The organism is Brevibacillus nitrificans, from assembly GCF_003710965.1.
GTDB lineage: Bacteria > Bacillota > Bacilli > Brevibacillales > Brevibacillaceae > Brevibacillus > Brevibacillus centrosporus.
Window position 1 is genome coordinate 1 of record NZ_RHHU01000009.1, and the last position, 52,399, is coordinate 52,399.

At 50.5% G+C, this 52,399-nt stretch carries 50 protein-coding genes, 2 pseudogenes, 3 riboswitches and 1 other annotated feature; of the genes and pseudogenes, 37 read left to right on the forward strand and 15 right to left on the reverse strand.

Features of this window, described 5'->3' with window-relative positions; all coding sequences use genetic code 11:
• The 3 genes and pseudogenes from EDM59_RS31395 to EDM59_RS31405 form a co-directional block, all read left to right on the forward strand.
• A pseudogene (locus EDM59_RS31395) lies at positions 1-386 on the forward strand (hypothetical protein); the annotation flags it as partial.
• A gap of 218 nt (positions 387-604) precedes the next feature.
• Positions 605-1,722: pseudogene (locus EDM59_RS31680) on the forward strand (glycoside hydrolase); the annotation flags it as partial.
• A gap of 12 nt (positions 1,723-1,734) precedes the next feature.
• Positions 1,735-1,920 carry a hypothetical protein gene (locus EDM59_RS31405; protein ID WP_246011039.1) on the forward strand — a complete coding sequence of 62 codons (186 nt, stop codon included), beginning with the start codon at positions 1,735-1,737 and terminating at the stop codon, positions 1,918-1,920.
• A 50-nt stretch (positions 1,921-1,970) separates the two neighbouring features.
• Here EDM59_RS31405 and EDM59_RS13375 read toward each other — a convergent pair whose 3' ends face one another.
• Entirely contained in the window at positions 1,971-2,897 is a 927-nt protein-coding gene (locus tag EDM59_RS13375; protein WP_122924061.1) for a LysR family transcriptional regulator, read from the reverse strand.
• A gap of 138 nt (positions 2,898-3,035) precedes the next feature.
• On the opposite strand from EDM59_RS13375, the gene EDM59_RS13380 reads away from it, so the two are divergent.
• The 6 genes from EDM59_RS13380 (at position 3,036) to EDM59_RS13405 (ending at position 8,458) form a co-directional block, all read left to right on the forward strand.
• A complete protein-coding gene (locus EDM59_RS13380; protein ID WP_122924062.1) occupies positions 3,036-3,791 on the forward strand; it encodes an SDR family NAD(P)-dependent oxidoreductase in 756 nt (251 codons plus the stop codon).
• A gap of 39 nt (positions 3,792-3,830) precedes the next feature.
• Positions 3,831-4,574, forward strand: a complete 744-nt coding sequence (locus tag EDM59_RS13385) for an SDR family NAD(P)-dependent oxidoreductase (RefSeq protein ID WP_122924063.1) — start codon at positions 3,831-3,833, stop codon at positions 4,572-4,574.
• Between the two features lie 279 nt (positions 4,575-4,853).
• On the forward strand, positions 4,854-6,305 hold the full coding sequence (locus EDM59_RS13390; RefSeq protein ID WP_246011036.1) for an FAD-dependent oxidoreductase: 1,452 nt from the start codon (positions 4,854-4,856) through the stop codon (positions 6,303-6,305).
• Positions 6,306-6,313: 8 nt separating this feature from the next.
• On the forward strand, positions 6,314-6,916 hold the full coding sequence (locus tag EDM59_RS13395; protein ID WP_092266462.1) for a TetR/AcrR family transcriptional regulator: 603 nt from the start codon (positions 6,314-6,316) through the stop codon (positions 6,914-6,916).
• On the forward strand, positions 6,913-7,863 hold the full coding sequence (locus EDM59_RS13400; RefSeq protein ID WP_122924065.1) for a helix-turn-helix transcriptional regulator: 951 nt from the start codon (positions 6,913-6,915) through the stop codon (positions 7,861-7,863). The genes EDM59_RS13395 and EDM59_RS13400 overlap by 4 nt, the downstream gene beginning before the upstream one ends.
• Before the next feature lie 61 nt (positions 7,864-7,924).
• Positions 7,925-8,458 carry a DinB family protein gene (locus tag EDM59_RS13405; protein ID WP_122924066.1) on the forward strand — a complete coding sequence of 178 codons (534 nt, stop codon included), beginning with the start codon at positions 7,925-7,927 and terminating at the stop codon, positions 8,456-8,458.
• Between the two features lie 38 nt (positions 8,459-8,496).
• Here EDM59_RS13405 and EDM59_RS13410 read toward each other — a convergent pair whose 3' ends face one another.
• Positions 8,497-9,378, reverse strand: coding sequence for a TetR/AcrR family transcriptional regulator (locus EDM59_RS13410; protein WP_183192916.1), 882 nt, complete (start codon positions 9,376-9,378; stop codon positions 8,497-8,499).
• Positions 9,379-9,505: 127 nt separating this feature from the next.
• Between EDM59_RS13410 and EDM59_RS13415 the strand changes: the two genes are divergently transcribed.
• From EDM59_RS13415 to EDM59_RS13505, 19 genes are all read left to right on the forward strand, one after another.
• Positions 9,506-10,249: an MBL fold metallo-hydrolase gene (locus tag EDM59_RS13415; RefSeq protein ID WP_122924068.1), complete on the forward strand. Its 744-nt coding sequence runs from the start codon at positions 9,506-9,508 to the stop codon at positions 10,247-10,249.
• A 1-nt stretch (position 10,250) separates the two neighbouring features.
• The gene (locus EDM59_RS13420) at positions 10,251-11,348 is read left to right on the forward strand and encodes an AbrB family transcriptional regulator (protein WP_122924069.1); all 1,098 of its coding nucleotides are present in this window, start codon (positions 10,251-10,253) and stop codon (positions 11,346-11,348) included.
• A 219-nt stretch (positions 11,349-11,567) separates the two neighbouring features.
• Positions 11,568-12,380: a MetQ/NlpA family ABC transporter substrate-binding protein gene (locus tag EDM59_RS13425; protein ID WP_092266456.1), complete on the forward strand. Its 813-nt coding sequence runs from the start codon at positions 11,568-11,570 to the stop codon at positions 12,378-12,380.
• Between the two features lie 84 nt (positions 12,381-12,464).
• On the forward strand, positions 12,465-13,487 hold the full coding sequence (locus tag EDM59_RS13430) for a methionine ABC transporter ATP-binding protein (RefSeq protein ID WP_122924070.1): 1,023 nt from the start codon (positions 12,465-12,467) through the stop codon (positions 13,485-13,487).
• Positions 13,480-14,151 carry a methionine ABC transporter permease gene (locus tag EDM59_RS13435; RefSeq protein WP_122924071.1) on the forward strand — a complete coding sequence of 224 codons (672 nt, stop codon included), beginning with the start codon at positions 13,480-13,482 and terminating at the stop codon, positions 14,149-14,151. The genes EDM59_RS13430 and EDM59_RS13435 overlap by 8 nt, the downstream gene beginning before the upstream one ends.
• Positions 14,152-14,175: 24 nt before the next feature.
• Positions 14,176-14,961 carry an enoyl-CoA hydratase/isomerase family protein gene (locus tag EDM59_RS13440; RefSeq protein ID WP_122924072.1) on the forward strand — a complete coding sequence of 262 codons (786 nt, stop codon included), beginning with the start codon at positions 14,176-14,178 and terminating at the stop codon, positions 14,959-14,961.
• A gap of 22 nt (positions 14,962-14,983) precedes the next feature.
• Positions 14,984-16,135, forward strand: a complete 1,152-nt coding sequence (locus EDM59_RS13445) for an alpha-hydroxy-acid oxidizing protein (RefSeq protein WP_122924073.1) — start codon at positions 14,984-14,986, stop codon at positions 16,133-16,135.
• Between the two features lie 17 nt (positions 16,136-16,152).
• Positions 16,153-17,340 (forward strand): CaiB/BaiF CoA transferase family protein, encoded by a 1,188-nt coding sequence (locus EDM59_RS13450; protein WP_122924074.1) that lies wholly within the window; start codon positions 16,153-16,155, stop codon positions 17,338-17,340.
• Positions 17,341-17,618: 278 nt separating this feature from the next.
• Entirely contained in the window at positions 17,619-19,742 is a 2,124-nt protein-coding gene (locus tag EDM59_RS13455; protein ID WP_122924075.1) for a sensor domain-containing protein, read from the forward strand.
• A gap of 163 nt (positions 19,743-19,905) precedes the next feature.
• Positions 19,906-20,547: a GGDEF domain-containing protein gene (locus tag EDM59_RS13460; RefSeq protein WP_122924076.1), complete on the forward strand. Its 642-nt coding sequence runs from the start codon at positions 19,906-19,908 to the stop codon at positions 20,545-20,547.
• A 225-nt stretch (positions 20,548-20,772) separates the two neighbouring features.
• Positions 20,773-20,856: riboswitch (cyclic di-GMP riboswitch) on the forward strand.
• A 78-nt stretch (positions 20,857-20,934) separates the two neighbouring features.
• The gene (locus EDM59_RS13465) at positions 20,935-22,665 is read left to right on the forward strand and encodes a methyl-accepting chemotaxis protein (RefSeq protein ID WP_122924077.1); all 1,731 of its coding nucleotides are present in this window, start codon (positions 20,935-20,937) and stop codon (positions 22,663-22,665) included.
• 101 nt (positions 22,666-22,766) lie between these two features.
• The gene (locus tag EDM59_RS13470) at positions 22,767-23,861 is read left to right on the forward strand and encodes a GGDEF domain-containing protein (RefSeq protein WP_122924078.1); all 1,095 of its coding nucleotides are present in this window, start codon (positions 22,767-22,769) and stop codon (positions 23,859-23,861) included.
• 54 nt (positions 23,862-23,915) lie between these two features.
• Positions 23,916-26,450, forward strand: a complete 2,535-nt coding sequence (locus tag EDM59_RS13475) for a bifunctional diguanylate cyclase/phosphodiesterase (RefSeq protein ID WP_122924079.1) — start codon at positions 23,916-23,918, stop codon at positions 26,448-26,450.
• 51 nt (positions 26,451-26,501) lie between these two features.
• Entirely contained in the window at positions 26,502-26,867 is a 366-nt protein-coding gene (locus EDM59_RS13480; protein ID WP_122924080.1) for a response regulator, read from the forward strand.
• A 230-nt stretch (positions 26,868-27,097) separates the two neighbouring features.
• Entirely contained in the window at positions 27,098-27,997 is a 900-nt protein-coding gene (locus EDM59_RS13485) for a DMT family transporter (RefSeq protein ID WP_122924081.1), read from the forward strand.
• 100 nt (positions 27,998-28,097) lie between these two features.
• The gene (locus tag EDM59_RS13490; protein WP_092266444.1) at positions 28,098-28,523 is read left to right on the forward strand and encodes a BlaI/MecI/CopY family transcriptional regulator; all 426 of its coding nucleotides are present in this window, start codon (positions 28,098-28,100) and stop codon (positions 28,521-28,523) included.
• Positions 28,524-28,526: 3 nt separating this feature from the next.
• A complete protein-coding gene (locus tag EDM59_RS13495; protein WP_122924082.1) occupies positions 28,527-29,378 on the forward strand; it encodes a M56 family metallopeptidase in 852 nt (283 codons plus the stop codon).
• Positions 29,379-29,449: 71 nt separating this feature from the next.
• Positions 29,450-29,860, forward strand: coding sequence for a DoxX family protein (locus EDM59_RS13500; RefSeq protein ID WP_122924083.1), 411 nt, complete (start codon positions 29,450-29,452; stop codon positions 29,858-29,860).
• 175 nt (positions 29,861-30,035) lie between these two features.
• On the forward strand, positions 30,036-30,653 hold the full coding sequence (locus EDM59_RS13505) for a hypothetical protein (protein WP_148040837.1): 618 nt from the start codon (positions 30,036-30,038) through the stop codon (positions 30,651-30,653).
• 61 nt (positions 30,654-30,714) lie between these two features.
• Here EDM59_RS13505 and nadD read toward each other — a convergent pair whose 3' ends face one another.
• From nadD to EDM59_RS13525, 4 genes are all read right to left on the reverse strand, one after another.
• Positions 30,715-31,353 (reverse strand): nicotinate-nucleotide adenylyltransferase, encoded by a 639-nt coding sequence (nadD, locus tag EDM59_RS13510; RefSeq protein WP_122924085.1) that lies wholly within the window; start codon positions 31,351-31,353, stop codon positions 30,715-30,717.
• A 31-nt stretch (positions 31,354-31,384) separates the two neighbouring features.
• Complete coding sequence (locus EDM59_RS13515) at positions 31,385-32,293, reverse strand: cysteine hydrolase family protein (RefSeq protein WP_122924086.1); 909 nt, start codon at positions 32,291-32,293, stop codon at positions 31,385-31,387.
• Positions 32,294-32,447: 154 nt separating this feature from the next.
• Positions 32,448-34,571, reverse strand: coding sequence for an RNA degradosome polyphosphate kinase (locus EDM59_RS13520; protein WP_122924087.1), 2,124 nt, complete (start codon positions 34,569-34,571; stop codon positions 32,448-32,450).
• Positions 34,572-34,651: 80 nt separating this feature from the next.
• Complete coding sequence (locus EDM59_RS13525; protein ID WP_122924088.1) at positions 34,652-36,193, reverse strand: Ppx/GppA phosphatase family protein; 1,542 nt, start codon at positions 36,191-36,193, stop codon at positions 34,652-34,654.
• Between the two features lie 286 nt (positions 36,194-36,479).
• Positions 36,480-36,717 (forward strand) — a binding site (T-box leader).
• An 83-nt stretch (positions 36,718-36,800) separates the two neighbouring features.
• On the opposite strand from EDM59_RS13525, the gene EDM59_RS13535 reads away from it, so the two are divergent.
• Positions 36,801-37,301 (forward strand): Lrp/AsnC family transcriptional regulator, encoded by a 501-nt coding sequence (locus EDM59_RS13535; protein WP_092266437.1) that lies wholly within the window; start codon positions 36,801-36,803, stop codon positions 37,299-37,301.
• The gene (locus EDM59_RS13540) at positions 37,298-38,476 is read left to right on the forward strand and encodes an aminotransferase (protein WP_122924090.1); all 1,179 of its coding nucleotides are present in this window, start codon (positions 37,298-37,300) and stop codon (positions 38,474-38,476) included. The genes EDM59_RS13535 and EDM59_RS13540 overlap by 4 nt, the downstream gene beginning before the upstream one ends.
• A 93-nt stretch (positions 38,477-38,569) precedes the next feature.
• On the opposite strand, the gene EDM59_RS13545 is transcribed toward EDM59_RS13540, so the two are convergent.
• A complete protein-coding gene (locus tag EDM59_RS13545; protein WP_246011037.1) occupies positions 38,570-38,926 on the reverse strand; it encodes a winged helix-turn-helix transcriptional regulator in 357 nt (118 codons plus the stop codon).
• Between the two features lie 251 nt (positions 38,927-39,177).
• On the opposite strand from EDM59_RS13545, the gene EDM59_RS13550 reads away from it, so the two are divergent.
• Together EDM59_RS13550 and EDM59_RS13555 are read left to right on the forward strand one after the other, a co-directional pair.
• Complete coding sequence (locus EDM59_RS13550; protein WP_122924104.1) at positions 39,178-39,717, forward strand: NAD(P)H-dependent oxidoreductase; 540 nt, start codon at positions 39,178-39,180, stop codon at positions 39,715-39,717.
• Between the two features lie 147 nt (positions 39,718-39,864).
• Positions 39,865-40,023: riboswitch (cyclic di-AMP (ydaO/yuaA leader) on the forward strand.
• A 188-nt stretch (positions 40,024-40,211) separates the two neighbouring features.
• Positions 40,212-42,029 (forward strand): APC family permease, encoded by a 1,818-nt coding sequence (locus EDM59_RS13555; RefSeq protein WP_122924092.1) that lies wholly within the window; start codon positions 40,212-40,214, stop codon positions 42,027-42,029.
• Positions 42,030-42,078: 49 nt separating this feature from the next.
• Here the strand turns inward: EDM59_RS13555 and EDM59_RS13560 are convergent, their stop codons facing one another.
• Positions 42,079-42,747: an LrgB family protein gene (locus tag EDM59_RS13560; RefSeq protein ID WP_122924093.1), complete on the reverse strand. Its 669-nt coding sequence runs from the start codon at positions 42,745-42,747 to the stop codon at positions 42,079-42,081.
• Complete coding sequence (locus EDM59_RS13565) at positions 42,744-43,115, reverse strand: CidA/LrgA family protein (RefSeq protein ID WP_122924094.1); 372 nt, start codon at positions 43,113-43,115, stop codon at positions 42,744-42,746. Before EDM59_RS13565 ends, EDM59_RS13560 begins: the two co-directional genes overlap by 4 nt.
• A 110-nt stretch (positions 43,116-43,225) precedes the next feature.
• Between EDM59_RS13565 and cidR the strand changes: the two genes are divergently transcribed.
• Positions 43,226-44,125 carry a cidABC operon transcriptional activator CidR gene (cidR, locus tag EDM59_RS13570; RefSeq protein WP_122924095.1) on the forward strand — a complete coding sequence of 300 codons (900 nt, stop codon included), beginning with the start codon at positions 43,226-43,228 and terminating at the stop codon, positions 44,123-44,125.
• 102 nt (positions 44,126-44,227) lie between these two features.
• Here cidR and EDM59_RS13575 read toward each other — a convergent pair whose 3' ends face one another.
• Together EDM59_RS13575 and EDM59_RS13580 are read right to left on the reverse strand one after the other, a co-directional pair.
• The gene (locus EDM59_RS13575; RefSeq protein WP_122924096.1) at positions 44,228-45,676 is read right to left on the reverse strand and encodes an amino acid permease; all 1,449 of its coding nucleotides are present in this window, start codon (positions 45,674-45,676) and stop codon (positions 44,228-44,230) included.
• 119 nt (positions 45,677-45,795) lie between these two features.
• Positions 45,796-45,982, reverse strand: a riboswitch (Lysine riboswitch).
• Between the two features lie 93 nt (positions 45,983-46,075).
• Entirely contained in the window at positions 46,076-46,570 is a 495-nt protein-coding gene (locus tag EDM59_RS13580) for a DinB family protein (protein ID WP_122924097.1), read from the reverse strand.
• Between the two features lie 176 nt (positions 46,571-46,746).
• On the opposite strand from EDM59_RS13580, the gene EDM59_RS13585 reads away from it, so the two are divergent.
• The 3 genes from EDM59_RS13585 (at position 46,747) to EDM59_RS13595 (ending at position 49,459) form a co-directional block, all read left to right on the forward strand.
• Positions 46,747-47,304, forward strand: coding sequence for a CGNR zinc finger domain-containing protein (locus tag EDM59_RS13585; protein ID WP_122924098.1), 558 nt, complete (start codon positions 46,747-46,749; stop codon positions 47,302-47,304).
• Positions 47,305-47,400: 96 nt separating this feature from the next.
• On the forward strand, positions 47,401-48,585 hold the full coding sequence (locus tag EDM59_RS13590; protein WP_246011038.1) for an MFS transporter: 1,185 nt from the start codon (positions 47,401-47,403) through the stop codon (positions 48,583-48,585).
• Positions 48,586-48,697: 112 nt separating this feature from the next.
• Positions 48,698-49,459: an alpha/beta fold hydrolase gene (locus EDM59_RS13595; RefSeq protein WP_122924099.1), complete on the forward strand. Its 762-nt coding sequence runs from the start codon at positions 48,698-48,700 to the stop codon at positions 49,457-49,459.
• Here the strand turns inward: EDM59_RS13595 and EDM59_RS13600 are convergent.
• The 3 genes from EDM59_RS13600 to EDM59_RS13610 form a co-directional block, all read right to left on the reverse strand.
• The gene (locus tag EDM59_RS13600; RefSeq protein WP_122924100.1) at positions 49,404-49,823 is read right to left on the reverse strand and encodes a hypothetical protein; all 420 of its coding nucleotides are present in this window, start codon (positions 49,821-49,823) and stop codon (positions 49,404-49,406) included. The genes EDM59_RS13595 and EDM59_RS13600 overlap by 56 nt on opposite strands.
• 27 nt (positions 49,824-49,850) lie before the next feature.
• A complete protein-coding gene (locus tag EDM59_RS13605) occupies positions 49,851-50,375 on the reverse strand; it encodes an ImmA/IrrE family metallo-endopeptidase (RefSeq protein WP_122924101.1) in 525 nt (174 codons plus the stop codon).
• A gap of 67 nt (positions 50,376-50,442) precedes the next feature.
• The gene (locus EDM59_RS13610; protein WP_122924106.1) at positions 50,443-50,889 is read right to left on the reverse strand and encodes a helix-turn-helix domain-containing protein; all 447 of its coding nucleotides are present in this window, start codon (positions 50,887-50,889) and stop codon (positions 50,443-50,445) included.
• Between the two features lie 196 nt (positions 50,890-51,085).
• On the opposite strand from EDM59_RS13610, the gene EDM59_RS13615 reads away from it, so the two are divergent.
• On the forward strand, positions 51,086-51,550 hold the full coding sequence (locus EDM59_RS13615; protein ID WP_122924102.1) for a hypothetical protein: 465 nt from the start codon (positions 51,086-51,088) through the stop codon (positions 51,548-51,550).
• Between the two features lie 117 nt (positions 51,551-51,667).
• On the opposite strand, the gene EDM59_RS13620 is transcribed toward EDM59_RS13615, so the two are convergent.
• The gene (locus tag EDM59_RS13620) at positions 51,668-52,117 is read right to left on the reverse strand and encodes a Dps family protein (RefSeq protein WP_122924103.1); all 450 of its coding nucleotides are present in this window, start codon (positions 52,115-52,117) and stop codon (positions 51,668-51,670) included.
• Between the last annotated feature and the right edge of the window lie 282 nt (positions 52,118-52,399).

Below are 52,399 nucleotides of genomic sequence, written 5' to 3' on the forward strand. Positions count from 1 at the left end.
CTGACCTGATAATACGAAAAGCAGCGTTCTCTTTTGATGTAAACCCGGAGACCTTTGAGCTTGTTGTAGAGAAGGAGGGGGTAAAAGAGAGCGTGTCCGAGCCGTCGCCCAAACGAAAGGTGTCCAATCTACAAAAAGACGAACATCGGGTGAGCTGGACGTACCCGGATGATCAGATGAAGATCGCCATCGAGCAGAAGGGGGATTACCTGCAGGTTCAGCTGGAGTCTACCGGAGCAGAGAGCTTTACATGGCCGACAGTAAGCGGGACGAGCTACATGCTTCCGCTGGGAGAGGGGAAGTGGATCCCGCCATCTCCCTGTCCTTTACGCACGAGTTTCCTACTGTCAATCCAAAGAAGAGCTACAGCTTTCGTCTGTACGTGACCGACAACGATCCAGTAAGTATCGCGGAAGTGTACAAAAACTACGTGAAGGAGAAGGGCGAATACAAGGCGCTGGCGGAAAAAGCTGCGGCCAATCCGAACGTAGAAAAGCTGTACGGCGCGCCGCACTTCTACCTGTGGAACAAATCCTTTTTAGGGGAAGACGACCTCAAATGGGGGCAGCTGAAAAATCGGGTACAGGGAACATTCCTCGACTGGATGACGGAGCTGCTGCAACAAAACGGCGAAGACGGAAAAGAGAGTATCCAGCAATTCCAGGATATCCAAAAGCAGGATTACGTCGATGCCTATCAAAAGAAAGCTCTCTTGAACGGCTTCAACTACGTCCTGCGTTCCCGAGACTTTTACAGCCCGCAGATTTTTCCCCGGCTAGACGAGCAAGCGAAGGCGCTGGTTGCCAAAGGTGTCGCGCAGTTGAATGAGCCAGAGCTGTACGAGCTAAACAAGCGCTTGCTGAAAAGTGTGTTACAAGAGACGGCCACAGAGGTCGAGCAATGGGGCGCGACCGATTCAACGAAGCTTTTGAATAAGCTGCAGGGAGCGGGGATTTCGCATGCGTGGATCGGGCTTGCCGATTGGACGGCTGCCTACATGAAGCCCGAGTTTGTGAAGCAAGCGGGTGAAATGGGCTATTTGATCGCCAGCTACGATTCGTACCATTCCATTCACAAGGAGGAAAACCAGGACTGGAACACCGCCATTTTCCCAGATAAAACCTTGTATGAGAACGCGACCATCACCAAGAAAAACGGCGAGAAAAAAGCGGGCTTCCTCGGGGAGGGGAGACTGCTCAACCCGACGTTGTCTCTCTCCAGCGTAAAAGCGCGTATGGATGAGATCATGAGTACCGGTGTGGCTTTCAATTCCTGGTTCATCGATGTGGATGCAGCTGGAGATTTCAACGATGACTACACGCCTGGACGCACTACGACACAAGAGCAGGATATGCAGGCAAAGCTGGCGCGGATGGACTATATTCGCGACGACAAGCAGTTGGTCATCGGCTCGGAGACGGGAAATGACTTTGCGAGTCAGACAATCGCCTTTGCCCACGGAATCGAGACGCCAGTGATCAAATGGGCAGACCCGGATATGCGGGAAAACAAAACGAGCCTGTACTATGCAGGCGGCTACTGGTCGCCAGCAGGAGAAATTCCGCAGCGCTACAGCAAGCAGGTCCCGATCAAAGAGGTGTACCGTCATGATTACATCGATCCGGCCTATTCGCTTCCACTCTTCATGACAAGGCGTGGGAGGCAAACAAGGAGCTGATCACCACTCATCTGAAAGTCTGGTCCCCTTTGCATCAAAAAGCGGTTCAGCGCGCTATGACGGACTTTGCGATTTTAACGGAGGACAGGCTGGTACAGCGAACATCTTTTGGAGCGGACCTGCAGGTGATCGCCAACTTCTCGGCAAGCGATTTTTCGTATGAGAATCAGATCGTGAAAGCTCACTCCGCTCTTGTCATCGACGGGAAGGAAACAACGATCTTTGCCGCACCGAGTCAATAAGGCATGGATCGATAAAAAGGCAGTGCTGCTCGTGATGAGCGACACTGCCTTTACTCTCTAGCGAGAAAAAGCTCGTGATAGTTTCGCAGGTCGTATTTCAATCGTTGGATAAACCCTCTGGCGACTCGGGCAAAATGCCTCTCCTCCGACTGTACCCAGCCCAGATAGATAGGCTGCTGCTTCGGGATGTCGATGTGGAGAGCGACAAAGTCCTCGCGAAGGTTGTTTGGCTCATTAATGAAGGAGTAGTCCAAGCCTATGGTGACGGCCATTTCCTCTCGTACGGCACTGCGGATCGCATCTGTGTTATTCGTGGTGAACAGGATGTCGACGGGGCCGTATCTCGCGGCAAAATCGTTGACAAATCTTTTCACGTACTCGTCGTTGTACAGGACAAACGGATACGGGAGCAGCTCTTCCGGTGTCACCGATTGCTTTAGGGCAAGCGGGGATTTCCTGCTGACACCCACGACCATTTTTCCTTCCAGGAGGTGTTCGAATACCAAGCCGGCATTTTTTTGTACCAGGCTCTCGGATACGATGAGCAAACCGATGTCGATTTTATCGTGGCGAATATCTTCCAGTATTTCCTGAGAGCCCTTTTCGGCGATTTCCGGTCGAATTTGGGGATAATCCTTTTTGAAGCGGGCGACCGCATTTACCAGCAAATTCATTGGCCCCGGGATGGTCGCAAGCCGCAGATCGCCTACCATCGTGTTGGCATAGCCCTGCGCTTCCTCCTGGATTTCCTGCAGTTTTTTCTGGATTTCAAACGCCTTTTGAATGATGCTGAGGCCCTCAGCAGTCGGAGCGGCCCCCATGCGCGACCGAGTGAACAACGTAATCCCGAGCTCTGCCTCCAAGCTGGATAAGGATTGACTGATAGCGGAAAGCGTCACATGCCGGGATTGGGAGGCCTTGGTCAAAGACCCGGATTTTGCGATTTCGATGATCGATTCGAGCTGCTCCAGGTTCATAAACAGTCACCTCTTTACTTAAGTTTCACTAAACTAACGATAAATATCTTTACATATTTTTTAACGAAAAGGAAGTCTATAATGAGGGTGTAAGGAAGAGAGGATGCAGCAAACCCAAATTGGACGGAGGCGTTTACATTGGCTAGATTGGAAGGGAAAGTAGCGATTATCACAGGCGGAGGAACCGGGATCGGCAAGCATACGGCTCTTCGATTTGCGAAGGAAGGCGCAAAAGTTGTGGTAACCGATATTAATCTGGACAGTGCTAATCAGACTGTAGACGAAATCAAGAATGCGGGTGGTTCCGCACTCGCCATCGCTCATGATGTGAGCAAGGAAGAGCAGTGGCAGCAGGTTGTGGCGCAAGCCGTTGAACAATACCAAAAAGTAGACATCCTGTTTAACAACGCAGGCATTTATATCATTAAACCATTGGCAGAAATCACGCTGGATGATTGGAACCGACTGATGTCCATCAACGTTACCGGTGTATTCCTGGGCATGAAGCATGTAATGCCCGTCATGGCAAAACAAAAAGCAGGCTCCGTGATCAATGCTTCTTCCATCGCAGGTCTGATCGGCGCTCCAGGACATGTTTTGTACGGCGCGAGTAAAGGGGCTGTACGCATCATGACCAAGGATGCAGCGATCGAGTATGCACAGCAAGGTGTTCGTGTAAACTCCATTCACCCTGGCTACATCCAGACGGGAATGGTGGAATATGCGGCTGAAACAACCAAGCACTCCACAGCAGAATTGGCAAAAGGCGTGCCAACAGGCCGTCTCGGTACTGTCGAGGACGTATCCAATGTGGTTTTGTTCCTGGCTTCTGACGAGGCAGGCCATGTGACGGGTGCTGAGTTCGTGATTGACGGCGGCGGTACTGCGCAATAAAGAAATTCAGGTAACAGGTTAAACGAGGAGGGAAACAAGATGAGATTTGCCAATAAAGTAGCAATCGTCACAGGCGGAGCAAGCGGAATCGGGGAAACGACCGTCCAGCTGTTTGCCAAAGAGGGAGCGAAAGTGGTTATTGCCGACTTTTCTTTGCGTGGTCAGGAGCTGGCGGACAAGCTGAATGCAGACGGCTTCGACGCTTTGTTCGTGAAAACGGACGTGACAAGAGAAGAAGAGGTCAAGCATATGGTCAGCGCCACGGTCGAGAAATACGGCCGGGTAGACATTCTCTTCGCGAATGCTGGTATTGCGAAGGATGCGCCTGCTGCGAAACTGAGCATGGATGACTGGCGCCGTACGATTGACATCAACCTGACAGGGGTATTCCTCTGCGACAAATACGTCATCGAGCAAATGCTCGCACAAGGCGGCGGTGGGGCCATCGTCAACTGCGGCTCTATCCACAGCCACGCAGGAAAAGCGGGAGTGACTGCCTATGCGTCAGCGAAAGGCGGCGTGAAGCTGCTGACCCAGACGCTGGGAATCGACTACGCAAAAGAAGGAATCCGCGTCAACGCTGTATGTCCGGGCTACATCGATACACCGTTGATCGCTGGACGAAATGAAGCGATGAATGACCACCTCGTCAGCCTGCATCCAATGGGGCGACTGGGCAAACCGGAGGAAGTCGCAAAAGCAGTGCTGTTCCTGGCAAGCGACGATGCTTCGTTCATTACAGGGACAAGCCTTCTGGTAGACGGCGGCTATACGGCTCAATAATGAATCGCCGCAGCAAGATCCGGGTGAAGTGTTCACCCGGATTTTTTTGTTTTGTCAGGTTCCTGTACTCATGCTAAAGGGAGAAAGGTCCATTTGCAGCCCAATCTGCAAAAGGGCTTTTTTTCAATTGACAGAATCGAAAAAAAGAAGTAATTTACAATTGACTGATTAAGTCAATCAAATACTAAACTCACTCCTACTTTGGATTCTTCCCTACATGTCTTTTGTTGACTGATTTAGTCAATCTATATCATGGCGTTATCAAAAGGAGCGATTTCAATGGGTAAAATGGAAAAGACGGGAAAAGCAATTGTTATTGGAGGGAGCATCGCCGGTTTATTGGCGGCGCGAGTGCTATCCGATTACTATACCGAGGTGCTGATCCTAGATAAGGATGAGCTTTCGACAGAGCCGCAGGACCGCTTAGGCACTCCCCATGCTTTTCACCCCCATCGGTTTACCACACGTGGTAAGATGATAACAGAACGCTTCTTTCCAGGTTTTGAGAACGATCTCGTTGCAAACGGTGCTCCATCGTCCTTCAACAAAACCGTATGTAACAGCAATCAATATGGGAGCATTACGGGTCTTTACCAGCGAAACGATATCAAGTTCAGTCGGGCGAATCTGGAGTCGGTCATTCGCAAGCGGGTGCAAGACATCCCTCATGTTCATATCCTCGACAGGCAGGATGTCATCGGCCTTCTCCCCTATCCCGATCATACGGCGGTTACGGGTGTCCTTATCCGGAATCGCAAAGAGCCTATGCAAGTAACCGAAGCTACGGCTGACCTGGTAGTAGATACGAGCGGGCGTTTTTCCAAGCTGCCACAGTGGCTTACGGAAATGGGCTACGAAGTGCCTCGTCCCGATGTCCTGAAAGCAAACATCGGGTACAGCACGCAACGCTTTCAAGTCCCCCCTCAGCTTACAGAGCTGATCGAAAAATGGGATGTCATCAACATCGCAGGGCAGCCTGCCACTGGGACCTTTACCGGGGTATTTTCCTTTATCGAAAATCAGGTGGCGGAGATGCTCCTCTATCGGCCAGGCGGAAATTACCCTCCGACAGATGAGAAAAGATACAGACAAGCGATCGCGGAGCTGCCCAGCCCCCTGATCGCAGAAACATTGGAAGGGCTCGAACCGCTGACGACCATACGCAGCTACCGAGTCCCTGAGCTGTACCGTCACCGCTATGAGCAGATGACGCGATGGCCATCTGGCTTGCTGATTCTCGGCGATGCTTTTTGTATTTTTGATCCGATCTTCGGTCAAGGAATGACGGTAGCCGCCATCGAAGCAGAAAAACTGGACGCTTGCTTGCGGCAGCAGCAGGTGAATCCCCAGCGCGACTTTGAGAAGCAAGTCCTCATCTGCATGCAGGCTGCCATCGAACCGGCGTGGTGGCTGAACTGCGCAACGGATATCCAGTGGGAGGGTGTCGAGTACGATGGCTCTGATTCTTTGCAGGGCATCACTTTTGTAAGCCGAGTCATGAGTCTTCTGCTTCAGGAGGCTACGGCCAAGCAAAACCTTCCTTGGTACGGTTTGTATTGGGGAGTGAATACGCTGTCGCAATCGCCACGCGACATTTTCAATGCGCAAACCGTGTCGGAGATTCTCGGCACAAGTGACGAGGGAATGCAGTTGTTGGCAGAGCTGCAACAGACCCATCAGGGAATGTCGCTGGAAGAAATACTGGACGAAATCATCCCGTTTAAGGAGTGAAACATTCTTTGGCGCCATTAAACGAAGAACAGCTGCATCAAATTCGTGATGAAAGAAGAGAACAAATCATGCGGGCGGCACTCAAGGTGTTTGCCCGCCGCGGGATCATCGGGACCAAAATGAGCATGATTGCGGCGGAAGCAGGGATCAGCCACGGACTCCTGTACCATTACTTTTCCTCCAAGGAAGAGCTGTTTACCACCCTGATCGAGGATGCGATGAAGGGAGCAGAAGAGGCTACAAGCGGTGTGTATGATCTGCCGGGAACGCCACTCGAAAAAATACGGGCGCTGTCGATGGAAATGCTTGACGAAAGCGGCACGCCATATTTCATGCTAATCCATCATGCACGGACATCGGACGGTGTGCCAGAAAAAGTGAAGGAGCTCATAGCCCGCCATGATATGCACGCGTTTATCGCGCGGCTTTTGCCTGTATTCCGAGAGGCACAGCAGGCAGGGGAAATCGTGGAAGGCAGCCTGGAAGAGCTCATCTCCTCCTACCTGTCTGTCCTCTCCGGGCTCATGGTGCTGAATGCCCAGGGCATCGAGGGCTATCGACTTCCTGACGTCGACATGCTGCTGAGATTGATAGCGAGAAGCCGGCCATGAACAAGACGGATCGCCTCCTCGCCATCGTGCTGGAGCTCCAGCGCAAGGGTGTGGTGCGTGCAGAGGATTTGGCTGCCCGCTTTGAAACAAGTGTGAGAACCATTTACCGGGATATGCAGGCGCTCAGTGAAGCGAGCGTTCCGATCGTAGGCGAACCGGGTGTGGGCTATTCCTTGATGGAGGGATTTTTCTTGCCACCCGTCAGCTTTACCGTGGAGGAAGCCGTTTCTTTGCTGATAGGAGCGCATTTTGTCGAGCAGAAATTCGATCCGCGCTATCAGGAAAGAGCGAGAAGCTCCCGGAGCAAGATCGAGGCAGTGCTCCCGGAACAAGTCCGCTCAGAAGCGGCCAATATCCTCACGACCATGCGCCTTCTCGCATTTGCCAGCGATACTCCAGCGGGAAAGCAGGAAAAAGAGTGGGTGGAGAAGATCAGGCAGGCATTGCTGGATGCCAAAAAAGTATCCTTTCATTATCGCAAAAGCTTGGCAGAGGAGGACGGGAACAGAGACAGTGTCCGCGTAGTCGCACCGTACGGGCTAGCTCTTGTAGGTGGTTCATGGACCATGATCGGGCATTGTGATCTGCGCGACGACCTGCGGCACTTCCGGCTGTCGCGGATGAGCCAGCTTGCGATAACAGAAGAGGGGTACCAACGCCCGCCTGATTTCAATCTGCATGCATACAAACCGATGGATGACCGGAAAACGTACGTGCGTCTGCTTGCCCAAAGTGACATTGCCGAGCGAATCAAGGAATCCAACTATTTTTTCCTCGAAGGGTGGGAGGATTCGTCCGATGGCTTGCTCTTCACCCTGCGCGTTCGTCATACGGAGGAAGTCAAGCAATGGGTATTAGGCTGGGGAGCCCATCTTGAGGTACTGGAACCGGAAATGTTTCGGAGGGAAATTCGTGAGGAAATCGAAAAAATGATAAAACGCTACTGACATGATGCTGTCAGTAGCGTTTTTGTATGATCAGGCTATCAACGAAAAGGAGTGGGGATAGATGAATACCAAGGAATTGCTGCAACGTTTTCAAGAAAGTACAGCTCGCTACGTCGAAGAGCTGAGTCATTTTACCATGGAGGAGCTCACGACACAGCCAAGCCCAAGCGACTGGTCTATCGGCCAAATGTACGTGCATTTGTACCAATCCGCTCTATACATGCAACTCGCCAATGTGGAGAAGTGCCGGATCGGATCAGATGTGACGACAGGTGACAAGACTGAAATCGGACAGAAAGTGTTTGCAGGGGGAGAGATTCCTCCGATCCGGGTTCAAGTGCCGCCTTCCCCTGCGTACACCCCTGTCCAACCCGAGAGCAAGGAGCAAATCCTGGAGGGCCTGAATGCTGCAGCAGCTCGCATGCAAGAGGTTGAGCCGCATCTGCACGAGATCTCGCTTGCGCATCAAATCGTGCACCCGGGGTTTGGGGCGCTGAATGGTCAGGAATGGTTCCAGCTCGTCGAAATGCATTACCGTCATCATTTCCGCCAGCTGGACCGCTTGAAAGGCGAGCTTATGCAAAACAAGGCGTGATCAAGCAAAACCACCCATCGAGAGGGTGGTTTTTTGCATTACATCAGCAAGGCAAGCTGGCGCACATCAGGACGCAGCTGAGGAATCGTCTCCAGATAGGTCACGAATACGTGAATGAGCGTGCGATTGGGGGCATCTTGTGCCAGCTCTTTCTGCAAAAGGGAGATGACCTCTAAAAGCTCGTCGCGAGCTGAGGCAGGCATGGACAGATTCTGAATTTTGGCAGCCAAGGCATTCAGAAAGCCAGAGACATTTTGCTGCTGGTGCAGCGGGTCGAGCGGGTTGAGATGCTGAAAGTAGGCGTTGGTCGACTGCAAAATGGGTTTTGCTTCTGAAGCGAGCAAATCGTTTACAACAGCGTCGATTCGCTCCACGATGAACTGGGCCAGTTCCGACATCGGCAGCGCAATGACTTTGCGGACGGTATAGTACAAATACTCGCGCAGAATTCCCCGGTAAATGGCAACGACATCCCACACGAAGGCTTCGACGCGGCTCCCATAGGTTTCCAATATGCAGTCTCTATGCAAGGCTAAAAGAGTTGCCCGCTTTTTTTTCCATGCCGCTATAAATTTTTCGTTTTCCTTGATAGGAAGCTCAGTGAATTCAAACATAAAAAAGAAATTCTCCAGCATGTACTGCAGCTGGAACTCTATATTTTGCCGTAGACATTCCTTTGGCGACAAGTGCTCGGCGTGGTTTTTTCGATCCATTTCCCGCGCGTGATCGAACATCGTTTGATGGCAAGCGACGAAGACCTCGGTGAACAAATCCTCTTTGGAGGGAAAGATTTTGTAGATGCTGCCTTTGGCCATTCCGCAGGATTCCGCTATTTCTTGCATGGAAGCGGAAACGTAGCCCTTTTCCTGAAAAACTTCCTTTGCTCTGTGCAGAATCTGCTGTTTTTTTGCTTCTTCCATTGAACTCACCCCTCCGTATTCTGACATGCCAGAAAAGCAAGGTCAATATATGGAATTGACAGTAAAAACTCATGGGTCATATAATGAACTCGTAAGTTTTGTAACGGTGAAGAGGAGGATGGGACTTATGAAAATCGCAGAAGGATTGGAAATGCTGCAATTGACTTTCGAGATCGGGCCGAGAAAACTGGTGATCAATCCGATGGTGGTGTACGACGATCAAACTTGTACCTTGATTGATACGGCCATGCCTGGCTGCTACGACACCATTCAAAGTCTCATCGCGGAAGCGGGCCTGCCTGCAGATGGGCCGCATGCTGTTATTTTGACCCATCAGGATATCGACCATGTGGGGAGTCTGCCGCATTTTTTGGCGGAAGCAAAGGATCCGCTGGATGTATACGCGCATGCTGACGACAAGCCGTACATCGACGGCGTGCTTCCTTTGATCAAAATGCAGCCGCAGATGCGCGACGGGATGCTGCAAGCGCTGCCTGAAAAAGAGCGAAACGAGTTTGTTCAGGCTTTTTCTCCAGAGACAGGGGCCAACGTCAATCATGTCGTCACTGACGGCGATGTGCTGCCGTTTGGCGGAGGCTTGCAGGTGATTCATACCCCAGGTCATACTCCCGGACACATTTGTCTGTACCACCTCGCGAGCAAGACGCTGATCGCAGGAGACGCGCTGAACGTAATAAACGGCGAGCTGCAGGGGCCGAATCCACATGCTACTCCTGACATGGAAGAAGCTCTCCGCTCGTTAAAAAGACTCATGACTCTGCCTATTGAAACGGTGGTCTGCTACCACGGCGGGATCTACAAGGGCAATGTGGAAAAACGGCTCGAGGAAATCGCAGCTGCGGTGAAGTAAGATGAACAGTGAACGCTTTGCTTCCTTTTCCATTACCTTGTTCATCGCGATTGTGGGCGGCTTGGTATTTCAATGGCTGCATCTGCCGATCCCGTGGCTGCTCGGTCCGATGCTGTTCGTGCTGATCGTCTCCAAGCTGTGGAAATCGTTTCGGCCTTACTGGTCCGGTGTTGTTCGAAGTACGGGCATGATCATGATCGGCTACACGATCGGCTTGTCCTTTACGATGGCGGCCTTCCAGCAAATTGGCCAGCAGCTGCCGCTGATGATTTTGCTGACAGCCATGACACTGCTTTGTGCGGCGGGTATTGCCTTTTTGGTTTCCAAATTGTCAGGCACCTCTTTTCCCACTGTCTTGATGGGCAGCATCCCGGGCGGACTGAGTCAGATGATACCGCTCGCCCAAGAGATCGAGGGAGTGGATCTGACGGTTGTTACATTTCTGCAGGTTTCACGTTTGCTGATGATCATTTTCTTTGTGCCGATGCTTGTATTCAGTCCCTTATTTGGTTTGGAAGGTATGGGCCAGCACTTGATTGCCCAAAAAGCGGCGGTGAGCTGGAGTGGACTGTTTCCGAACATATTCGTTTTTGCGATTGCATGTACGGCAGCTGCCTATGTGGGGAAAAAGATCCACTTTCCATCTGCCATCTTTCTCGGGCCGATGATGGCTACCATCCTGATCAATCTGTCCGGATTCCATGGTCCGGCACTGCCTTCCGTTCTGCTCAATGCGTGCCAGCTCATGATAGGAGGGTATATCGGCTTGCTGCTGAAGCCGGAAAAGCTGAAGAACAAGCTGCTCATGGCGATCTTGGCGGTTCTCAGCGGCGTATTGTTGATCGGCTGCTCGATGGGCTTGAGCTTTTTGCTGACACAGTTCCATGAGGTGTCCTTCATGACCGCCTTTTTGGGTCTATCTCCAGGAGGGATGGACCAGATGGGGATTATTGCAGCAGAGGTTCATGCTGATTTGTCTGTCGTCATATGCTATCAGCTGTTCCGTACCCTGTTTATCTTTTTGGTCGTGCCATCCCTGATCAAAGCGATATTCCGGTCAAGGATGAAGAGGAAAGAAATAGAAGCGCCAACAGGTTAAAAGGAAAAAGCAGATGCTGCCGTGCATCTGCTTTTTTTGTCGGAAAAATAAACATAGTAATTGACTAGGATATAAGCTGTATAGTATATTACGTTTTGTAATTATTTGAATAATAATAAAACCTGCCTTGCAAGGACGATGGTCTTTTGCAGGGATATCTTATCATTATTATTCATAGTAATCATAGTTGTATAATCGGTATAATGGAGGAAAGGCACCATGAAAAAAGCTCTTGGTATTCTAGCATCCGGGCTCCTCGTTCTGGCCCTTACAGCATGCGGAGGCGGCGCGCAGTCAAGCACGGCGATTAACGAGAAGAAGATTGTTGTCGGTGTAACGTCCGGCCTGCATGAACAAATTTTGGAAAAGGTCAAAGAAGTGGCTGCGAAAGATGGCTTGGAAGTAGAACTGAAAGTATTCTCCGATTTCCAAATGCCGAATATCGCGTTGGCTGAAAAAGAAATCGATGCAAACAGCTATCAGACGATTCCGTTCCTGGAAACGTACAAAAAAGAAAAAGGGGCAGACCTGACAGCAGTGGGTCAGACCGTCCTCAATCCAATGGGGATGTACTCCAAAAAGATCAAAAGCCTGGATGAGCTGAAAGCGGGCGATACCATTGGACTCCCGAACGACCCGACGAACAGCCTGCGTGCCCTGCTCCTGTTCCAAAGCGCCGGCTTGATCAAGCTCAAGGATGGAGCGGGGGACGAAGCGACCGTTCTCGATATCGCCGAAAACCCACGCGAGCTGAAATTCGTTGAACTGGACGCGGCACAGATTGCCAAGCAGCTGGATGATGTAACGGCAGCAGCCATCAATACGAGCTATGCGATCAAGAACAACCTGAACCCAGGAAAAGACGCGATCTTCCTGGAGCAAAAGGACTCCAAGCACCACAATGTCATCGTCGTTCGCACGGAAAACAAAGACGACGTCGCTGTACAGAAGCTGGTGAAGGCGTACCAAACAGACGAAGTGAAAAAATTTGTGGAGGATACCTTTGAGGGCTCCGTTATCCCTGTCTGGTAATACCACCCGGCTCCGCCAGTGAAATGGCGGGGCCCCGTTTGCGTTAACAGGAGTTTGAGGAAATAAAGGAGGTTCTGGTACAGCGTGATCAAGCTATCCAATGTCTCAAAGAGCTTTCAGACAAAAAAGGGAACCATCCAGGCGATCGATGATGTCTCACTTGAAGTAAAGAAGGGGGAAATTTTCGGCGTGATCGGCTACAGTGGTGCCGGGAAAAGTACCTTGATTCGTTGCGTAAATCTGTTGGAAGCACCGACTTTTGGTTCCGTAGTCATCAAGGACAAAGAGGTAACGAACCTGCCCGCGGAAGAGCTGCTGCAGGTCAGACGCAAAATCGGCATGATCTTCCAAGGTTTCCATCTGCTGAAGACGGCTAATGTCTACGATAATATCGCGATTCCGCTTCGTTTGACGGAGGTCGACAAAGAGGAGCTGGACAAGCGAGTCACCAAGTATCTGAAGATCGTCGGGCTGGAAGACAAGCATGATGCCTATCCGGGCCAGCTGTCAGGTGGTCAAAAGCAGCGTGTAGCCATCGCCCGGGCACTGGCGCAGGAGCCGGAAATTTTGCTCAGTGACGAAGCGACCAGCGCGCTAGATCCGGAGACGACTGAGTCGATTCTGGAGCTGCTGCTCAAGATCAACAAAGAGCTGGGAATTACCATCATGCTCATTACCCACGAAATGAACGTCATCCAGAAAATTTGCGATCGTGTGGCTGTTATGGAAAACGGAAAGGTCATCGAGCAGGGGCGGACGGTCGACATCTATGCGCGCGCAACTCATCCGACGACGAAGCGCTTTGTGAACAGTACGTATCACAAGGAGCTGCCTGCCAATGTACTGCAGGAGCTGATCCAGACTGGGCCGGTCGTGCGGCTGTCCTTTGTGGGGGAGAGCACGAGCAAGCCTGTGCTGGCATCGGTCAGTACGAAATTTCAGGTGTCTCCCAATATTTTGGCCGGCGGTATTATCCAGTTGAAGCAGGAGACGATTGGTGCACTGGTCGTTCATCTGAATGGCGATCAGGAAGAAACGAAGCGAGCCATCGCCTATTTGGAGGAACAAGGAGTCATGATCGAGGGAGTGGAGGTAGCCCATGTCTGATATTCAACAATTCATCGAGGGACGTCTCCCGATTATTTGGGAGTCCGTCGTGCAAACCTTTCAGATGGTCTCGGTATCCCTGCTTTTCTCTGTGCTGCTCGGTCTGCCGCTAGGGGTTCTCCTGATCCTGACCCGACCGGGGAATGCGCTGGAAAATCGGGTTGTTTACCAGATTTTAAACGTGGTAGTCAACATCATTCGTTCGATCCCGTTCATTATTTTGCTGTTTTTTATCCTGCCGTTCACCAAGCTTTTGGTAGGTACGTCTATCGGAATCAAGGGCGCTATCGTTCCGCTGATCGTCCATGCTGTCCCCAATATTGCCCGGCTGATGGAAAGCGCCCTTTTAGAGGTGGACAGCGGTGTGGTCGAAGCGTACAGGTCGATGGGCATACGGACGAGGCATATCATCTGGCATGTCCTGCTCCGCGAAGCGCGTCCCTCCATTATCCTCGGTTTGACGATTGCACTCATCACGCTGATTGGCGGAACGGCGATGGCTGGGCTCGTCGGCGCAGGAGGTTTGGGCGATCTGGCTTACCGGTTCGGACATCTGCGCTATGAGGTCGATGTCATGTACGTGACGGTCTTCATCCTGATTCTGCTCGTTCAATGCATTCAAACGATCGGGAACAAGCTGGCGGCGAAGTACAAAAAGGGATAAAACGAGAGGCGAGGTGACACGAGCATGAGCAATCAAGAGCAGCTGATTTACGTAGAGAAACAAGGACCGATCGCGACGATCGTGCTGAACCGTACGAGCAAACGCAATGCGCTGAACCTGGAAATGTGGGTTACGCTGTCCAAACGGCTGGCGGAGCTGGAGACAGATGAGCAGACGAAAGTAGTGGTCATTCGCGGTGCGGATGATACCTCGTTTGCGGCGGGGGCAGACATCAGCGAATTTTTGTCCAACCGCTCCTCCGCTCAGAAGGCGAAGGAATACAATGATTTGTCGATGGAATCGGTAGACAGGCTGCACCGTTTTCCCAAACCGACGATTGCCATGATCCAGAAATACGCGGTAGGCGGGGGACTGGATATTGCGCTTTCGTGTGATTTTCGTTTCAGCGCAGAAGATGGAATTTTTGCGATCACCCCATCCAAGCTGGGAATCGTCTATAATTTAACTAGTACAAAAAGACTCGTCGACCTGGTTGGTCCATCCAAGGCAAAAGAAATCTTGTACACAGCAAGATCACTGGATGTACAAGAGGCGTATCGGATCGGGCTGATCGACCGCATTTACCATAACAGCGAAATTGCAGAGCAGACCTATGCGTTTGCCGCCTTGATCGCCGAGCGTTCACAGGTGTCTGTGCGAGGAACCAAGCAAATCGTACAGGCGATTCTGAATGGACATACGGAAGAAAACGCCGAAATTGCCGAACTAATCTTGCAATCATTTGATTCAGAAGATTACAAGGAAGGCGTGCAAGCGTTTTTGGAGAAGCGAAAACCGCAGTTTCGCTGAATAAAGAAGGGATGGAATTTTCATGGCAGGAACAGAACAAAAAAACGAAAGCTTGCTTTTTACCCGCGTAAACAAGGATACACAAGCGCTGCCGATCTCGATCGAGGACTGGGAGCAAAAAGCGCGGGAGCTTTTGCCAGCAGGACCGTTTGACTACATCGCTGGGGGCTCAGGGGCAGAAGAGACGCTTGTCTCCAATCGTGCTGCCTTTGGCAAATGGGCGATTGTGCCACGGATGCTGCGCGATGTTTCCAAGCGTACGCTGGGCATCGAGCTTTTTGGTCAGCAGCTGAAAACACCTGTACTGCTGGCACCGGTAGGCATGCAAGCAATCGCGAATGAAGAGGGCGAGCTGGCTACGGCCCGTGCAGCAGCAGCGGCTGGCGTACCGATGGTCGTCAGCACCGTTTCCGCTCATACGCTGGAACAAATCGCCGAAACCATGGGGGATGCCCCGCGCTGGTTCCAGCTGTACTGGTCCAACGATCGGGAAGTGTGCGCCAGCATGGTCAAGCGTGCGGAGGCGGCTGGCTACTCGGCAATCGTACTTACTGTGGACACGATCATGCTCGGATGGAAGCGCCGCGATTTCCGCAATGGCTACTCTCCTTTGCGTGAAGGAAGAGGCTTGGCGAACTACGTTTCGGATCCTGTTTTCTGCTCCAGACTGTCCGAAGTAAACTCGGAAAATGCCGTAGAGGAAGTGCTCCGCAACATTTATCATCCGACGCTCAACTGGGATGACATCGACTATCTGCGCCAGCACACCAAGCTGCCGATCCTGGTCAAAGGCATCCTGCACCCGGACGATGCGAAGCTGGCTGTAGAACGCGGCGTAGACGGCATCATCGTATCCAATCACGGTGGACGTCAGCTAGATGGAGCCATTTCGACACTGGATGCTTTGCCGGCGATCGCAGAAGCGGTAGACGGACGTATTCCCGTGCTGCTCGACAGTGGCGTGCGCACAGGGGCGGATGTGGTGAAGGCGATCGCACTGGGGGCAACGGCTGTTCTGATCGGACGACCTTTCATGTTCGGTCTCGCGGTTGCGGGCGAAAAGGGCGTGGCAAGTGTTCTCGACACATTGATCAACGAGCTGGATGTATCCGTAGCATTGTCCGGTAGCAATTCCGTCGCGGAGCTGAACAGGAGTATACTGATTCGCTTGTAACGAGTAGGAGGCAGAAGATGCAGCAGGCGTTACAACACATGAGAGTGATAGACTTGACGCAGGTGCTCGCAGGACCGTATTGCACGATGGTGCTGGGCGATTTGGGAGCCGATGTGATCAAGGTAGAAAAATACCCGAATGGCGACGATAGCCGCATCATGGGCCCGTATTTCGAGGAAGAGAGCTACAGCTTCATGATGGCAAACCGCAACAAGCGGGGGATTCGCCTCAATATCAAGGAAGAGGCAGGCCGAGAAATCCTGTACGATCTCGTCCGGTCTGCGGATGTGTTTATCGAGAACTACCGTCCCGGTGTGACGAAAAAGCTGGGGATCGACTACGAGACTTTGCGCGAGCTGAACCCAGGTCTGATTTATTGCTCGATCTCCGGGTACGGACAGACAGGGCCTTACAGTCACAAGGGCGGTTATGACATCATGGCGCAGGGCTTGTCCGGGCTCATGAGCATGACGGGAGAAAAGAATGGACGTCCGGTCAAGAACGGCATTGCCATACATGACATCGCCGCAGGGGTTACCGCCATCTACTCGATCATGGCTGCCTACATCCACAAAATGACGACCGGGGAAGGCCAGCATATCGATCTGTCGCTGGTGGATTCGGGACTGGCCTGGACCGTCTGGGAGTCTGCCGCTTACTTCGGAGCAGGTGAAGTTTCGAGAGCAAACGGCTCCGCCCACCGGGTGACCGCACCTTATCAGGGGTTCTCGACCAAAAACGGAAACATCCTGGTCGGCGCGGGAAATCAGAAGCTGTGGGAGAAGTTTTGCAAGGAAGTGATCGAAAAGGAAGAGCTGATCGACGACCCGCGCTTTTTGACCAACAGCGAGCGTACGGCAAATCTGCCAGAGCTGGAAACAATCATTGAGTCTGTCCTCGTCCAGCAGGATTCGCAATATTGGCTGGAAAAGCTCGATGCGGCCGGGGTGCCATCCAGCCCGATCTATCAGTATGACGAGGCTCTAAATGACCCCCATATCCGTTCCCGAGACATGGTGATCGAGTACGAGCATCCGCTGGCGGGAATGATTCAGAGTCTCGGATTTCCAGCAAAGTTTTCTCAGACGCCCGGTCAGATCAAGCGTCCTGCACCGCTGCTCGGTCAGCATACGCGCGAGGTCTTACAGGAGCTGCAGTATTCGGAAGAGACGATCCGACAGCTGGAGGAAAACAAGGTAATCTAATCGCGCATTGCGCATGAGGGGACCAGTTCCTATTTTTCAGATAAGGAGCTGGTCTTTTTTTGTGCAGAGATGACCTATGGAGCTTTTTCTCCCTTTTCCTCTCTTTCCCCGCAGCCGCCTATGCGCCCCAGCAAGGCCAACGTTTACAGAAATGTTGAAAAGCCCTTCACCGAGAGCCATAGACCTTTTGGAAGTTCATGGTACAATGAAGCCATGATCCAATCCGTTTGGGATAGGGTCCTTTTTGTACATAGACGAGGGGAACTGGTGATAGATAGATGAGAACCGAAGCGGTAGTAGACCTCTCGCCGCAGGAATGGGAAGACCTGCTGCAAGAAAAAGACGAAAAACTAAAGCGTGCCCTGCGGGATCTCGCTGATGTACGCAGAGCGCTGGACAAGTCCACCATTGTGGCGATCACGGATCATCGGGGCATTATCCAGAGCGCCAATGACCAATTTTGCCGCATATCCAAATACAGTCGAGATGAGCTGATCGGGCAGGATCACCGCCTGTTGAATTCCGGTCATCATTCCAAAGAATTTTTCAAAAGCATGTGGGCCACCATCGGATCGGGTCAAATATGGCGCGGGGAAATTAAGAATAAAGCGAAGGATGGCTCCTTGTACTGGGTTGACACGACGATTGTTCCCTTTATGAATCAGGCGGGGAAAATCTATCAGTACGTCTCTATTCGCAACGACATCACCGACCGTAAGGCAATGGAGGCAGAAATGCTGGCGAGCGAAGCCAGGTATCGGATCATCGCCGAAAATACGTCCGACATCATCTCCGTGATCAATTCGGATGGGGATTTTCTGTATTTGTCGCCTTCGCATCAAACGCTGTGGGAACACGATGTGCCAGCTGAAAAGTTTCAAAATCTGCTCGAATGGATCGTGGAAGAGGATCGGGACATCATGAGCTATGCGATCCGCTATACGTATTCCACGGGAAAAGGCTACATGGCGGAATGCCGCATCAAATCCGAGCGTGCGGTTGCGGTCTGGACGGAGACGAAGACCAGTCCGGTTTTCGACGAACAGGGCAACGTGACCAAGCTGATTCTCGTTACGCGCGATATTACGGAACGCAAGCTGACGGAGGAAATGATTCATCATTTGGCCTATCATGACTCTCTGACGGACCTGCCGAATCGCCGGATGTACGTCCAGCATCTGACAAAGGAAATCATGCAGGGCAAGCGTTTCCAGTCCAACCTGGCCGTCTTGTTTCTCGATATGGACCGTTTCAAAGACATCAATGACTCCTTCGGGCACGATATCGGAGATCTGCTGCTGGTCGAAATGGCGAAGCGTCTAAAGTCCTGCATACAGCCGTCAGACATGGTGGCACGTTTGGGCGGGGATGAATTCACGATCCTGCTAGGCCAGCAGGGCGACTCCAAGCGAGCGGAGGAAGTCGCGGACTTGATCATGGGACAGCTGCAGAAGCCGTTCGAGCTCAGTGGACATCTGGTGAATATCTCGTGCAGCATCGGGATTGCGCTGTTTCCGCAGGATGGCGATACAGCGGAGGACCTGCTGAAACGAGCCGACACCGCCTTGTATTCCGTGAAATCGCAAGGACGCAACGGATATTCGTTTTTCGATCCAACGATGGAGGCAAAATCTCTGGAGCGCATCCTGATGGAAAACGAGATGCGCAAAGCGATTGACCAGCAGCAATTCCACGTCTATTACCAGCCAAAAATGGATATCAGCTCCCAGAAGCTGACGGGAATGGAAGCACTCGTACGCTGGGTGCATCCGGAGCTGGGAGTCATCTCTCCAGGCAAATTCATTCCGATTGCAGAAGAGAGCGGGATGATCCTCGAGCTGGGCGAGTGGATTCTGAGAGAAGCTTGTAAGCAAAACAAGAAGTGGCATGATCAAGGGCATATGCTAAAGGTGTCCGTAAACCTATCCGCGCGGCAAATTTTCCAGAAGGATCTGGTAGAGAGAATTATAGGGGTATTGGAAGAGGTTGGGCTGTCGGCACAGTGGCTGGAGCTGGAAATTACCGAGAGCATTTTTGTCAAAATGGAAGAAGCGACGGCAGTTCTCAAGCAGCTGCGTGAAGCGGGCATTCACATCTCGATCGATGATTTCGGGACTGGCTACAGCTCCTTTAGCTACATCAAGAGCTTGCCAGTGGATACAATCAAAATAGACGCATCGTTTATTCGGGATATTCACCATAATCAGGAGAGTCAGGCGATCGTGAAGGCGATTGTGACGATTGCGGACAGTTTGCAGATGAACGTCATCGCGGAAGGCATCGAGCTGGATGACCAAGCAGAAGCGTTGCAGCAAAACGGCTGTGCTCACGGGCAAGGCTACCTGTTCAGCAGACCGCTGGCGACGGATGATTTTGAGCAGTTTTTAGCGGAACGAAATTGAAGACGATTGGAAAACAAGCCCCGTATATCGCGCATATACGGGCTTTTTGTTTCGCGTGCCAAATTCCCTGCTTTTCCTTTTATTTTAGTCATAATATAATCTTTTATTGGTGGGCGTATGAATTTTTTTCCAAATCGAAGACTGAGCGAGTGAGGCAGCATATATGAAATATACCGGGAGAATAACCGTTACGTTATTCGTATTGATTGTGATTTTGTTTATACGCATGATGGTTCAGTATTATCTAGGACAGCCTCCTCACTTCATTCCCATTCCAGCCTTCGTTGCCCTTGCATTTGCGTGGTTTCTTGGGAGCAAATATGACAAGTCCGTTTATTTCGCTCATCGGGATGCTTTAACGAACGTCTTTAATCGACGCTATTTTGATCGACAGGCAGATAAACAGCTCCGTTTCAGTCGGAAAAAAGGAGCGAAGCTTTGTATTTTTGTCATTGATGTAAACGATTTCAAGCAAATCAACGATCAATATGGACATGCCAAAGGGGACGAGGTCCTACAGCTCATTTCCCGCGTGTTGGCTTTACACACAGGAAAACGGGATATTTTAGCGCGTTCAGGAGGGGACGAATTTCTCCTGTTATCTCCACGGATCGATAGGCACGAGGCAGAAAATCGAATCGAGTTTTTCCACAACAAATGTGCGGAGCTTTCAAAACGTCTTCGAATCCCCGTATCCATTTCAATTGGGTATTCCATCTACCCTGACGATGCATGGAACGTAGGTGACTTGATCTTTTCTGCGGATACCCGGATGTATCGCAAGAAGAAAAAGAAAGCCAATTGATACAGGATAGCCTGCAGCCTTGGCTCAAAAAAATGTTGCTTGGGATGTTTCGTTTATTGGAAACAGGGTATTAAGTAATAGGTAAAAAGAATCAAAAACGAAAGGATTGATTTTTTTCGCTCCTTTTCACTATGTGTTCACAGACTATATAGGCAAATACGACTATAATAACTTTGATTGGTTAAAGCGCTGCAGTATTCAAAAATTATGACCTCAACTTAACTAAATGACCGTGGAAGCGATGATCTGTCATTCGTATGTGGGCACTTGAATGGCAGGGAGCGAGTAGTGCAACCGACCCTATTTGTTCGCAAAAATAAGGTCGGTTTTTTTGTGTGAAAATTTCTCTGTCTAGGATCCATCATTTGAAATTATCGGAGGTAGCTTATGTCCTTTTTTCATAAAAAATCAAAATCGTGGCAAGCGTATTTGGAGAATTCTCGTTCTACGAACATTTCCGACGTTGGTGAGCGGGTGAAAGATCGATTGGCGTTTATGGGGATCAATCAAGATACGCTCTTACATATAAAAGAAGCTGCTCACATTCTAACTCCGTACAAGGCTGAGATTGTTGGTCAGTTTTACGGGGCGATTACTTCGATGGATCATCTTCATCAGATCATTGTGCACAATTCGAGTGTGGATCGACTGCGTAAAACGATGGAGAAATACCTGGATCAGTTCCTTCTTGCAGAAGTGGACCAAGAATACGTAGCGACCAGAATCATTATTGGTCAAGTTCACAGCCGCATTCATCTGACCGCCGAGCATTTTATCTCTGCCCATCACTTATTAATTCAGATTATGACAACCATCCTGATGGAAAAACTGCACACGAAACCGGATCGGATGCTTCAGAGTGTACTATCGGTACAAAAATTGGCGGCTTTTGATCAGCAATTAATCGTGGAAGTGTACATGGAGGAGACGTTTAAGTCCTTCTTAATCGGAATATCCGACATGCTGAATCAATTGACCGAGCTGGATACGACGAAGCAGCTGATTACCGGAATGGATAAGCAGATCGAGGAAAGCCATAGTGTAACGGCGGCAACGGAAGAAATGAGTGCCTCTATTCAAGAGGTAGCGGAGCATGCAGGCAGAGTAGCCGAAAGGACGGATGAAGCTGTTCAATCGGCAGAGCAAAGTAAGCAAGTCATCAATAGCGCTCTCTTTGACATTCAACAGGTGGGCGGTGTGTACGATAAAGTTTTAGAACGCGTGACCCAGCTGAATTACGAAATCAAGCAAACGCAAGGCGTTGTGAAAATCATTCGCGAAATAGCGGATCAGACCAATTTACTCGCTTTAAATGCGAGTATTGAAGCAGCGAGAGCAGGGGAACACGGCAGAGGCTTTTCCGTTGTAGCTTCAGAGGTACGAAAGCTGGCTGAACATACGAAGGAGCAGATCGCTCTGATTACAGCCAATATGGACTCTTTGCAAAGAGTTTCCGAGCATGTGACCCAGCAAATCGGTGAAACCGGAAAACTGGTAGAGCAAAGCGTGAAGGAAGCACAATTTGCCGACTCAGAGCTGCAAACCATCGTTTCCACGATGCAGGAAATCAATCAATCCACTTCCCAAATTGCCGCGATGACCGAAGAACAAACGTCTTCTGTGATGGATATCGCCTATCGAAATTCCATTATTTTTGATCTGAGCGCGCACTCACAAGAAGTTGCCAAGCAAACGGCAGAAATCATCTTTGAACTCAGCAAGAAAATGGATGAATACCGAAATACCTTCTTTAGCATCAATGTGAGGCTGAATTATAAAGACATTATCCGAGTCGCGAAAACGGACCATCTTCTCTGGAAATGGAAGATCTATAACATGCTATTAGGTATGGAAAATATCGATGCCAAGCAAGCAGCCTCTCACAAAAACTGTAGACTTGGGGCCTGGTATTATGGCCAGTTGCCGCAACGAGTCAAAGACCAGCCTTCCTTTAGACAACTTGAAGAACCGCATAAGGCTGTCCATCAGTTTGCCATGCAAGCAGTAGAATCCTATGAAAAAGGCAATCTGCTAGGTGCGCAGCAAGCGTTTGAACAGCTTCAAGAAGCTTCTCACCATGTCATTACGCTGCTTTCACAACTAGAATCCGAACTATAACTTTTGGGTTATAGCGCAATCATGCACGTGTCACCCTACCTGTCCCCTTGCCCTGCGCAAGGGGGATCTTCAAATCGAAATTCAAATCAGGAGGAGGAGGGATGATGAATGCAGTGATTCAGTCCACTCTTTCAAATATCGCGATCATTTTTTTCATGCATTTATGCATGGTGGAAATACTCAACAATGAGAATAGACTCACTCCTTCCTTCGCTCAAATCGGCAGGATAATCGTCATATCCTCCTCGGTCATCGGTATGTTTTATCTTCCTATTCAATATGGGGAATATCGATTTGATCTCCGCCTCATTCCATTAGTATTTTTTTCTGTCAGGTGGGGGTGGGAACTAGCGATTCCGACTTTACTCATAACAGCTCTTTGGAGGCTGGTTTTGGGGGGAGAGGGTTCCGTTCCCGGTGTTGTTTTTGGCATGATTCTTCCTGTTTTCGTCGCTCTTGTGTATCGATCCATCCAAGGCGCTGGCCTTCATCCGGTCTCGATAGTCTTTTTATTTACCATAGGCTGGTTCATTTCTGATATCCCCATCATTATTTTCGTGCCCGATGGCTGGAGTGTTTTCAAGGAGATCTTTCTTGTCCGTTATGCTTCTTATGTGCTGACAGCCTTGCTTCTTTGCCTATTTATTGTCAATGCCGAAAGAGATCGAAGGGTAAAGAAAAAACTGCAATATGATGCAGATCATGACCCTTTAACAGGGCTATATAATATTCGGTACTTTCAAAAGGCAGTAAAAGCGTTCACCAAATCTACGAAGCAAATGTTTATTGTCATGATTGATGTTGATCGTTTTAAAACGATTAATGATACATATGGTCATGTAACGGGTGACTTGGTCTTAAAAGGGGTTTCCAATGTGATAGCAGAGGTTGCATATGCGTATGATGCCAATAATGTAGTCGTGGGAAGGTACGGCGGTGAAGAGTTTATTCTATTCTTGGCTGTTGATCAAAAGGAAACGATGGTCTCCCTGGTGGAAGCTGTTCGGGAAAGGGTAGAAACAAGCTCGTTTTATACAGAAAAGGGAACGCATTTGCTGAAAGTGACGGTTTCCATCGGTGTCTCGCAAATGACGGACTGTAAGATGTTTCAAAAAGCGGTTGAACAAGCCGATAAGTCCCTTTACGATTCCAAAAAAAATGGGCGGAACCAAACAAACTATGCGAGGGACATATAAGGATTACCCCAGGATGATTGGAATGGAAACGGTAAGGGAGGAGGCTTTCCTAGGATGCGAGGATCAGTTGAGCTTGTGATAAAGAACCGTTGGATTAGCATATTTTCCTTGTTCTTTCTCGGTGCTGTCTTATTCTTTCAGCAAGAGTGGTACGGCTATTTTGGAAAAGATAATTATGTGATGATTCACCTAATGATCGAAATTCTTTTAATTGTTTCATCGATTGCAATCGCGATTCAGGCATGGATGTTTTTTCCCCATGTCTTTTCTCAAAAACGACTTTGGATGGGCGCTATTTTCCTGTCAGTTGGGGTGCTAGAGATATTCCATGCCCTTTCCTATAAAGGAATGCCATACTTTCTATCGGAAAGCTCTGCCTATAAGGCGACTTGGTTTTATTTGCTCTCCCGTCTGACCCTTGCGATCGGGCTGCTGCTTTTCGTGTTTGCAAAAGAAAAGCAGGCACTGCCTTTTCATAGATGGATGGCCTACTGCGTTTCTCTTGCCTATTCTCTGATCTGGATATTCATAATTTTTGATCCCAATCAGCTTTTGCCTGAGGTGGTCGTAGAAGGTGCAGGCACTACTGCTGTTAAAAATACGCTGCAGTATTTGGCCATTTTGATTCAGTCGTTATGTATATTTTTTTGTTTGAAGACACTTCGTTCATCATCTACTCTGCATCTCATGCTGCTGGTTGGCTCCGTGTATTTGATCATCAGTGATTTCCTATTCACAACGTATATGAGTGTGTATGATATGGCGAACTTAACCGGTCATTTTTTTCAGCTAGCTGCTTATTACTTTGTATTTACTGCGCTGTATTATGTTTCCGTAAAAGAACCCTATCAAAAGCTAAAGGAAGCAAAGGAACAGCTGCAGGAAAAAGAACGGTTCCTGCATACGATCACGTCTAGTATGGGAGAAGGGATCATCGTCATGGACATGGATGGGAACGTGACGTTTGTCAATCCAAAGGCAGAGCAATTGCTGCTATGGCAAAAAGATGAGCTCGTCGGGATGCATTATTCCCATCTCATCCAAGAGGCGGATGCCACGCTTCCTTCCCATCAACATGTCGAACATACAGCCTCCATGAGAACCACTGACATCCAGTTAAATCAAATGCATGAAAGCTTCTATATTCGCAAAGACAAAACAACCTTTCCCGGGTCCTATATCACCACTCCTTTCATTGAAAACGGTAACAATAAGGGCTTCATCATGGTATTCCGCGATATGAGTCAACAGAAGAGGGATCAGGAGTACATTACGTACATGGCTAACCACGATGAACTCACGCAGCTTCCCAATGCGAGATTCTTTTTAGAGAGGCTATCGGATGTCCTCGAGCAAAATAACGGGAGTAAAGTAGCCATTCTCTTGCTGGATATCGATCGATTTAAATCGATTAATGAATCACTGGGTATTTCTTTTGGGGATTTGGTTCTCAAGACCGTGGCAAGCCGTATTCACGGGGCTCTTCCTTCAGAGGTGTTCTTTAGTCGGTTGAGGGGAGATGAATTCGCCCTCTTCGTAGCTTCCTCACAGGCAGACGAAGAAACCATTTCGATTAGCCAACGCATTCAAGAAATCATGAGGGAGCCATTTGCGCTGCAGCATCTCCTTTTAAATATCACGGTGAGCATCGGTATAGCCGTATGTCCAGACGATGGGCATAGTCGAAGCGACCTGGTTAAGTACGCTCAAATAGCCAAAAATGAAGCAAAAAGAGAGGGGCAGCGCTTTAAACGCTTCCATCCCACGATGGACAAGCAGCTCCTCGAGCGACTGGTTTTGGAGCATGATCTGCACAAAGCTCTTTCCCGGGACGAGTTTCTCGTCGTTTACCAGCCGCAGATTGATGTGCACACCGGGCAAATCATTTCAGTAGAGGCGTTGATTCGCTGGAACCATCCTGTTCGTGGCTGGATATCTCCGCTTCATTTCATACCGCTTGCCGAAGAGAACGGGTTAATTGTTCCGATCGGGGAGTGGATGCTCAGGACCGCTTGCAGGCAATTAAAAGAGTGGCATAACCAAGGCTTTACCTCTCTGGGCGTATCCGTCAATTTGTCCATGCGGCAATTTTTTCAGCAAGATTTAGTGGATATGATTGACCGTATTCTAAAAGAGAGCAAGCTTTCGTCCCCGTATCTTGAATTGGAGATCACGGAAAGTATGACGATGAACGTCAACCACACCATTGACATGCTGCATAAACTAAAAAAACTAGGTGTGAAAATCGCCGTAGATGATTTTGGGACAGGGTACTCCTCTCTTCTCTATCTAAAGGAGTTTCCCATCGATCGCTTAAAAATAGATCGATCGTTTATTCGCGATGTCACTACGAACAAGCATGATGCAGCGATCATTTCCATGATTGTCTCTATCGCCAATCACCTTGAAATGGAGGTGATTGCTGAGGGTGTGGAGCACGTAGACCAATTGGATTTCTTATGGGAGCAACAATGTCGGCAGGTTCAGGGATACCTTTTCAGTCCCCCTATTTTACCCGAGCAGTTACCTCTGCACTTTCATGAGATACAGAAGCGTTCCATTTCCTACCGCAGCCGTGTAGGGATGTAATGCTCCTTGTCTCACGGCTTCTACTTCACATAATGGAAAAGGGGCACCCCTATGACGAAAAAAATAATGGTTGTGGATGATACGGCATTTATGAGAAGCGTATTGAAAAATATGATCGTCGAAGAATTTGCCTATACGGTGATAGAGGCTTCAACCGGACAAGAGGCATTTGAAAAATACAAATTGGAAAGACCGGACCTTATCACGATGGATATCACCATGCCAGAGGTGGATGGGATCGCCGCGCTGAAACTGATCAAAAATTTTGACCCGCAAGCCAAGGTGATGATGTGCTCGGCAATGGGGCAGAAGGCAATGGTCATTGAGGCGCTGCAATTTGGAGCGGTGGATTTTATTGTGAAGCCTTTTCAAAAAGATAAAATTGTAAACACGATTCGTAATCAAATGTCCAAGTGAAATCTTAAAACGGCATAACGCCAGGGACTGGGGCCAAGATCGATGTGTCGATTTGGTCCCCGTCCTTTTTTGCTTTACGGTCCATGCAATATGCCAGGGAACCATTCGCACACCGATGACGGATATAGGGTCTTGTAATGAGCAGGCAAATGGGTATAGACTAGACGATGCTCAGGCTTTCCTTTCGTTTAGAGAGTGACTGCCAAAAAGTAAGAAAAGGGAGGTCCCTCATGGGAAATTCGACGAGGAAAACCACACTCGCCATCGCTTGCCTGGTCCTGATCTGGGGCATCTCCTGGTCCATCTACAAAGTGGCGCTGCCTTATACTCCACCTCTTCTATTCGCAGGAATGCGGGCGTTCTTAGGAGGCTTGCTGCTGGCTGTATTTTTAATTCCTACCTGGAAAAAAATGAAATGGCGACAGAACTGGTCCCGTTACTGTGTGTCCGCTTTGCTCAATGCGGCTCTTTTTTATGGCATGCAAACAGCAGGTCTGGTGTACTTGCCAGGTGGGCTGTTCTCGGTACTCGTGTATTTTCAGCCAGTGCTGATCGGCTTGTTCGCTTGGCTTTGGTTAGGCGAGAAGATGTCTCTACTAAAGATCGTGGGCTTGCTGATTGGGTTTTGCGGGATTCTGGCGGTCAGTGCAGATGGCCTGCATGGACAAATATCGATCGTCGGTGTTGTGCTTGCGATCTTGACTGCGATCAGCTGGGCACTCGGCGTCATTTACGTGAAAAGAGAGAGCAGCAAGGTAGATTCCCTGTGGATGGTTGCCCTGCAATTTGTGATTGGCGGCGCACTGCTGACAGGAGCAGGGACTATTTTCGAGAGCTGGTCAGATATCGTCTGGAGCGGCGGCTACGTGTTTGGATTAGGGTTCGGTGCGACACTCGGCATACCCGTTGCGTTTGTCATCTACTTCCATCTGATGAATAGCGGCGATGCGAGCAAGATTGCGTCCTTCACGTTCCTGGTTCCTTTGATTGCGGTAGCGACGGGTACGCTGTTTTTGCACGAGCCGTTTACGTATTCGCTGGTTGCCGGGTTGGTACTGATTGTCCTGAGTATTTGCTTGGTAAACTATCGAAGCAAGAAACAAAAGGTTCGGATCGCATCTGAAGCTTGAAGAAGGGAAGAAAGTCAACAGGCTCGGGCTGGAAAATAGTCCCGGGCCTGTTGACTTCCATAGATTCCAACACTACAATTGGTAGTGTGAGGTGAATGCAATGAAACTGCAGCACTTTAAGATGAAAGAGAGCGGCTTGAATCGTTTTTTTGGCCCGCTTGAGGCAAAGATCATGGAAATTCTGTGGGACAGCCGCGAGCTCGCGCATGAGCTGAGTATTAAAGACGTACAGCAAAAGCTCGAATCGGACAAGCAAGTCAATTTCAACACGGTCATGACCGTCATGAATCGGCTGGTGGAAAAAGGCTTTCTAGAAAAAAGAGCGGCTGGGCGCTCCTCCTTGTTTCAGCCCGTACAGTCCAAGGAGGATTTTATCAATAATCAATCCAAGGAACTGACGCATGAGCTGATGGAGGAATTCGGACCGCTCGCGATCACGCATATGCTCGATGAGCTGGAGGATGCGGATCCAGAGCTGTTGGAGCTGCTGGAAGAAAAAATCAATTCTTTGAAAAAGGGAAAATAAGCCATGTGGGAAAATCGATCGCGAATGCTCTTTTTGTCGGGGCTTACGATAGCCGCACTCGTTTCTATTCAAATGGGTATGTACTTGTTTTACACCATGATGGGTTGGGATCTGCATTTCAACTTTCTGCAGCTGTGCAAAACGACGATTCATTCCCTTGGCTTTTCCTCGGCGGGCTGTCTGCTCGACGTTCTGGTACTGTATACGTTTGTATGGGCGATCTGGATGACAGTCAGGCAAATTCGGCTGTGCCGCCGGTTTGATGCGACTCTGCTGCGGAATCTGCATGTGGAAAAGACCAATCAGCTGAGAGGCGCCTATCGCTTTGGCAAAGACGATGTTTACGTGGTCAACAGTCGCGAGCCTTTGGCATTTACGGTGGGACTGCGCCGACGCCGGATTGTGCTTTCGACAGGCTTGCTGGATTTGCTGGACGAAAGAGAGCTGGCGGCCGTGATTCATCATGAAGCGTACCACGAGGAACACGCTGATCCGTTGAAGGTATTTTTCCTTTCCCTGCTTGCCAACGTTTTCTGGTACTTGCCCGTCTTGAAGCATATTCATTCGCATTACAAAGTGGTGCGTGAAGTGCTGGCTGACCGTCACGCGATGGAACAGACAGGGGGAATGGCCGATTTGGGCAGAGCACTCCTGAAGCTGCTGAAACAAAGGCAAACCGCTTCGGTCACACAGGCTGCTCATGTGTCCTTTGCTGATACGGCGATCAACTATCGTATTCAACGGCTGCTGGATCCGAAAAAAGAGGCACCTTTTCAAGTGCCGACAGTATCCGTATGTATTTCCCTTGGTGTCATCTTCTTGTTAAGTCAGCTTTTCTGGGTCTCTATGGCCTGATTTTTTTACACGATTACACTACAGCGTGTAGTTTAAATCGACTAATCCAATATCTCGAAGGAGGAATCGAAATGAGTAAGAAAACGATGCAGGAAGTAGGAGCATTGCTGGTACGTGTCATACTGGGGCTCGTCTTCATCAATCACGGACTGGACAAGTTTCAGGCGTTGGAGGGGACAGCAGGATTTTTCTCTTCGCTGGGCATTCCAGGATGGATGGCGAATGTCGTGGCAACGATTGAGCTGTTTGGGGGAATCCTTGTCCTGATCGGGCTGGGAACACGAATCGTCCCCCTTTTGTTTGCCTGGATCATGATCGTCGTCATGGTTATCATGCCAAGTGAAAGAGGATTTTTCACGGGCAACGAGCTGCACATTGCCTTGCTTACCATGTCCCTTTACCTGGTGCTCGCAGGCAGTCCTCTCTTGGCGGTGGAAAAGCTGCTGCCTTTCGGGCAAAAAAGACTGGAAGAAGCGAAGTAGCGAATAAGCGAACGATGCAAGTGGCAGTTAGGAAAAGCAGTCCTGACTGCCTTTTTTGTGTGGAAATAGGCTGGTAAAATATCCTTAGAAACTTCTGGAAATGGGAAAGGGAGATGGGGAGCGGACGAAGGCATAATCCACGTAAAAAGGAATACATAATGACGAGGTGATTGGATTGAGGCGTCCAGTTGTGCTACTCACGATGATTTGCGTTCTTCTCGCAAGCTGTTCTACGCAAACGGCCATGCCGCAAACAGCATCAAAAGTCACGCAAGCGAATGCTTCCCCAGAAGCCCCTGTGATACCGGCGAAAGCGGCTGCTCAAGCTTCCGCAGAAGCCCCTGTGATACCGGAAAAAGCGGCTGCGCAAGCTTCCACACAGGCTCCCGTGTCTCCGGCTGTTCCACAGGCTGCTGCCGCCAAAGCTGCAAAAGCCCCGATTCCAGCACCAGCTGCCGTGGATGTAAAGATCACATTGATTAGCGCTGCCCTGGTCCAAAACAATCATGTCGGCAACGAATGGGGATATGCTGCTGCTGTAAATGCCCAGCCGATACAGATTGGCGAGACCATGAACGCGAAGCTGAATCCTGCTGATCGGCTCGTTTTGGAAGCGAGCGCAACGGAGGCCGACAAATATCCCGACAACGGAAATGCCACCAGCGAAATAGCAGTGAGCTCTTTGACCGAGCAGCATACGACTGCCCAACTGGATGTGATCGTAACGGAAAATCGGGGAAGATATTCGGGCAACACCGCAAAGTGGCGCTTTGTCTTTCAAATCGAAAAATAAAAAAACACAGTCGCGCCTATTTGCCGGCTGTGTTTTTTTACGAGCAGGGAGCAGGTATGACTCACTCGCGAATCTCGCGGTAAATGCCTTTTTCATAAATATATTGCAGGCAGACATCGGGCAAAAGAAAGCTGGGGTCGCCGCCTTTGCGAATTTCGTCGCGTATGTAGGTCGAGCTGATGCCCATGTTGATTCCTTTGCTCATGATTAAAAAATGCTCGTCATGATTGCGCAGCAGCGGGTCCTCTGCGATCAGATCGGCGGATGGATAGCCTTCACGAGACATGACGATGAACTGAAATTGGGATACGAGCTTCTCGGCATTGCCCCAGCTGGACAGGCCAGCGAGCAGATCAGAGCCCATGATAAAGTACAGCTCGTCGTTCGGGTATTTTTTTCGTAAATGAATCATGGTGTCATACGTATAGGTCTCTCCCGGCAAGGCGTCCATTTCCACCGTCGATATTTCAAAGAGCGGCTCTCCCAAGCTGTTCTTTTTATGCGCGCTGGTCTCAAGGGCCATCTTCAGCATGTTCAGGCGGTGCTCATCATCGGTCTGCAGCTTTTTGTCGTGCCGCAGGGAAGAGCAGGGCACAAAAATCACCTTGTCCAGGCGTCTGCGGCGCGCGACTGTAGCTGCCGTGAAGAGATGGCTGTAGGTAATGGGATCGAAGCTGCTGCCGTATATACCGATTCTCATCCAGATCGCTCCTTTTCATCGTCATCTGCTATTACAGCGTGCAAGCGGTAGAGGTCGTGACCGTGATTCCATACGTCTCCTGAAAGTGGGCAAGCGTCACTTCGGTGCTCGCCTCGAAGCCAGGAATGGGGCTCATGCAATCGGAAAGAACGACGATGCGAGAAGTCACGTCCGGCTCCGCCTGGTAGTGCTCCAGAATCTGTCGCAGGGACTCCAGTACACAGTGAGATTTCGCTTCTCCGACCACGATGATCCGATCGTAGTTTTTCAGCTCGCGCAAAAGCTCCACGTTGCCTGGTTCGTCGGCGGGAGCCACTTCCGGTTTGATGATGCCGTACATTTCACTCAAGGGTTCCAGGCCTTTGACAATTCGCAAGGGCGTCGAGCGACGAGCTGCGGAATGGAAGAAGACCATATTGGCAAACTGACTCTCCAAGGCTGCGCCATAGGAACCTTCGAGGCAATGGTACGGCCAGATGCAGAGCTCTTTTTTGCTTTGCTCCGCGAGCTTTTGGACGTAAGCAAGACTCTCCTCGGCGTCATGGACAGGCAGCCACCTTCCGCTCTGTACGTCTTCTGGTGTAATGATCGTAAAGGGCGCAGGATGATTCCCCTCTGCGTCCACCCACCAGATGGGGTGAAAGATTTGATCGGGCTGATGGGTATCGAGGGAAACGGCAATTCGCGTGATTTTCTCCAGATGTGTGTACAGAAAGCGTACCGCATTTTGTATGTCTTGGTGTGAGCCAGGTACCGCCAGTTGACCCTTTTCCATAAAGTCATTTTGCATATCAATGGCCAGAAAGAGAATTTTCTCTGAATCGTTCGAAGCGGGGGAGAGCTCCTCCAAAGAGGCTTTGTCCAACAAGGTGTTCAGGCCAATCTCAGCGGGGAGTCCAATGCGGTGCTCCTCAAAAATGTCGTGAAGCGGCGTTTTCATCGCGAGGTCTCTCCTTATCCAAAAAGGCTGTTTTCTCCATTAAAGCCAAAAAACACGAATTGCACAACCGACTGGAAGGGAAAAAAAGAAAAAGCCAACGTGCCTGCATAGAGGCGGCGTCAGCTGCTGTTACCTGAAAAAGACATGCGGGTGTTTACTGCAGGAGGGACGTGATCGGTTTCATACGGGGAACGGCGAGTTCGAGCTCCCTTTTTTGATTATGCATAAACGTTTCCTCCCAAAAGAGCTGCTGGCTGTTCATCGGAAACGCGCTCTTCGGCTGCACGCGGACGTACGTGCCGTCCGGCATGAGCTGATGCGCTTTGGCATCGTCCTGTAGCATCGTCTCCAGAAGCGCTGTGATGCGTCTGCGCAAATCCCGCTGCAGGATTGGAAAGAGAATTTCAACACGCGCCATCATGTTTCGCGTCATCCAGTCTGCACTGGAAAGATAGATTTGCGGATCGCCGCCGTTACAAAAATGAAAGATGCGGCTATGCTCCAGGTTGCGTCCGACGATGCTGATGACGCGGATGTTTTCGCTGACCCCCGGGATGCCCGGGCGCAGGCAGCAGATCCCGCGGACGATCAGGTCGATCTTGACTCCCGCACAGGATGCCTCATAGAGAGCCATCATAATTTCTTTATCTGTCAACGAATTCATCTTGGCTATGAGATATGCCGGCTTCCCGGCAAGACTGTTTTCGATTTCACGCTGGATGAGCGAAAGAAACGTGTCACGCAAGCCGGTAGGAGCCGTGGAAATGACTTTCCATTCAGGCGGGTAGGAGTAGCCGGACAGATGGTTGAAAAAGTGCGTCGCGTCTGTCCCGAAGTCCTCGTGTGCCGTAAACATTCCAATATCCGTATAGGTTCCCGCCGTCTTGTCGTTGTAATTTCCGGTGCTCAAGTGCACGTATCTGCGCAAGCCGTTTTCTTCTGCGCGTACGACGAGAGTGATCTTGCTGTGGGTCTTTAAGCCCGCGAGTCCGTAGATGACGTGGCAGCCCGCGTTTTCCAGCTTTTTCGCCCAGACGATGTTGTTCTCCTCGTCAAAGCGGGCTTTCAGTTCCAGAAGCACCATCACCTGCTTGCCGTTGTCAGCTGCTTTCAGCAAGGCGTTGACGATCGGGGAATCGCCGCTGACGCGATACAGCGTCTGCTTGATCGCGAGTACCTTTGGATCCTCAGCAGCCTCTTGCACGAAGCGAATCACAGGATCGAACGACTCGTACGGATGATGAAGCAGCAGGTCACGTCTTTCGATAGCAGAGAAGATGTCACCATCGCCAAAGAAATCCAGTGGCTGCTGGGGAGTAAGCGGTTCAAAACGCAGGTGATCATAGCCTTCCAGCGCATGGAAGCGGAAGAAGAAGGTAGGGTCGAGCGGACCTGCAAACCGATAGATTTCCGGCTCGTCCAGCTCCAGCCAATCCAGGAGCGTCGCTTGCAGAAACGCGCTCATGGACGCATCCACTGCGAGGCGGGAAGGCTCTCCCATCTTCCGTTTTTTCAGCTCCTGCTCGATTGCTTCCAGCAGGTCTTCGGTTTCGTCCTCATCGATGGTCAAATCAGCGTTGCGGGTGATGCGAAATGGACATGTTTCCAGGATATTGTAGCCGCGAAACAAGCTATCCATATGCTCGGAAATGACGTCCTCGAGGAGAATAAAATGCGCCTCGCCTACAGGAGAGGGCAGCTCGAGAAAACGGGGGACGACGGAGGGAACCTGCACCACGGCAAACAAGGGACCTTCGCTGTCCACATCGTCATCCTCGAGCAAAACGGCGAGATTCAAGCTTTTGTTCAACAGCATGGGAAACGGATGACTGGCATCTACGGCCATCGGGGTTAGCACCGGATACAGCTGGTGGTGAAAAAACGAGTGTACAAAATCCGCCTGCTCCTCGTTTAGCTGCTTCGCTTTCAGGAAGCGAATGCCCGCTTTATGCAGCTCGGGTGTGATATCCTCCCGCAGGATCGCGAACATGTTCTGCATGACTTCATGGGTGCGCTCCCATACGGCGTGCAGCTGTTCGAGCGGCGTCATCCCCGACTTGTTGTCCGGCTTGGTAAGACCCGCCTTGACCTGATCCTTCAAGCCGGCTACCCGCACCATGAAAAATTCATCAAAATTGCTGCTGGCGATCGCGATGAACTTCAAACGCTCAAAGAGAGGATTGCTCTCGCTCTTGGCTTCCATCAGCACGCGCTCGTTAAAGGCGATCCAGCTTAGTTCTCGATTAATGTAATAGTCTGGAATGCGAAAGTCCTTCATCCTGGCCCAACCTTTATAGGAAAAATGGGGAAATTGACCACTGATCAGGACAAGTATAGCAGTCTAGTGTTAAGGGATTGTTAAGGTTTGGCAGGGCTATCGTCTACGACCGGACGAAATGAGAGGGGCAGCTTCCATGCCTTGCTCAGCTTGGCGAGGGGTTCGTCCAACAGGGAATACTCCAGCAGTCCATCCCGTTTTCCCAGGCAAAGGAGCGTGAGTGGTCCGTCATCATCCGTCAGCCGGATCGTGTGTATAGCTTGTGACATGGAGCGATCCAGCATCCGTGCCAGCAGGACGAGGTGACCAAGCTTTTCGACGAGGCTCTTGTCCGTTTTGGAAACGATGTCTGTATGCTTCGCCAGCTGGCTTTGCAGAAGCTTGTTGCTTTTAAAAGAGGCAATCATGGCGATCAGGAGTCTTTCCCGATGGGTGTACCCTGCCAAAAGTACGTGCGACAGTAAATAAAACGTATGCTCGGAAGCTTCATGGACGTTGATTGTACGCCCTACATCGTGCAGGAGTGCGGCTGCCTCCAGCAGATCGCGTTCCCCTTGCCCATACGTGTGATGACCAAACGTCTGGAGCTGATCGAACAGCGACAAGGAGAGCTTGCTGACGTGAATGGCGTGCGGCTTGTTGACCTGATAGCGGTTCATGAACTGGTCGATGCTTCGCTCATGCACCACCCGGATGGAGGTTGGAGCGGCGGTTCCCCAGACGACTTCGGATAGTATCCCGTCGCGCAGCCCTTTGTTGCTGACGATCAGCTCTGGGCTTCCTGCATGACGCAGCAGGCTCTCAAACACCGTGATGCCAGCAAGAATCACATCTGCCCTATCCTTGGAGATGCCGGGGACCTGTCTGCGTTCTTCGAGTGAAAGCAGACTGAGCTGCTCCAATATCCCTGCGACTTGCTCGGTATCGAGCGGGTAATGGTGGAAGCTGTCCATGCTGTATTGCACGGCTCGCTGTTGAATTTTGGCCAGATTTCGGGCTGTGCCGCCAATGGCAATCACGGGACAATGCCTGCTTAGCAGCCAAGGGCAGGAGGAAAAGGCAGTGCTCAAGAAATGCTCCAGCGAAGAGAGTTCCTCAGCAGTCGGTACCTCGCTGTGAAAAAACATGCGCGTCAGGGAGACGATCCCGAAAGGAAAGCTGTGAGAGGCCTGAAGCTCGCGGTTGGAAAAAAAGGTGACTTCGGTACTCCCCCCGCCGATATCGATGGTGATCCCTTCGTCGATGCTCATACTGTTCACGACGGCGAGATAGCCGTAGCGAGCTTCGTCTTCGCCGCCGAGGACGCGGACGCTGATTCCTGTCTCTTTGGATATGCGATCGATCAGCTCGCTGCCGTTATCCGACTGACGTACGGCAGCAGTTGCTACAGCAATGATGTCCTTTATATTTCTTGCTTCCAGCAGATCTTTGAATTGCCGCATGCAGTCGATGGTCTTGGTGATCCCCTCTTCATCCATGTGGCCGTCTTGCACATGATTGCTGAGTCGCAGTCCGCGTTTGATATTGTCCACTTCTGTCACGAGACCTTGTGAATCTTGCTCGTAGACGACCAATCTGGCAGTGTTTGAGCCTAGATCTATGACGCCGAAATTACGATTCATGCTACTCCCCACTTTGCGTTCTTCTGTTCTGAGTACCTCCCATTATGCCACAGATTGGAAGGGTATGCCTGTTTCGTTATGGGAGGGGAAAACAGAGGGAATCTTGTTGAGAATGTATGGGTATTTATTTTGTTGATCAACTATTTTTCCTGTCATGATCACGTTATTCTTTTTTCACGCGCCAGTGCTGCACTCGCAGGACATCCCAAAAAGATGTCGGTTGACAACAGCTCAAAACCTTTTTATAATCTGAGACATTCAAGAAAACGTATAAGACCCATACGGAAGAAACGCCGTGAAAAGGAAAGTAAAAAAGGGATTTGACGTCCAGAGAGTCGCCTGTAAGCTGGGAGGGCGGCCGCGAACTCTTTTTGAAAGCCACCTTGGAGCCCTGCTTTTGAAATTGAGTAGAAAGCAGCGATTAGCCTACGTTATCAGGCGCATGTCAGTCATGACTGCCTAAGTTTCCCTTTTGCGAAAAGGGGAAAAAAGCTGAGTGGTACCGCGATACCTTCGCCTCAGCAATCGATTCCATGAACCATGGAGGAGATTGCTGGGGCTTTTTGATTTGTAACAGACATACGTAGAGAGAATGGAGTGGTGGGTTATGGATTCGAAAAAGCAACGCGAACTTCTGCATTTGCTGGAAGAGGACAGCCGCATGTCAGCTGAGCAAATCGGTAAAATGCTGGCGGAGCCAACAGAGGTGATCGAAAAGGCGATCGCCGCTTTGGAAGAGGAAAAAGTCATCGTCAAATACCCCGCACTGATCAACTGGGAGCGGGTGGAGGATCATCCGTACGTCAATGCGATGATCGATGTGAAGGTAACGCCCAAGCGCGACGTCGGGTTTGATGAGGTAGCGGAGCGTATCTGCCGCTTCCCAGAAGTAAAAGCCGTATACCTGATGTCAGGCGCGAGCTACGACTTGTCCGTGGTGCTCGAAGGAAAGACGATGCGGGAAGTCGCGACGTTCGTTTCGCAGAAGCTGGCGACGCTCGACTCCGTAGTCTCGACGGCCACTCACTTTATCTTGAAACGCTACAAGCATGATGGGATTGAATTGGAAGATCGCGATGAAGATCGCAGAATGGTGGTAACTCCATGAGTACGCAGCTATCCGTAAAAAGCCGTTTGTCGTCTACAGTCGCTTCCCTGAAGCCATCGGGAATTCGCCGTTTTTTCGATCTGGCAGCCTCGATGGAGGGAGTCATTTCACTCGGGGTCGGGGAGCCTGATTTTGTCACTCCTTGGCGCATGCGCGAAGCATCGATCTCGTCACTGGAGCGCGGCCATACCGCCTACACATCCAACGCGGGTATGCTCGAGCTGCGGGTAGAGATCCAGAAGTATCTGGAGGAGCGTTTTTCCGTCAGCTATCATCCGGAGAAGGAGATTTTGGTGACAGTAGGAGCCAGTGAAGCGATTGATATCGCGCTGCGCGCCATCCTGGATCCGGGAGATGAAGTGCTGGTCGTCGAGCCGTGCTACGTATCCTACGAGCCGGTCATTCGCCTGGCTGGCGGGGTGCCAGTGTTCCTGAAGACGACGATGGAAAACCAGTTCAAGCTGACACCACAAGAGCTGGAGACGCACATCACGCCACGGACCAAAGCGATTATTTTCTGCTATCCGAACAATCCGACAGGCGGCACGATGACTGCTGAAGAGTGGAAAACCCTGCTGCCTATCATCGAGAAGCACGATCTGCTGGTGATTTCCGATGAGATTTACGCCGAGCTGACGTACGGACGCATGCACGACAGCATCGCGGCGCTTCCGGGAATGAAGGACCGCACGATTCTGATCTCGGGCTTCTCCAAAGCGTTTGCCATGACAGGCTGGCGCCTCGGCTACGTCTGCGCCACCCCTGATCTGCTGGCAGGGATGCTGAAAATTCATCAATATACGATGCTGTGTGCACCGACGATGGCGCAGATGGCAGCACTGGAGGCGCTGCGTCACGGACGCTCGGACATGGAACGGATGATCGAGAGCTATCGCCAACGCCGCAATTACGTCGTGGATGGCTTCCGGGAAATCGGGCTGAGCTGCCACGAGCCGGATGGTGCATTCTACGCTTTTCCTTCGATCACATCTACAGGGCTGAGCTCGGCCGAGTTTGCCGAGAAGCTGTTAATGGAAGAGAAAGTAGCTGTCGTTCCGGGCGATGTATTCGGCGAAAGCGGTAATGGTCATATCCGCTGCTCGTATGCGACATCCATGGAGCAGCTGAAAAAAGCGCTGGAGCGGATGGAGCGTTTGATGGGGAAACTGTCGTAGGCTGTCCCATATATATAGAAGAAGAGTTCTCGAAAGAAGGGTCGCTTTCTTTTGAGGACTCTTTTTTGTTTCTCTTCTCGCCCCATCAAAGCCTCATCCCGAATGCTGATCATTTTGCTCCATGTAGGCCAAGTGCCGAAACCCCCACCCGCACATATCGCCCAAGACGGAGCTCAGCGTTTTTCCGTGCTCAGACAAGTAATACTCCACTTTGGGCGGGATCTCTTGATAGGGGCGGCGTACGATGAGACCGTCCTGCTCGAGCTCACGCAGCTGATTGGTCAGCATGCCCTGCGTGATATTTGGAAGCATGCGCCGCAGCTCTCCAAATCGCTTGGTGCCATCGTGCAGGAGGATGAATAAGATGAGCGGCTTCCACTTGCCGCCGATGACCTGAAGCGTGGCGAGAATTCCTTGTGTCCGTGTAGGATCGCGAAGTTCTTCTTGCACGTTTTTCCCTCCCTTCCTCATGCTCCATGTGCTCTTCGTTACTTTACCAGAGTATCCTGCTTTCTGACAGTACGCTGTTATTTCGTACCTAGTACGGTTTTTCATACTGTCTGCCCACAACCGAGCTGTCATCCATGGTACGGTTTTCAGGACGTAGTCTGAAGAAAAAGCGTACTTTTCAATCCTCCCTCTCTTTCGAATAATGGGGGATGTAATCCCGAGACGAAGCAACGAAAGAAAGGGTGTTCTTTGTGAAAATCATGGTGATAGCTGCGCATCCACGGCTCGCTGAATCTCGCGCCAATCGGGCGCTGTTGAGTGAATGGAAGAAGAATGGACAAGTGTTGGTCCGCGATCTGTATCAGGAGTATCCCGATTACCAGATTGATGTTCAGCGGGAGCAAGAGCTGCTGCTCGAATTTGAGAGGATTGTCTTTCAGTTCCCATTTTACTGGTACAGCTGCCCACCGCTTTTAAAGAAGTGGTTCGATGAAGTGCTTGTGTACGGCTGGGCATTTGGGCCAGAGGGCGTTCATCTGAAAGGGAAAGAATTTCTGGTCGCCACGACAGCAGGGGGGACGGAAAAGTCGTATCGTTCTGGTGGAGATAACTTTTACACGATCAGCGAGCTGCTTCGTCCTATTGAACGAACCTTGACGAAATGCAACGGAACGTTCCTGCCTGCCTTTGTCGTGTATGATGCCAATCAAGCTACAGACGAGATCCTCGCGCAAGAAGCGAAGCGTTGCGCGGAACACGTACAAACGTCCTTGAATGTTCTCTCACACTAAGGGACAAAAGGACCTTGGGGGATGTCCTTGAAGCAGATCAAACTGCTTATGGGGGCATCTTTTTCACGATCAAAAATGAAGAGAATTAGATCTTTACAAGCGCTTCGTACGGGAGTATTATTTGTTTCGTGATAAAGACAAATGGAAATAACCGATTCGCTGAGTCCCATTTTTGAATGGGAGCGGGGGAACCAAACGTGGCGGGACTTGTCGTGCCACATGGGGTGAATCTCGAAGATTTCGAGTAGGGTGACTCTTACACCCGAATCCGTCAGCTAACTCCGTAAGCGTACCAAGAGAGGCAACATTTACTTTGTGTATAAATGACATAGCCTAACTTTGCTATGCCCTGAAAGCCAAGTGAGTTTCCTTCTCGTTTGGCTTCTTTTTTGTTCTTTTTTTCGGGAAAAAGGAGGGGATTTAGGAAATATCTGAGGGGAAGCTGTCTACATCAAGAGGAGAAACTATCTGAAAAAGTATGTGAGGAGATCAACATGATAATGGGGTTGAAACGACTTTTAATCGGGAGACCGATGAAGTCAAACGCACTGGGTGAAGAAAAGCTCTCGAAGGTCAAGGCATTAGCCGTTTTGTCATCTGATGCGTTATCTTCTGTAGCCTATGGTACCGAGCAAATTCTGCTTGTGTTAGTTACGCTCGGAGCTGCTGCGCTATGGTATTCCATTCCGATCTCCATTGCGGTCGTAGGACTTTTAACCATTCTAATTTTATCTTACCGCCAGACGATCTTTGCTTATACAACAGGCGGCGGAGCGTATATCGTTGCCAAAGACAACTTTGGCACGTCGACCGGACTGGTGGCTGGCGGCTCGCTGCTCGTCGATTACATTTTGACCGTAGCCGTGAGTACCTCGGCTTCGACAGACGCGATTACTTCAGCGTTTCCGGTATTGCATGATCATCGTGTTCTGATTGCGTTGCTCATGATCATCTCCGTAACGATCCTGAACCTGAGGGGGATCACCGAGTCAGCGACGATTCTGATGTATCCGGTCTATTTGTTTGTCGTCGCGATTTTTCTCTTGATTTTGGGCGGTGCTTATCAATGGATGACGGGCAACGTCCAAGTACATGCACCTGTCTACGGCGCTGCGGTCCCGGGAATTACGCTCTTTCTGCTGCTGCGGGCATTCAGCTCAGGCTGTTCAGCTTTGACCGGCGTAGAAGCGGTATCCAATGCGATTCCCAACTTCCGAAGTCCGGCTCCGAAAAATGCAGCCCTGACCTTGATCATGATGGGGCTGATTCTCGGTGTGATGTTTATGGGCATCAGCTTGCTGGCTTACGTCTTTGGCATCGCTCCCAGCCCGAAGGAAACGGTCGTTTCGCAAATCGCATCCGCTGTCTTTGGCAGAGGGATCCTGTATTATTTTATCCAGGCTGTTACGGCTCTTATCCTGTTCCTGGCAGCGAATACTGCTTTTGCAGCCTTTCCCCTGCTCGCCTTTATGCTGGCCAAAGACCGGTTTATGCCAAACATGTTCATGGTCCGAGGGGATCGGCTCGGCTTCTCCAACGGGATCATTTTTCTCGGCATTCTGTCCGCGATTTTAGTGATATCGTTTGGCGGAGAAACGGAGAATCTGATTCCGCTGTATGCGCTCGGGGTCTTCATCCCATTTACGTTGTCGCAAGCCGGCATGATGAAGCGGTGGGTGACGAAAAAGCCTGCCGGATGGTTGGTTCCTTTTCTCATCAATACGATTGGGATGCTGACTACGCTGACGATCTGCCTGATCTTCCTGATCACGAAATTTTCCCAAGTCTGGACGATCTTCATTTTTCTACCGATCGTGATTTTTATCTTCCGCAAAATCAACGGTCACTATCAGGACTTGGCAAGCGAGCTGAGACTGGACATCACGACCGACAAGCCTCAGGCAAAAGGCAGCGTCATCGTGATTCCGGTGGCGGGTATTTCGCAGGTCGTGAAAAATACCATCAGCTACGCGCAGTCCCTGTCTGATGACATCGTGGCCGTCTACGTGGGCTTCAGCGACGAGGACATCAAAAAGATGGAGGAAAAATGGGAGCTGTGGAATCCAGGAGTACGCCTGATCGTTCTGCGCTCTCATTATCGAAGTATCATCAAGCCGCTGTTCAAGTTCATCGATACCGTGGAGTGGAAGAAAGCCGATACGGATCATGTGACGGTCATGATCCCGCAGTTCATCACAAAGCGTTGGTGGCATAATCTGCTGCATAACCAGACCAGCTTTTTCTTGCGGGCGTATTTGTTTGCCCGGCAGGATGTGAAGATCGCGACCGTACCGTATCGTTTGAAAAAATAGGCAGAAATTGAAAAGAGGCAGTCCCTGCGAAAGGGATTGCCTTTTTCGTTTATACAACGATCGTCGTGACGAGCTGTGTAACCAATGCAGCCAGGATCATGGAAATACTGGAAACCGTTCCCGTCAATGAGCCGATTTCAAAGGCTTTGGACGTCCCTGCCCCATGTGCGCTCGTACCCAGAAGAACTCCGCGGGCGATGTCATCCTGAATGCGCAGATAGGAAATGATGTACGGACCGATCACCGAGCCGAGCAGCCCTGTAATCAGGACGAGGACAGCTGTGATGGAAGGCACTCCGCCGATCATTTCGGAAACATTCATGGCGATCGGTGTAGTGATGGACCGCGGGATCAGACTGAACATGACCTGTTTGTCTACATGCATCAGCAAGGCCAGCAAGGCAGAAGAGACGACAGCGACTGCAGAGCCTGCTGTGACGCTCACTACGATTTGTGAAGCGTGTTTTTTCAACAACGGAAAATGCTTGTAGAGCGGTACTGCGAATGCGATGGTAGCAGGCTGCAGCATGTACGCCAGCCATTTTCCACCTGCGTTATAGGCTTCGTATGCCGTATGAGTGCCGAGGATCAGAAAGACCAGTGCAACAGGCGTGAACAGCAAAGGTGAAAACAACAGAATCGGTTTGTAGCGATAGAGCCTTTTGGCAATCAGATAAAGAACGATAGTGACGAAGAAGCCCAAGATACCGCCGATCATGATTGTGATTGCTCCTTCCGTTTGGCAATGCGCTGTGCCAAAAGACCGCTTGCGGCCATGACGATGGCTGTGCCAATCGCGATGACGATAAAGATTTGAAAGCCTTCATGGAGCATCAGATTTTGGTACGAAATAATTCCTACAGATGGCGGGATGAAAAACAGCAGCAGCTCTGCCAACAGAAAGCTCGCTCCGGCGTCAATCCACTCCAGGCGAATCCACTTCAGCTGCAGCAGGAAAAACACCAGAAACATGCCGATGATACTGCCAGGAATCGCGATGTCGAGCCATTCCACTAGAATGTTCATCAGTATGGAAACGATCACGAAAAATCCAGTTTGTGCCATAATTTTGAGCCATTTTCTCAAGATGTCCCTCTCCCTCTAGGAAAAGTGTACATCGTCCTAAACTATAGGTAAAATGCATATATAGAATTATTCGCATTCACGATATCTATCGTTCAGCGGAGGGGTGTCAGGTGGATATCCGTCATTTGCAATATTTTTTGGAAGTGGCTCGTCACAACAGCTTTACGAAAGCAGCACAAGCCTTGTATATCACCCAGCCGACGATCAGCAAGATGGTCCGAAATCTGGAAGAGGAGATCGGTGTTGAGCTGTTCGAGCGGGTTGGGAAGCGGGTCTCTCTGACCGACGCCGGGTGGGTTCTGTTCTCGCAGGCGGAAGTGATGGTCAAATCGTTCGAAAACATGACGGTTCATATTAACGAGCTGATGGATCTGAAAAGAGGCCGCCTGCGGATCGGACTTCCGCCGATGGTCGGAGCGAGCTTTTTCCCTCAGCTGATCGGACAGTTTTGCGATCAGTATCCAGGGATTCGTCTGGAGCTGTTTGAAGCGGGTTCCCATAAGGTAGAGGCGGATGTGGACGCAGGCATTCTCGATTGCGGAGTGATTCTGCTGCCGGCGAAAGAGGACGTCTTTGACTACTATTCGTTCGTGAACGAAAACATCATGCTGGTTGTGCATCCGTCTCATCCTTTTGCGGATCGGTCCGAGGTGCCGTTCAGCGATTTGGAGGGAGAGCGGTTCCTGCTTTTTCAAGAGGACTTCGCACTTCATAACCGGATCGTGGATGAATGCGTGAGGGCGGGCTTCCATCCCCACGTCGTCTACAAAAGCTCCCAGTGGGATTTTCTCAGTGAAATGGTCGCCGCCCATATCGGGATCACCCTTTTGCCCGAAACGATTTGCAGCGAGCTGGACACCGATCGTTTTCGCATCCTTCCGTTGGTGAATTCCTCGCTCAAATGGCATCTCGGGATGATTTGGCGGAAAAACGCCTACCAGTCCTTTGCCATGCGAGAATGGATCCGCTTTTCGCAGGAGAGCCTGCCTGCTCGCTATACGGCCAAATGATCAAATAAAAAGCTCCTGGTCAACCATTTCAGGGAAGTGGGAGACCGGGAGCTTATTTCATCCAGGAAGAATTTATCAGATTCTTAGCCAGGTTTTCTAATGTTAGTGGGTGTTCTCGTCCATGCTGAAGTCCACTTTCTCGAGGGGAACCAGCTTGGTCTTCTTGCTGAACTTATACACCAGCCAGACTACGAGGAACAAAGGCAAACCGATGTAAGAGACCATAGCGCCGTTCCAGTCGATGGCCTCCCCTGTAAACGCCGTGTAGTTTTGACCGACAATGACTACACAGCAGATGATGAAGGCGAAAATCGGGCCAAACGGGAACCATTTCGCACGGTAAGGAAGCTCGGACAAATCGCGTCCTTGGGCGAGGAGCGCCTTGCGAAAGCGATAATGGCTGACTGCGATTCCGAGCCAGGCGATAAAGCCGGACATCCCGGAGGCATTCAGCAGCCACACGTACACAGCGCCTTCCCCGAAGAGCGAGGATAAAAAGGCGAGTGCCCCGACGAGGGCGGTCACGATCAGCGAGTTGATCGGAACACCGCTGCGGGTTACCTTTGCAAACCATTTGGGAGCCTTGCCTTCTTTGGCGAGGACCCACAGCATTCGGGTCGAGGCGTACATTCCTGAGTTTCCTGCCGACAGGACGGAGGTAAGAATGACTGCATTCATAACCGAAGCAGCGAAAGCAAAGCCTGCCTTTTCAAACACGATGGTAAAAGGACTAATGGCAATATCGGTGATGTCCCCACTGATCAGATTCGGGTTGTCGTACGGTACCAACAATCCAATGATCAGGATCGCCAGGATGTAGAACAGCAGGATGCGCCAGAAGATTTGGCGGATCGCTTTGGGGATGCTGTGAGCCGGATTTTCACTTTCCCCTGCTGCGACACCGACCAGCTCTGTACCTTGAAAAGAGAATCCGGCGATCATGAAGACGCCGAGAATCGCCATGTAGCCGCCGTTAAAAGGCGCTTCTCCTTTGGTAAAGTTGGTGAATCCGACTGCCTGTCCGCCCATGATGCCGAAAATCATCAGCACACCGATGACGATAAAGACGATGACTGTAATGACTTTAATCAGAGCAAACCAATACTCCGACTCACCGAAAGACTTTACGGATAGGGCATTGATAACAAACATGAGGACGAGGAACAGGGCGCTCCAGATAATCGACGGAACATCCGGCAGCCAATACTTCATGATCAGGGCAGCTGCCGACAGCTCGACGGCGATGGTAATCGCCCAGTTGTACCAGTAGTTCCAGCCGAGCGCAAAGCCCAATGACGGATCGACAAAGCGAGTGGCGTACGTACTGAAGGAGCCGGAGACAGGCATAAAGGCTGCCATTTCCCCGAGGCTGGTCATCAGGAAGTACACCATGATGCTGATGGCGATATAGGCTGCCAGAGCTCCGCCAGGACCTGCCGTATGAATAGAGCCGCCGCTCGCGAGAAATAGTCCTGTACCGATGGAACCGCCGATGGCAATCATCGTCAGATGGCGAGCTTTGAGGCCTCGTTGCAATTGATTGTCTGACATTCTTGTGATGCACGACCTTTCTCTGGGGTGTTTGGAGACAGGGAGGACAAAAACAAAAAAACCGCCTCAAAGCCAAAGAATGGCACAGGGCGGTATTAGCCAATCCCCACCATGTCTTCACTGAAGATAGCGCACCACGTTTGCCGGGCAAGCAAACGTGACAGTTCTGTCCCTTTCGAGAACAGACCCAGCCCATGTGCACAGCGATGCACAGTGGACTTCGGCGGTTTTTCCCTCTTCTGTAGTCTTAGATTTCGTCTGAATCTCGTACAGAATACTATAAAAGCCGCGACCTCTATCCTCACCGTGAATGATGAGGATGATTATATGAAATTGATTTATTCATAAACTATATAAAATTTTGCAGCAGGAATCAATTAGAAAAAATCGGGATCGTTTCTACAGGAAGGTTCGCTTTGCAGGCCAGGAGCCTTGCAGCTTGCGGATTTGAATGATTTGTCCCGTGTGAAAGGCATCGTGCAGCATAATGCTCATGACGCTTTGGCTGGCGGGAATGGAAGGCAAAGCTTGATCGAGATCTTGTTCGCTCAAGGAAGCCAGCTTTTCCTGAATCTGACGATGCACAACCTCCATGCGCTGCATTGTTTTTTCCCAAGCCTCTTCGTCCTCGGCACCACCTGAAGGCACAAACGTATCGTCATTGGTTTCTGCCGAAAGGGGAAACTCCGTGCCCAAGAGTCGGTGCAGCAGTCGTTCTTTGAAGAACAGCAGATGACTGACCGTTTCCCAGATCGTGTTCGCTGCTTCGCCGGTTGGTCGCCAGCTTGCCTGGGCAGCCGTCACGCCAGCTAGTGCATCGCGCAAAGGGGGATACCAGTCTTCCTGTTCATACGTATACAGCCAGTTTTGCAATAGCAATTCTTTTCGACTCATTTGTCCATCCTCCTCGTCTGTAAAACAGATTGGTGCAGCGGTATAATAAGGCAAAGAAACAAATGTGTGTAACCTACGAAATATAATTTGGTAGTTACAAATAAAAACATATCATAACCGAATACTGGAAACAAGAGAGAAATCAAGCGTGTGGAAAAGAGATGGGGACTGCAGAAATGGAATGGTTATGCATTGATTTTTTGAATAGTGACTGGCGCGATTGGCGTGGTTCTGGCCGCAGTGAAAACAGGCTGGAGAAGGAGGAATGGGTGGCTGATTTTTTGCAGCAGTGGAATCTGCAGGCGCCTTTGCCTGTCGAGCCAAAAATGGGAGCCAGGCTGCTGAATTTGCGGGAGTGTATGAGACGGATGACGGAGTGCACGGTTCGCGGGGAAGCCGTGGCCCCAGAGGATCTGGAGGCATTCAATCAGGTGCTTGCTCTTGCGCCTTTTTACCCGCGTTTGCAACATGACGAGGGGGGCTATCGTTTGGAAGAGGTGACCCCTGTGAATGGCTGGGAGCTTGTCATGTCTCGAATTGCCCGTTCGTTTGTGGATCTGCTCGTACATGAAGAAGCCAGCCGGATCAAAATATGCGACAATCCTGATTGTCAGTGGATCTTTTTTGATGAGAGCCGCAACCGCGTACGGCGCTGGTGCGACGACAAGATGTGCGGAAACATCATGAAGGTGCGACGGTTTCGTGAACGGCAAAAGGAAAAAGAAAAAGGGTGAGGCGCAGCTGCGTTTCGCCTGAAGATAGACCTTGTTTTCAGACTATTAAAATATCTCGTGCTATACTCGCTAAAAAGATTTCTCAGGGAGGCTCCGATGAACCAACGCGTGCTCTGGCTGCTATCGATCGCTCAGTTTCTGTCCATGCAAGTCTGGTTTAACTTTTCTGCCATTATGCCTCTCGTTCAAGAGCAGTGGCAGCTCTCCTCCACACAGTCTGGGATCATCGTTGCGACCTTTCATCTGGGCTATGTGCTTGCCGTTATTTTTTACAGCTTTGCCAGTGATAAGTACAACCCAAAATATTCGTTTGCCTACGGCTCATTGGTGGCGGGAATCAGCGGGCTGCTGTTTGCGGCCTTTGCAGAAGGCTTTTGGTCGGCGATGATTTTACGCCTGCTCTCAGGGATCGGGATTGCAGGTGTGTACGTGCCAGGGATGAAGATGGTGGCACAGCTGTCCCCGCCAGCTTCGCGTGGAAAAGCGATGGGGATCTTTGTGGGCTCCCTCGTGGTTGGATCGGGATTTTCTTTGTTTGTCTCGGGCGTTCTGCAAAATGCATGGGGCTGGCAAGGGGTCATCCTGGTCACCTCTTGCGCTTCGATTCTGTCGTGTGCCTTGATCCTGGTGTCAAAAATACCGGTTGTGTCGCTTTCCTCGACGCCTGTGACGCTTGCCCTGCTTAAAAAAATAGTGGCCAAAAAGAACTTGCTGGTCAACTTCGGCTATGCGGGTCACTGCTGGGAGCTCTATGCCATGTGGGCGTGGATCGGACCGTTTATGGTCTATTTTTACCAGCAGAAGGGGATCGCTGATGCGCTTACCTGGGGGAACCTCAGTGCTTCGAGCATCGTGATGATCGGCGGGATCGCCACCTATTTCGGAGGAATGCTTTCCGATCGCTGGGGGAATGTACGAGCCATCCGTCTGTTTATTTTGCTCAGCATTGCTTGCTCCTTTTCGATCGGGTGGATGCTCCTTGCTCCCATCTGGCTGGTTGTCGCGGTTGCCTTGCTCTACGGCTTTACGATTATCGCCGACTCTCCGATCTACAATAAGGCGATCGCGGATATTACCGACCCGGAGGTACTCGGCGTGGCACTCGGGGTGCAATCCGTTTTGGGCTTCAGCTTTACGATTATCTCGCCAGCTGTTTTTGGGTTGTTTCTCGATCACGGCAATTGGGGGGTGGCCTTCACCGTCATTGCGCTCGGCACATTGATTACCCCTTTCTGTATGCGCGCTTTGCAAGCCGCCGAGGTGCCTCTGGAAAGAAGCTGATCGGATCGTCATTTCAGCAAAAAGCACGCTTCAAAGGAAAATGGGCACATGATGACCCAAATTGAGACATAATAAAAAGCAAATGGTATGGGATCGGAAATGAGGTGACAGCGTGGGGCGTTATCGCAAAAGGTGGCTGCAGGGCTTTGTTCTCGTCGTACTGATCGCCGCCTGTGCAGCTATCTGGTATTTGCGGCCTTACCCGCCTGATCAGGCAGCCAAGTCGGCGATGCAGGGGGGAGAAGGTATCACGGTCATCGACACAGGGGATTGGTTGGTCTTTGAAGGCGGGGAGACACGCGAGCCGGGCATTATTCTTTATCCGGGAGCCTTGATAAAGCCTGAGAGCTACGCCCCTCTCGCTCGGTCGCTTGCGGGAGACGGCTATCGCGTATTCATCGCCAGGATGCCGCTGAATCTGGCCGTGAGTGACGCAGAGAGGGCCAATCAAGTGCTGAAGGCCTATCCGCATCAGTCGTTCGTGATCGGGGGACATTCCCTCGGAGGTGTCATGGCTGCACGCTATGCCGTGAATCATCAAGATCGTATCGCGGGCGTCTTTTTTCTGGCAGCTTATCCGGATAAAAAAGGGGATTTGAAGGAAAGCGGGATTCCTGTGCTTTCCTTGCTGGGTTCGCGGGATGGTGTCGTCGATCGGCAGGCGTACGAAGCGGCCAAGAGCTTCCTGCCAGATAGCACGAGCTACATGAGCATCGAAGGGGGAAACCACTCCCAGTTTGGCAGCTATGGCTTTCAGGAGGGCGATCAGCCTGCCGCGATTACGCCACAGGAGCAGTGGCAGCAAACCGTAGCGGTAATCAAGGAATGGCTGCAGACGGCGGTCCATCTTCCCGAGGAAGAATTCCCGAGATAACGCCGACGATCCGTATGTTTTCCGAAGGCAGAATGAGAGGAGAATCTTCTTTGCGGGTCGTAGTGAAGCAGCACTCCACCGGGTTGACATCAGCTGCGATCCGAACGAGAAATTGCCCCTCCTGACGAACCAGCACAGGCCTGCCAATGATGGGTTCCAGCGAGTAGTCGCTGATCAAGAGAGCATTGCCCGGGAGAATTCCGATTCCTGCAAGTCCATGATCACGCATGATGAGAGCAAATCGAGCGGTATGGTAGCTGGCTACGCGCAGGAAGGGCAAGAGGGATAGCTCTTCGTCAGATTCCAGATCCATCTCAAAAAAATGCGAGCTGTAAGCATCGCCTGCAATAAATACGTGTTTCAACAAAAAAGCCTCCTTCTATAACAACGCCTACCAGAAAACAGGCAAACCCTTTGCATGCAGACGTGACAAGACGCGATCAAACCGGCAGCGGGCAAGCGGCAGCGGAACCTGAAAGCGCTCTGCCAAATACGCGGGAGCTTGATAGCGGTTGCACTCAGCAAGCAGGGGAGGAATCATGAAAAGGGGGAGCAGCAAATGTTCGGCGAAGTGATTGGCTTGCGACTCCTGCCAGTCGATCATCCAGGCATGGCTGTGGGGCTGAACTCCTACATGGAGCAGCAAATGTCCCAGCTCATGGGCAATTTTTACGCGCTTGTGAGTGTGATCAAGGCGCTCGTCAACCGCAATGACATAACGATCGGCAATCGACGGGTGAGCATGCGCTCTGCTGCGGCCGTCCAGCTCCCAAATCTCGATCCCGTAGGTGGAACAGAGACGATGCAAATCGATCTGCTCCGGCTCTTCTATCCCGAGGTGCTGCAGCAGCAGGTAGACGCGACTTTCCAGCCACGTTTTTGGCTCACCCATTTCCTGTAGAATCGCAGCAAGCATCTGAAACCTCCTGTATCTTCGGAACGTACGTTCTGTTTTGGGTAGAAAAGAAAACCCCGTCCTGGGGTTATTTTTTTTTCAAGTTTTCCGTGATGTCGAACAAGGAAGGAGAGCGATCTTCCTTGACATGGCGAACCTTCCATTGCTTTTTCAGATCGTACCAATAGCGGCGAATTTCCTTTTTCTCCTCTTCAGAAGCTTCTAAATAGCCATCTAAAAAGTAATAATCATCAGGATCGTCAATTTTTTCCTGCAACAGCTCGTCCAACGAACGTTTTTCTCCAGAATCCGAAGCAGGAATCGAGGCTGGGGAAGCTACGTCCGTGCGACCCAATAGCCAATCGGTTGTGACGTTTAGGATGTCCGCTAAGTGTCGCAGCATGTCATTGGGAGGGGTACTGTGGTTGTTCTCGTAGTTGCTGATCGTCCCTTTTGTCGTGCAGACATGTTCTGCCAACTCTTCCTGGGTGAGACCTTTTGCCTTACGGGCTGTGCGTAAGCGCTGGGATAACATGGAATGTTGCCAGTCCTTTCTGTGGATATACAAGAATATTGTACTCATTTGCGCGAAAAAAGAAAAGGCAGGATTCCAAATGATTCGACTAGGAATTATCTGAATTTCGCCATTTTCAAGCAGCTCCTAATATATTATCATTGAGTATAATTCCACGAATATCTACACTTACACGCAAAGGGGAAAAAATTACGCGATGTTTAACGAGCGGAAAGCGTTGCAGATGACTTTGCAATCCTTGCTGGAACAACGTACGGTACTGCGCCGGCAGTATGTGGATCAGGATAAGCAGCTAGGAACGGACATCAAACAGATCTTAATTCGAATCCGGGAGTTGGATGGCCAGGAAGGAATGGTGGGCAGTGAGGATGCCGAGGAAGAGGCAGCCACTGCAGCAGATGAAATCCCTGTGGAACTGACGAGAAGAATGAAAATAAGAAAAGCTCACATACGGCATAACTATCTCGAAGTAGCGCAGCACATCGAGGACTTGCTGCGGGAGTCGATGATGCCGATGTCATTGGTGGAGCTTTGTGATGAATTGAAAAAGCGACATGAGGTAGACTTTGCAAGTCCGTACATAGGTGTCCAGAAGTCGCTGAAATATTTACCTCAAGTGAAAATTGAGAAGGATGGTCGAAAACTGACCTTCTCTTTGTAAGTAAAAAAGGGCAACGTGCAAACCGCACGAGCCCTTTTTCTATTTGAAAATATTCCCCTTTAAAGGCTCAGGCAGAGGGAGGAGGATCTGCCCGAGCCGTAATGGTTGTCAGTTAAGTTATTGCAAGAAAGCTTTCAGCATCCAGATATGTTTTTGCAGGCTGCTCGAGATGGCGAGGAGCATGTCGGAGGTCGCTTCGTCGCCGGCTTCTTCTGCAGATGCCATCGCATCCTTCAGCTCGTCCACCAGAAGGGTGAAATCTTGAACAACGCTTGTGACCATCTGCTCGGCGGTCTCGTTACCGGCAGCTTCGGCGATACTTGCCGTCTGCAAACAAGCAGACAGGGTTGCGACCGGTTTTCCACCGATGCCGAGGACGCGCTCGGCCAGCGTATCGAGGTTGGCACTTGCCTCGTTGTAAAGCTCTTCAAATTTTTGATGTAGGGTAAAGAAATGTGGTCCTTTTACATTCCAGTGAAAGTTGTGCAGCTTTGTATACAGAACAGTCCAGTTTGCGACTTGTTTGTTCAGGACAGTGGAGATGTTTACTTCAACAGTTGTTTTCATATTAGAATCTCTCCTTTTTTATAATTATTATTTATTAATACTTATTATAAACTAATGCCGAACAATGTCAACCCGCCTAGAGAAGATCATTGAAAAAAAACAGGCTACTGAGAGAGGACAAACATACAAACAAGATGCGGTTTTTTTCGTATGAATATTAGTGATTACACAGGAGGAGGTTGGCAGTATGTTGAACATCGATGAACGCGATGAAGAAGAGTACGAAGAAGCCGAAGCAGAAGAAGAGGTAGAAGAAGAGGAAGAAGACGAAGAAGGCGACGA

Coding starts and splice junctions, on each gene's coding strand:
- EDM59_RS31405 (WP_246011039.1), top strand. CDS start 1,735: ATGACGGACTTTGCGATTTTAACGGAGGACAGGCTGGTACAGCGAACA.
- EDM59_RS13375 (WP_122924061.1), bottom strand. CDS start 2,897: ATGAACCTGGAGCAGCTCGAATCGATCATCGAAATCGCAAAATCCGGG.
- EDM59_RS13385 (WP_122924063.1), top strand. CDS start 3,831: ATGAGATTTGCCAATAAAGTAGCAATCGTCACAGGCGGAGCAAGCGGA.
- EDM59_RS13390 (WP_246011036.1), top strand. CDS start 4,854: ATGGGTAAAATGGAAAAGACGGGAAAAGCAATTGTTATTGGAGGGAGC.
- EDM59_RS13400 (WP_122924065.1), top strand. CDS start 6,913: ATGAACAAGACGGATCGCCTCCTCGCCATCGTGCTGGAGCTCCAGCGC.
- EDM59_RS13405 (WP_122924066.1), top strand. CDS start 7,925: ATGAATACCAAGGAATTGCTGCAACGTTTTCAAGAAAGTACAGCTCGC.
- EDM59_RS13410 (WP_183192916.1), bottom strand. CDS start 9,378: ATGGAAGAAGCAAAAAAACAGCAGATTCTGCACAGAGCAAAGGAAGTT.
- EDM59_RS13415 (WP_122924068.1), top strand. CDS start 9,506: ATGAAAATCGCAGAAGGATTGGAAATGCTGCAATTGACTTTCGAGATC.
- EDM59_RS13420 (WP_122924069.1), top strand. CDS start 10,251: ATGAACAGTGAACGCTTTGCTTCCTTTTCCATTACCTTGTTCATCGCG.
- EDM59_RS13425 (WP_092266456.1), top strand. CDS start 11,568: ATGAAAAAAGCTCTTGGTATTCTAGCATCCGGGCTCCTCGTTCTGGCC.
- EDM59_RS13435 (WP_122924071.1), top strand. CDS start 13,480: ATGTCTGATATTCAACAATTCATCGAGGGACGTCTCCCGATTATTTGG.
- EDM59_RS13440 (WP_122924072.1), top strand. CDS start 14,176: ATGAGCAATCAAGAGCAGCTGATTTACGTAGAGAAACAAGGACCGATC.
- EDM59_RS13445 (WP_122924073.1), top strand. CDS start 14,984: ATGGCAGGAACAGAACAAAAAAACGAAAGCTTGCTTTTTACCCGCGTA.
- EDM59_RS13450 (WP_122924074.1), top strand. CDS start 16,153: ATGCAGCAGGCGTTACAACACATGAGAGTGATAGACTTGACGCAGGTG.
- EDM59_RS13455 (WP_122924075.1), top strand. CDS start 17,619: ATGAGAACCGAAGCGGTAGTAGACCTCTCGCCGCAGGAATGGGAAGAC.
- EDM59_RS13460 (WP_122924076.1), top strand. CDS start 19,906: ATGAAATATACCGGGAGAATAACCGTTACGTTATTCGTATTGATTGTG.
- EDM59_RS13465 (WP_122924077.1), top strand. CDS start 20,935: ATGTCCTTTTTTCATAAAAAATCAAAATCGTGGCAAGCGTATTTGGAG.
- EDM59_RS13470 (WP_122924078.1), top strand. CDS start 22,767: ATGATGAATGCAGTGATTCAGTCCACTCTTTCAAATATCGCGATCATT.
- EDM59_RS13475 (WP_122924079.1), top strand. CDS start 23,916: ATGCGAGGATCAGTTGAGCTTGTGATAAAGAACCGTTGGATTAGCATA.
- EDM59_RS13480 (WP_122924080.1), top strand. CDS start 26,502: ATGACGAAAAAAATAATGGTTGTGGATGATACGGCATTTATGAGAAGC.
- EDM59_RS13485 (WP_122924081.1), top strand. CDS start 27,098: ATGGGAAATTCGACGAGGAAAACCACACTCGCCATCGCTTGCCTGGTC.
- EDM59_RS13490 (WP_092266444.1), top strand. CDS start 28,098: ATGAAACTGCAGCACTTTAAGATGAAAGAGAGCGGCTTGAATCGTTTT.
- EDM59_RS13495 (WP_122924082.1), top strand. CDS start 28,527: ATGTGGGAAAATCGATCGCGAATGCTCTTTTTGTCGGGGCTTACGATA.
- EDM59_RS13500 (WP_122924083.1), top strand. CDS start 29,450: ATGAGTAAGAAAACGATGCAGGAAGTAGGAGCATTGCTGGTACGTGTC.
- nadD (WP_122924085.1), bottom strand. CDS start 31,353: ATGAGAATCGGTATATACGGCAGCAGCTTCGATCCCATTACCTACAGC.
- EDM59_RS13515 (WP_122924086.1), bottom strand. CDS start 32,293: ATGAAAACGCCGCTTCACGACATTTTTGAGGAGCACCGCATTGGACTC.
- EDM59_RS13520 (WP_122924087.1), bottom strand. CDS start 34,571: ATGAAGGACTTTCGCATTCCAGACTATTACATTAATCGAGAACTAAGC.
- EDM59_RS13525 (WP_122924088.1), bottom strand. CDS start 36,193: ATGAATCGTAATTTCGGCGTCATAGATCTAGGCTCAAACACTGCCAGA.
- EDM59_RS13535 (WP_092266437.1), top strand. CDS start 36,801: ATGGATTCGAAAAAGCAACGCGAACTTCTGCATTTGCTGGAAGAGGAC.
- EDM59_RS13540 (WP_122924090.1), top strand. CDS start 37,298: ATGAGTACGCAGCTATCCGTAAAAAGCCGTTTGTCGTCTACAGTCGCT.
- EDM59_RS13555 (WP_122924092.1), top strand. CDS start 40,212: ATGATAATGGGGTTGAAACGACTTTTAATCGGGAGACCGATGAAGTCA.
- EDM59_RS13560 (WP_122924093.1), bottom strand. CDS start 42,747: ATGATCGGCGGTATCTTGGGCTTCTTCGTCACTATCGTTCTTTATCTG.
- EDM59_RS13575 (WP_122924096.1), bottom strand. CDS start 45,676: ATGTCAGACAATCAATTGCAACGAGGCCTCAAAGCTCGCCATCTGACG.
- EDM59_RS13580 (WP_122924097.1), bottom strand. CDS start 46,570: ATGAGTCGAAAAGAATTGCTATTGCAAAACTGGCTGTATACGTATGAA.
- EDM59_RS13585 (WP_122924098.1), top strand. CDS start 46,747: ATGGAATGGTTATGCATTGATTTTTTGAATAGTGACTGGCGCGATTGG.
- EDM59_RS13590 (WP_246011038.1), top strand. CDS start 47,401: ATGAACCAACGCGTGCTCTGGCTGCTATCGATCGCTCAGTTTCTGTCC.
- EDM59_RS13605 (WP_122924101.1), bottom strand. CDS start 50,375: ATGCTTGCTGCGATTCTACAGGAAATGGGTGAGCCAAAAACGTGGCTG.
- EDM59_RS13610 (WP_122924106.1), bottom strand. CDS start 50,889: ATGTTATCCCAGCGCTTACGCACAGCCCGTAAGGCAAAAGGTCTCACC.
- EDM59_RS13615 (WP_122924102.1), top strand. CDS start 51,086: ATGTTTAACGAGCGGAAAGCGTTGCAGATGACTTTGCAATCCTTGCTG.
- EDM59_RS13620 (WP_122924103.1), bottom strand. CDS start 52,117: ATGAAAACAACTGTTGAAGTAAACATCTCCACTGTCCTGAACAAACAA.